Below are 57,671 nucleotides of genomic sequence, written 5' to 3'. Positions count from 1 at the left end.
ATTACATTTTTCGACAGTGCAAATTTTATTGTTTCATCTTATGATGATATGTTTTGTCAATATCTTGCAGGAAGTTTTTTAAGCTTTGAAAATATTTATTTAGGAGGAAATTTTGTATCTCCAAAAAGTATTGAAGTTGATTATTTTGAATCTAAAAACAGTTTAAAGACCATTACAAAATCTCCGGTTACAGTTTATTCGACTTATTTAAACGAAAATGGAAAGAAAAAAACCTTGTATTATCATCCAGATGATCCAAAATTTAAACAAATAATCGAACAAAATATTTATAAAAAATATTATTCTATTTATAAGAAAGCTCCGAAAGGAGTTATCAATATCAAGCATGTTGGAAAAAATCCCAAAAGAATTGTTGTTTATTATAAAGATTTTAAAATTGTGGGTTGGATGACAGCTTTTGATTTATTTGGTGATGAAGAATTAATCAAGATAGCATATGAAGCGGGAATTGGTGCAAAAAATTCACAAGGTTTTGGATTACTTGAAAGGATAATTAAATAAAGATAATGGGGGAGAATATGCAGGTAAAAATTACTTTTGCATTTAAAAATCTTGTACTTCCATTTGCGTATAACAGAATTTTGCAAGCAATGGTTTTAAAGTGGTTGGGAGATGAAAAATACAGTAGGTTTATCCATGAGGAGGGATTTACCTATGGTCAGAGAAAGTATAAATTGTTTACTTTTTCAAAGTTGTTTGGAGAATTTAAAATTGATAGAAAAAAAAAGTTGATTACTTTTTTTGAAATGGCAGATTTTTATATTGCTGCTCATGATGATAAGTTTATCGAATATTTGGCAAATACGCTTTTAAGAGATGATTTTTCTTTTATAAACAATCAAAAAGTTGAAATTATTGGTATAGAATTAAAGAAATTTGTTCCTAAGAAGAAGATAAAGATAGTTACAAAATCTCCTATAACAGTATACTCTACAGAAATTATTAATGGAAAAAGATGGATAAACTATTTTACTCCTTTTGATGAAGAATTTTATAAATTAATTGTTGATAATTTGGTTAGAAAGTATAAGGCATTTTATAACATTTTGCCTGATGAAATGGTAAGTATAAAACATGTGGGGAAAAATCCAAAAGAACAAATAATTGTTTATAAAAACACTGTTATAAAAGCTTGGCATTCTATATTTGAGATGAAAGGAAATAAAAAATTATTGGAATTAGCATTTAACTCTGGAATTGGAAGTAAAAATTCAATAGGTTTTGGTTGTATTGATTTGATTTAAAGGGGTGCGTTTATATGTTAAATGGGATTATTGAACTTGGTAAAGTACTGAATTCAAAAAAGGAAAGTGTAATTGAGCAAAAGGTTAAATTTGATAACCATAGGATAGTAATTGGTGTAAATTTTAATTTTAGTGTTCAAAAGGTTGAGTTTTTCATATATAAACAATCACCAGAAGATGACAAGTTAGATAAAGATGTTTTAAAGGAAGTATTATGGGTTGGAAATTCAAGCGGAAGCTCACGACAAAAACGTTTTACAAGTGATAAAATTTTTTATTTGGCTAAATCTATTTTTAATATACAAGCCGATTTGTCCGAAGAATCTTCTTTGAGAAAGAAATTAAAGGAGATAACAAGTTTATTCTTTGATGATAAAAAGTTTCTTAAATTGGAGTTTTTATCATTTGAGAAAATAGTTATTAAAAAGGAAAATAAACGAGTATTTTTAGATAAGTTGAAAAAATTTTTAGAAAGTGAGAAGATAAAGCCTTTTTACAATGAAATAGAAAATTTTATAAAAGAAAGTTTAGGATTAAGAAAAAAAGATAATTTGTTATATACAGTTATGATAAATAAGGAAATTTTAGTAAAAGATAGTGAATACAGGAAAATATTGAAAAAAGAGTTATTTGGCAATAAGGACAAAAGAATGTTTTTTAACGTTGGAGTTTGTCATTCTTGTGGAGTTGAAAAAAATTTAACAACAGATTTTACGAAATTTAGATTAAAATTTTTTATAACAGATAAAATTTCTTTTGCAAGCGGATTTTCAAGTGATGGGTTTTTAAAAAATTATTCATTGTGTTACGATTGTTATTTAAACTTTTTGTTAGGTGAAGCTTTTATTTTTAACAATCTAAGAACTAGGTTATCTGGTATTGATTGTTTATTAGTTCCAGAATTATTAGAAGGTTACAAAACAGTTGATGAAAATTTAGTTGAAAAAATCTCTGTTATTCGTAGTTCGGTTGATAGTTTGAGCGATTTAAGTGATTATTTAAAAAATAAAGAAGAATTACAGTCTTATTTACTAAGAATGGATGTTTTAATTAATTTTGTTTTTGTTGCTTTTAAAAATAGAGCGGTTAAAGCATTGTTAATTGTTCAAGATGTTGAGCCAAGTTGGATTGGAAGACTTTTAAGTGAATTAAACAAGTTAAATGAATTAGCCAATTTAAAAAAGAAATTTACATTGCAAACAGTAAGAATGTTTCTAAATAATAATTCACTAATATTAGATGTTTACAAACAACTTTTAAGTGCGTCAAAATTGAATTTTTCTTTTCTAATTAGCGAAATTAACCTAAACGCAAGGACTGCTCTTTATAAAAAGGATGAACTTTCCATGGTAAATATTATTTATAATTCAAATCTTTTCCTAAGGTATTTAATTATGCTTAATTTAATAGAAGAATTTGGGGGTGAAATAGTGGAAGAGAAAACTTTAGATACTAAAATAGTAAATTATATACGTGATTTGAAATTTGATGATCAAAAATTGGCGTTGTTTTTAGTTGGGGTGTTGATAGCCACAATAGGGGCCGAACAGTACAAAATTAACAGGAAAAAGGTAATTTTGGAAAAAATTAATTTTGGAGGAATGCCATTTTTAAAAGTAAAAAATTTAACTTCTCAAATTTTTGAAAAACTATTACAGTATAAAATTTTGAATGGAGAAAATGAAATTAACTTTTCAATTGCAAAAGAATTGTTAGATGCAAATGAAAACAATTGGCAACTTAATCCTTCTGAAAATGTTTATTACATATTAAGTGGATATGCATGGAAAACAAAAGAGATTATTACAAATTCAAAATGAAAAAAGGAGAGTGAGTATTATGGAAAATTTCTTTTTTAAAAATTCGGAGATTTTGTTTCTTTACGATGCACATTTAACAAATCCTAATGGTGATCCAGATGATGAAAATAGACCTCGTTTTGATTATGATACAAGTAGAAATTTAGTTAGTGATGTGAGATTAAAAAGGTATATAAGGGATTATTTACAAAATAAAGGGCATGAAATATTTGTGACCAAGGTCGGTGAGAAAACTGTTGATTCAACTAATAGAATTAAAGATAAATTTGATACTAAATCTCCTAGCAAAGAAGAAATATTAAAAACATTTACTGATATAAGATTATTTGGAGCAACTATTACTATTAAGGCAGATAACTCATCTAAGGGTTCTTCTTTTACTTTTACAGGGCCAGTTCAATTTACTTGGGGTTATTCTTTGCATAAAGCACAAATTTTAGAAACATCAAGTATTACATCTGTTTTTGCTGGAAGAACTGAAAATGGAAAAGGGGAACACGGTACTATAGGGAAAGATTGGAGAATAAAATATGCATTAATAGGTTTTTATGGAATAATTAGTGGGTGGAGGGCAAAACATACAAATTTATCAGAAGATGATGTCAAATTACTCGATGAAGCTGTTATAAAATCTTTGAAATTACTTTCTTCAACAAGGAGTAAAATTGGTCAAAAACCAAGATTATACGTTAGATTAGAATATAAAGATTCAGAAACTTTGATTGGAGACCTTAGAGACTTTATAGATATTGAAATTAAAGAAAAACATATTCCTGCTCAACCCGGAGATGTTGAAATATCGCTTAAAAGATTATTAAAACTTATAGAAGATAACGAAAAAAATATAGAAAAAGTAGTAATATGGCAAGATGAAAATGCCACATTTATAAAGGAAAAATTAACGGATTTAATAAAAAATAAGGAGTTGAAAGTTGAGATTTTGTCAATTTAGGGGTTGAGATATATGAAAATTATTGTATTTGATCTTTTGGGGAAAATGGCACATTTTAGAAAGTTTTATACAAATTCTTCTTCTCTTTCTTATTATTTTCCACCAAAGACTGTTATTTCTGGACTTATTGCAGGAGTTTTGGGAATGGAAAAAGATTCCTACTATGAATTTTTTGATGAACCTGCAAAAGTTGCTATAGAGATAAAAACTTCTTTAAGAAAACAAATAAATGTAGTTAACTATTTAATGATAAAAAAGGAAGATTCAAAAAAAATTTCATCTTTTAGAGGGATGGGGAATAGAACACTTGTTCCAATGGAATTTGTCTATCCAAAGGATAGCAAGTTTCTTTGTTACAGAATTTATTTTAATCATGAAGATGAAAAGATTTTAAAGAATTTTGAGAAAAGATTAGAAGAGAAAAAATTTATTTATCCGCCGTATCTAGGAATAACTGAGCTTCCTGCAAAATTGGAATTTATAGGAAGTTTTAAAGGAGAAATTAACAATGAGAGTGAAGTGGTTGTTCCTACTGTCTTAAAGCGCGAGTATTATAAAAGGTTAGAACTTATGGGCTCATTACAACGTGACAGACTTCCTGAATCTTTTTACAAAGATAGGAGGATAAAGAAGGTCTCTGATTATGTGTACATACCTTATCCGGATAAGATTAAATTTTTAAGATCAAGTAGTGCACAACTATGCAATATCAGTGAACGTGGAATTACTATATCCTTTTTATGAGGAGTGGTAAGTTGTTTTATGCAAGACCAGGTCAGAGTTTAATAGAACATCTTAAAAATGTATCTGATAATATGATTAAGATTGTCGATTCCTTACCTGTTGAATTTGAGAAAGATGAAATTGAGATTATAAAAATAACAGGTCTAATGCACGATTTTGGTAAGTTTACTACATATTTTCAAAATAAGCTTAAGAATGCGGATAATAGATATTCTTCGCATTCGCACATTTCATCTATTTTTGCAGGACTCTATATGTATTATAAAAAATTGTCTCTAAAATATATTATAGCTGCCATGATGGCTATACGTGGTCATCATGGCAAACTAACTGATTTTAACGATTTAATACCGATAAAAGCCTTTTTTGAGCAAAGTTTAAATAAAGTATTTGAGAATAAAAGAGAAATATTGTTTCAGTTTGATGATTTAAGGAATAAGTGGAAGAGTATAAAGGATGAGTTTAAGAAAATAGGGCTGTTTTTGCCAGATAAATTAATTGACGAAGGATTTATAATCAATGCTTTAAGGGATATAATAACTGAATTTAAGAATTTTCTTGGATTATCAGAAGATTATAATAAAAAGAAACTATCGCTAAAAACTCAGCTGTTTTATTCAATACTTGTGGATTCTGATCAGAAAGATGCAGCTTGTATTGAAGATATTACTAGAAAGAATATACCAAAAAACATTGTTGATGAGTATGTAAAGAAAATTGGTGATAATAAATTGGAAATTAATAAGATTAGGAAGAAGTTCTATAAGGGTGTTGAGTCAAATTTATTCGAATTAAATATTAATAAAGATAGAATCTTAACTTTAAGCGCTCCAACAGGAATAGGAAAGACATTATCTGTTTTTAATTTTGCTGTAAAATTAAGAGATAAGATATCTAAAGATATTGGATATACGCCGAGAATAATATATGCCCTTCCATTTATATCTATAATTGATCAGGTTTCAAATATATTTGATGAGGTTTTGTCAAATATAGAGGACTATGTAGAGAGAAAAGTCGAATATTTGCTTCCATATCATCATTTGGCAACATATGAAGAAGATAATGATGAAACTATAGATAAAAAGCTTTTATATGATTCTTGGCAAAGTGAGGTAGTTGTAACAACTTTTTGGCAATTAGTACATACAATGCTTGGTTATCGTTCTGGTATTTTAAAAAAATTTTATACTTTGTCTGGTTCAATTATTATATTAGATGAAGTTCAAGGAATTCCCATTGAAAAGTTAGAAATAGTAGAAGAGTTTATGGACCTTTTGTCAAGAGAATTAGGAAGTATTTTTATTTTAATGACGGCAACTCAACCGGTTTTTGAAAAAATAAGACCAAAGGAATTAAACAAGATTAAAAAAGAAAGTTTTCAAATTATGAAAAGGACGAAAATAAAAAAGATGTTTGATACAGAAAATATAGAAGAACTGTTAGGAAGAGTTGATATTTCAAAAAAGTCTGCTCTTTTTGTTTTTAACAGTATTCCTCAATCAATAAATAATTTTCGCATTTTGAGAGATTTTTTCTCAGAGAGGGAAATTTTTTATCTTTCAACAAATATAACTCCAAAAGATAGAATAGAAAGAATTAATAAAATTAGGAATTATTTGAATAATGGTAAAAATCCAATTTTAGTTTCTACTCAAGTAATAGAAGCAGGGGTTGATTTGGATTTTGATGTGGTTTTTAGGGAAATTAGTTCCATACCTAGTATTATTCAAGTTGCAGGTAGAACAAATAGAAATTTTAGAAGTGAAAGAACATGTATTTATTTGACAAATTTTGATGAAAGATTAAGCAAAAAAATTTATGGTTCAGTACATATACAAATAGCTAATGAGATTTTAATGTGCTATGGAAACGAAATATTAGAAGAAGATTATGAAAGTTTAGTGAAAAAATTTTTTGAAAAAGCAATTTCTTCTATTTCTTCGAGAAAATCAAATGAAATTATTTCGGCTTTTAAAGAGTTAAAATTTTATAACGGTGTTTCTAATTTTAAACTTATAGAGGAGAAACCATTAGTAAATATATTTGTTGAAAAGGATAAAAGTGATAAGCTTGTATTTGATTTACTTGTAGATATTTTAAAGCAAAATGATATTTTTAAGAGAAATAAAATGTTTTTTAAGTATAGAAGAGAAATTGAGACAAGATTATTGAAAATACCTGTTGATAGAGCCAAAAATAATTTACCACCATCTGTTGAATTTTCGAAAAATTTAAGATTTATAAACAAAGATAGTTTGGAAATATATTATGATCTTGATACAGGATTTAAATTTGATATTAGTGGGGAGTCATTAATATGGTAAATTTAGAAAGAATTCAAGCCAATTGGTTGTATTCATTTACTATATGTAAAAGAGAAGCATGGTTAATTGCCCATGGGATAGAAGGATATCAAGAAAATATTTATTTGGAATTAGGAAGATTAATTCATGAAAAAAGTTATTCTAAAGAAGTTAAAAGAGAGATTAGTCTATCAGGGTTAAAAATCGATCTTTTTCTAAAAGAAAATAAAGGAATTATCTTAGGCGAAATAAAATCTTCATCTAAAAAGATAGATGAAGCAAAGATTCAAATGATGTATTATATTATGCGTCTTAGAGAATATGGTCTTGATGTTGAGGGTGAAATTTTAGTTCCGAAAGAGAAAAAAAGGATAAAAATTAGAATGAATGAAGAGGAAGAAGTTTATGTAAAAACTTTAATATTGGAATTAGAACAATTAATTGATGAACCTCTCCCTCCAAAACCTGTAAGGAAGTCTATTTGTCCTAAATGTTCATATTTTGAATTTTGTTGGGGGTAAAATATGCAATCTCTTTATATTACATCTTCAGGTAAATTGGAAAGAAAACAAAATACCGTTTCATTTGTAACAAAAAATGGAAAAAGAAAATATTTGCCAATAGAAAATTTAAAAGAAATTTATATTTTTGGAGAAGTTGACGTTAATAAAAGATTTTTGGATTTTATATCTCAAAAAAATATTTGTATACATTTTTTCAATTACTATGGATATTATTCAGGTACATTTTATCCAAGAGAGAAATATAATAGCGGTTTTGTCTTTGTTAAACAGGTTGAAAAGTATTTAAATGATAAAGAAAGATTGAAGATTGCAAAAAAGTTTGTAATAGGTGCTTCACAAAATTCAATCGAAACGTTAAAACGTTATGCAAAATCTGAAAGTGAAATTTTAAATACAATTGAGGAAATTCGCGGGTTTATTAAAACGATAGTAGGTGAAGTTAAGAATATTAGTCAATTAATGTCGTTAGAAGGACAAATAAAAAAGACGTATTATAGTGTGTTTAATTTAATATTAAAATCAGATTTTTTTTATTTTAAAAAAAGGGAAAAAAGACCTCCTAAAACACCATTGAATGCTTTGATTAGTTTTGCGAATTCTTTGGTTTATACGGTAGCGCTTGGACAGATTTACAACACGCATTTGGATCCTCGAATAGGTTATCTTCATACATCTAACAATAGAAGTTTTAGTTTAAATTTAGATGTGGCTGAAATTTTCAAGCCTGCCTTAGCAGATAGAGTTTTATTTAATTTGATAAATAGAAATCAGTTAAAAGAAAAGCATTTTATAAAGCAAACAAATGGTGTGTTTTTAAGTGAAAAAGGAAGAAAGATTTTTTTGCAAGAATTTGATAAGAAGTTGAATTCAACGATCTATAATAAATCTTTGAAAAGAAAGGTCACATTAAAAAATACAATAAAAATAGAAGTGTATAAGTTGGAAAAACATATAATAGATGATCTCGAGTATGAACCTATTATCTTGAAAAATTAGAAGGTGAAATTATGTATATTATTATGGTTTATGATATAGGAGAAAAAAGAGTTTCAAAAATTCTTAAGATAGCAAGAAAATATTTGAACTGGATTCAGAATTCTGTTTTTGAGGGAATTTTAACAAAATCTCAGTTTGAAAAGTTAAAGTACGAAGTGAATAATATTATTAATGAAAAGGAAGATTGTGTAATATATTTTATTCTAAAAGATTTTTCTTTTGTAAAGAAAGAAACACAAGGTATTCCAAAGATAGAAAATAGTAATTTTTTATAGATTATCACTCGTAAATTACATAAAAAATTACTATATTTTTTTTGAAAAAACCATAGATAAGGAGAAAATATAGGGGGTTTTTGAGAATTACATGAATTTAAAATAAACATTAATCTATGAGGTTAAACGCCAAATTTTTGATATAAAAATAATGGAAGAACCAAAAAAAGATTAATTTGAAAAAATACTAAAAATGTTGTAAAATAAATGTGTGTTAAGGGTTTGCATCCTACCTATGAGGGATTGAAACTTGCTTGTCATCATGGTGCCGCAGGTGGAAGATTCGTTTGCATCCTACCTATGAGGGATTGAAACGACAAAGCTGGTGATTGGCTTATAGAAGTAGGTCAAGTTTGCATCCTACCTATGAGGGATTGAAACAAGTTTTAGAAGAGAAAGTCAAAAAATACAAGAAGGGTTTGCATCCTACCTATGAGGGATTGAAACTTGATTTTTTACGACAGAACTTTGATAAGAAAACAGCTGTTTGCATCCTACCTATGAGGGATTGAAACTAGATTACCGATATTGTACATATCAGCTGATTTAAGTTTGCATCCTACCTATGAGGGATTGAAACTCGATACCCCATGATATACCCTATCCCATACCCTATGGTTTGCATCCTACCTATGAGGGATTGAAACTGTTTTCTAAATTCTTTTTCAAAGATTTGTTTAATTGTTTGCATCCTACCTATGAGGGATTGAAACGTATCACAGTAGTAGACTTCATATCCTTTTTTCGTTGTTTGCATCCTACCTATGAGGGATTGAAACACATTTTGGTGAGCAAATTTTAAGTGATTGGGAATTAGTTTGCATCCTACCTATGAGGGATTGAAACTTGTTAAAAATGCTAAGCATGTTATAAATTTGAATGGTTTGCATCCTACCTATGAGGGATTGAAACTTGGGAAACCATAACCACTATGAACCCCACGGCGTTGTTTGCATCCTACCTATGAGGGATTGAAACAACAAAACACTCAAGATGTCAGACAAATTATTAAAAGTTTGCATCCTACCTATGAGGGATTGAAACTTTTTGAACATCCTATATTATTTGAGTTAATTGTATTGTTTGCATCCTACCTATGAGGGATTGAAACTAAAAAAACAGAAAATTCCTTTCGCTGTGTGTCCTGAGTTTGCATCCTACCTATGAGGGATTGAAACTCAACACTAAGTTTAATAGGCTATCGATACCCTATCGTTTGCATCCTACCTATGAGGGATTGAAACTCAATTTTGTCTTTTTTGTTGTTTCTTCTAAATTTTTTGTTTGCATCCTACCTATGAGGGATTGAAACTAGTTTCAAAAGTTGTATTAGATGCAGCTAAACAAGGTTTGCATCCTACCTATGAGGGATTGAAACTAAATACTATGTTTGTAACCACCCTCGTAATTCGACGTTTGCATCCTACCTATGAGGGATTGAAACTTAAGAATGCAGTCATAATTTCACCCCTTTCTTACTAGTTTGCATCCTACCTATGAGGGATTGAAACGAACAAGAGTAACAGACGGCGATAAATTAATTTCAGGTTTGCATCCTACCTATGAGGAATTGAAACATGTATATAGGTTGCATGTTTTGGCCATCATTCCTATTGTTTTATTTGTGTACATTTCCATTTATTTTATTACTTTTAAAATGATAAAAATAGATTGGCAATTTGTTAAGTGAAACCTATTTTTTCCAGAATATACGAAGTCATATAAAGTTCTACAAAGAAAAATAGAATATCCCAATCAATACTTTTCTGACATCTTCATATTCATTGGAAGACTTAATTATTAATATTGAACTGTCTATTGATTTGATTTTTAAATATTTTTTAGAGATTTCTCATCAACTTTTAGGTGTTTTTTAAAATATAATAGAACCCCCATAAAAGCTAAAATTGAAATAGGTCTCATTACTTTAATAAAATCGTTGAATGAATAACCGCTAATTGATTCTATTACAAGATTTAGAGGACTTCCTATTAGTGTAGCAAAACCACCTATGTTATCCATTAGAATAATAAGCATAATTAATGGGATTGGATTAAGTTCTAACATATCAGAAATTAAAAAAATCATAGGGGCCATTACAAGAATCGTGACAACATTATCTAAGAATGCAGATGTTAAAGCAACAATAATCATTAGTAAAGTCATAGTTAAAAAGAATTTTCTTCCACCAAATTTGATTATTTTTATAGAAAAATACTCAAAAAATCCGGATTTATTAAGAAAAACAATAATCAACATTTCTATTAATAATCCTAAAGTATCTATGTCAACAATATGGCTAAAAATTTCCGTGTTAATCCTATTTATTAGTATTAAAGCCGAAATTAACATTGCGAGACTAAACAGTTGATTTGTTTTTATTTCTCTTTTTTTGAGATTTTTGAAAAAGAACTTCTGAAAAATATTATGTATCAAAAAATCGAATTGTGTAAATTTTATTTTTGCTTTATAGATTGTAATTTTTGTTAGTTATAGGTTAAATTTTTATTTCATATTTTATGGTTTTGCAATTATTGTAAATAGCTTCTTTGGCAAGCTTATCTGCTAAATCATTGTATTTATTTCCTGAATGTGCTTGAATTTTTTTGAATTTTATATTTACAAATTTTGAGTAATAATCATACCTTTCTTTGTAAAATTTAGATATTTCCTTTTTTGTTTTCCAATATCCAAGAGCCCATTTTTCAATTCCTTCATAATCATAATTTATTTCAATACATTTTAAATTTTCTTGTTTTGCATATTCAAAAGCAAGTAACGTTGCAAATATTTCACCTGATACATTTCTACTTTCAATGAATTTTGTTATGGAATAATTTTTACAGTATTTTTCAATTTTATTTTTTTTAACAATTACTAGTCCTGAACCAAATTTTTTTAAATTATCATCATAACTACCATCAACAAAAGCTTTTATACAATCATAATTTTGATTATTATTGATTGTGTTGTTATAATTTTTGTTTTTAGCATTGAAAATATTAAGAAAATCTTTGGCAATTTTTTCCGAAGTTGCTTCTGATAAAATTATTCTCGTAATATCACATTTTTTGTTATAAAATACTTGTATTTTAAGATATTTATTATCCTTTTGTAGATAATATACTTCTTGGTAATCAAAATGTTTTATGGAAATTATTTTAAAATTGTAAGAAGTTATGTTTTTTATTAATTTGTTATGTATAACTTTAGAACATTCTTTATTTAATCTTTCATTTTCAACTGGAATTTTTATTTTGTCTTTTATAACGTACTTATCAGAGATTTTAATATTATTGTTTTTTATAGAATTGATTTGTAATGGTGTTATATATACTTTCTTTTTTGCACGTGTAATTGATGTGTATAGCCATTTAAAATATTCTTTGGATTTCAAGGAATTGTAAAATTCGGTATCAATATAAACATTTTCCCATTCTCCTCCCTGTGCTTTGTGGGTAGTAATAGCATAGCCGTATTTTACATATAGTGCGTTAAAGTAGGGATTGTTTCTTAGGTATTTATGCAACTCATTATTTTTAATATTTCCAACCATATTTTTAGTTAATACGATTAATGCTATTTGTAAATCTCTTTCACTGGTACTTTTCGTGTAAAGACTGTTTGCAAGGACTTTGAATTTTATTATATTGTTAGTTAGTATGTTTTTGAGTTTTAAATCATAAAATATTAAATCTATTGGTTTTTTACCACGTAAATAAATACTTTGCTCTTCGTTTGAGATAATATCTAAAACTTCAAAGAATTCTCCGTTTAAGATAGTTTGGTTTTGAAAATGAACATTTCGCGTATTTAATAATATATCTCCTATTTCAAATGTTTGTTTTAGATTCTTCATTTTTCTAATTTTTTTGTTATATTCAAGTGCTTTTTTATTTGTTGAACATATGATTATATTGTTATTTGTATTATTAACATCGTATTGTGAAATTAAATTTGGAGTTTCTACAAAATCATTTGAAAATGATAAGTTTAAATCAATAAATTTATTATTTTGAATATATTTTTTTATTAGAAGTGCATTTTTTAGAATAAAACTATCTGATTTTTGTCTTACTACTTTATCTAATGTAATTTTTTTACCATCGAGATGAAATTTTTCTTTTAGATAAAATTCATCAAGTGCAGGTGAAAATGAAGAATTGACAGGAGGAAGTTGGTAGTTATCTCCTACAAATATTATTTTGTTATGTTTCCCATATTTTATGTGGGTAATAAGATCTGTTAATAATTTTCCACTTCCAAATACTAAAAAATCGTTGTTGTTTACATCGGAAATCATTGAGCTTTCATCAACAATATAAATTGTTTTATCATTTTTATTAATATTTAAAGAAAAATATATTTTCGATTCATCATTTTTTTCTTTAATTTCCATATTGTTAAAACTGTAAATTTCACTATGTATTGTCTTAGCTTCAAAGCCAGATTTTTCTGAGAGTATTTTTGCCGCTCTTCCGGTAGGTGCAAGAAGAACAAAATTGATACTTTTTTTATTTAAGTACTGTGCATATTTAGATATAAGAAAAGTCTTACCAGTTCCTGCACTTCCAGAAATAATGAGAAAATCTAATGAATTATTTATAAAATTTTCTAAGGTTTTTATGGCGTATTTTTTATCTGCAAAGTTATCGGTAAAGAACATTGAATCCCTCCATTTTATTATATGCTTATTTTATATTATATGATAAAAATTTGATTTTGTAGCTTTTAACAATAAAATAGCAATGTTTCTCTATAAAAAGGATAAAATTCTATTTCCAATATTATTTCGTAAAAACGTAATATTTATTGGAAAGATAAATTTCGGATGTCAAGAAAACGATATACCAGATATTAAACATGTCTATTTAATATACATATGAATTTTTAAAGTTAACAGTTAAAGTTTGAATTCTTGAAGTAATATGAAAAATATGTTATTATATTTTTAAGTTCAAACATCGAAGTAGAGTTAGATATAACTTTCTCTAAGTGATAATGTTTTATAGTAATCTAAAACAATAAGAACGAGGTGAAAGTTATGATATTTGGCTGGAAAGAATGTCCAAGGTGTGGTGAGGAAGTTAAAGATAATAGAAAAAGTTGTAAATGTGGTTGGAAATTTTATAAGAAAAAATGCCCAAGATGTGGAGAGTATCTGGATGATTCAGAGAAAATATGTTATCGGTGTGGTTGGTATTTTTACTGGGAAGATCATATTGGTGAAGATGATGAATATGAATGCAATTATGATGAATTCGATTATGAAGAGGATGATTGTTGGGATTTTTGGAGAGAAACTGCTGAAGATATTTTAGGCGAAGATTTAAGTAATATTGACGGAGCAACTTTGGGTGAAATTTTAGATGATTTAGGTTTTTGAGGGATTTTGTATATTAAATGGATCGTAACTTTAATATATAGGATTAAAGTAGTATAGAAATATATGTTTTTAGTGATGGTTAGGATTAATGTTTTCTTTACGTTTATATCATGGGGGATTTAATAATCTTCCTTTTTATTTTTAAAATATACTTTTTTGTTTCTTGATATAGATTAAAATTTTGATATAATTAAAAAAGATGAAGAATAAAAGAATATTTTTATCAATTATATTTGCGGTTATTTCTGGACTTACTGTAGTTTCAATTATGAATTTCTTACACAAAGGGAATATTAATATAGTTTCCCTAGTTTTCTCTGTGCCAATAAAAATTTATTTAGTGGCTTTTTTAATATTTTTTTCTTCGTACTTTTTAGAGGCATTTCGTATGATGTATCTTTTATGGCATAGAGGGTACAAGGTAAGTTATTTTTCGTTGTTGTATAACAATATATTGGGGTATTTCTTTTCTTATCTTACACCTTTTGCCATGGGAGGCCAACCTTTTCAGATTTATCATTTAGTAAAAAAAGGCGTTGATTCAAGTTATGCAACAGGGATTATGGTTGCAAGGGTTTTACAAAACTCTTTAGGTGGAGCGATTATTGCAATAATAATGCTTAACACAAGTATGGGATGGATTATGGATAAGGGAAAGTTGGTCTTATTAGGAATCGCTATAAGTTTAATTTCTTCATTTATACTTATTTTGTCAATGGTTGTCCCCGAAGTTATGATACCGATAGTTAGAGGAATGTCAAAGATATTAAGAAGAACAAATTGGGTTACTAGATTTGAAAATTGGGTTTCAAATTTCAAGAGTAGTCTTGAGTATATGTGGAAAGAAAACACTTATATAATGATTGTAGATATATTAGGTTGGTTCTTTATAGTTATGCTTCAGCTTTTTTCTTTATTTTATATTCTTAAGGGTATATCATCTTTGAAAATAAATTTTTGGTTTTTGTTTGGATCAATTAATGCAGTAAATGCAATAGCGTATTTTATTCCTACTCCGGGTTCATCTGGTGGGATAGAAGCAACTTATCAATATGTGCTTTCAAGTATTGTTGGTAATTCTGAGATATCACTTATTGCAATAACTGGTTGGAGATTTATAGCTTATTATTTACAGCTGGTGTTGGGAACTTTTATGCTTTGGATAAATAACAAACATGTTGAAGAGTAGGTGAAAAATTCATATGATTTACATTATATTTGGTATAGTACTTTCAGTTGTAGCAATTTCTTTTTTAGGGTACTCGTTTTTTACAAATATCTTTCTTTTTTTAGGAGTGGTTGTTTTTTTTCTTTTGAAAATTTTGTTAAATATAAATAAGTCAAAAAATGTTGCAGAAAATAATCAAGAGGAAAAATTATGCGCAATTGTTTCTGCAAAGGATGAGGAAGAAACAATTAGGAGATCTATAAAAAGTCTTCTTTCTCAAAGTTATAAAAACATTGAAATTGTTCTTGTTGATGATGGATCAACTGATAGTACCTATAAAATAATGTGTGAGTATCAAAAAATGTATCCTGATAGAATTCATGTTAAAAGAAATGAAAAAGGTCAAGGAAAATTGAAAAATATTTTAAGAGTAACAGAAGAATTTGACGCAGATATTTATTTTGTTATGGATGCGGATAATATTATTCCAGAGAATTATATAGAATATTATGTAAAAAGAATGAAAGACGTTGATGTAACTGAAAGTACGCTTGGAGCATATAACGAAAAAGATTCTTTTCCGGCTTTAATGCATACTATAGAAATATTTCTTTTAAGTTTTTTGAGATATAGTAATATTTTTTCCTCCTTTACTGGAAGAGGAATGTTTATTAGAAAAAAAGTTTTCGAATATATAAAGAATCATTTGAATTATCAAGGTGTTGATGATGGGGCAATGATAAATAGCGCAGTTGATCAAGGAAGATTTAAATTTAAATATTTTTATGGTCCAGTACTTTTAGAATATGCAACAGTAGGTATGGAGGATTTCGTAAAACAAAGATTTAGATGGTATGGCAAAGGTATGGCAGAAGCTGTGGAAAATGGGGCTAAAAGAGTTCTTGTCTCTTTTGGAATAGAAATAGGAGGGATATTGTCAATTGTAATATTACCATTTTTTTCACATTTTAATATACTTTTTTTAGTAGAGTTTTTGTCTGTTTTATCAATAATAGGGATTGAATTGAAGATTTTTTACAAGTTAAAATCAAATATAGTAAAAACAATTGTGGGAATTATTTTAATGGTTTTTGTTGATGCAGGAATTGTATTGGTTTCTTTTTTACAATTAAAAAAGTTTAAGAAAAAATTAGATTGGTATAAGGTAAAGAAAAATTAAAAAACTATACTTTATTATGTAGACATAAAACTATTTTACTTGTGTAGCATTAGAACTAATTAATATGCAAAAGTGTGCTTGTGTAAAATGATAAAAATTAAAAAGTATGTGTTATTAACGTCAAGAAAATTAAGAAAAACTAAAATAAAACATGGCTCCAGAGTAATATTGGAGCCATGTTTTGTTAAAAAGTTAAGTGAATTTACTTTTTGTTCAACCTACTTTTGATAATGAATCCAAAATTGATAGATATTTTTTATTCTATTGTTTCTTCTATTTCAATTTCCCTTGAGTATTTAAACATAGCAATGATTCCTTCGATGATCATCCATATGGCTATAAACAAAGTTATTGATGAAACAAAAACGAGCAACCAATTATGTTGAGAAATAAATTTTCCAAGATTTTGATATGATGCAGTTAATGTTACAATTAACATTATTATCATAGGAATAGCAGTAACCCATATTGGTTTTCTTTTTTTGGCAAGATATACAGTGGCAACCAAGAGTGCAAGTCCTGCAAGAAGCTGGTTAAGTGCTCCAAAAACTGGCCAAAGTATTAATGCTCCTTTTCCACCGGGACTTACCATACATAGTCCAAATGCTAATAATATAACGATGAATGTGGCAATATATCTATCGTTGAATGGTTTTATTACCTTTCCATTCTTTGTTCTTAAAAGCTCTTGAAGTCCAAATCTTTGTATACGTGTTGCAGAATCAAGTGTTGTACCTGCAAATGAAACGATAAAGACAGCCATTATTGAACGTGCAAGTTCTAGAGGAATTCCAAATGAATTCATTAAATTTGCAGAACCATCTATAACTGCTTTTAGTTTTGCGGCTAATCCACTAGCGGTGGCCCATGAAGCGTAATGTTGTGTGAATGCTGCTGTACCACCACCGTTCATACCAATTCCTGCCGTTACTGCAACAATTATTAAAGTTGCAAGAGCTCCTTCGAGCAACATTCCCCCAAAACCTACAGGCAATGCGTCTGTTTCCTTTTCAAGTTGTTTTACTGTTGTTCCAGAAGCTGCAAGGCTGTGGAACCCGCTAATTGCGCCACAAGCAATTGTTATAAATAAAGCTGGAAAAATAGATGGGGCATCACTTACATGATGAAATGCGGGAGCAACTACCTTTGGATGACCAATAAATACACCTAAAAGAAGTAATACCATTGCTATTAAAAGTTCGTGTGAGTTTATATAATCACGTGGTTGGAGTAACCTATGTACTGGTAAAGTTGATGCAAAAAATACGTAGATGTACAGTATAATGATCCACGTTATTATTGGAGAACCACCAAGCGCTGGAACTTTTATTGGGAAATAAAGCCCAATAAAGATAGTAATGTACATCAAAAATACCGCTATTATCGAATATATGGTATCGTTTTTATTCTTTTTATACACCATATATCCAAGCCAAATAGCAATAGGTATTTCCATCCAAACTGGAAAGACACTTGCAGGATACATGTTAAATAGTATTCCCATGATTAAACCGAAAATTGCTATTACAATCCAAAGCAAAAATTGGATAAGAAGTAGAAATATTATTCCTACTCTATTAGAGATAACTCCTCTTGTTAATTCACCTAGAGTGCTACCTTTGTTTCTAGCACTTATAGCAAGTGCCATAAAATCGTGAACTGCTCCCATGAAAATTGGACCAAGTAGAACCCATAAAAATGCAGGAACCCATCCCCAGATAACTCCTATAGCCGGTCCAACAATTGGACCTGTTCCAGCAATTGTTGTGAAATGATGACCAAGAAGTATGTGCTTTTTGGTTGGTACATAATCTACACCATCATAAAATTCCTTTGATGGGACAGGGTTTTTGTCGTTTAAGCCCATGAGTTTTTTTGCAATCCATTTACCATAGGTTTGGTATGCAACTATATATCCAAAGAAAGCTATTAAAACGAGAAATACGGAGTTCATGGTTTAAGCACCTCCAGTATAAAGTTTTGGTATATCCATTGTAACGTGGATTAATAATATGAAGGAACAACTAGAGCAAAATTTGGAATGAAAAGTTAAATATGAATTATAAAAGGTGCAAATATCGCTTGACAAGTTTAGAATATTTTTTACTAACTGGTATAGTAATTTCACAAGAGTCACCAAGTTTTAAAAGTAAGTTTTTTCTTTCTTTGGTTATTTTTTTTAATTTATTCATGTTTACGATAAAAGATTTGTGAACGCGTAAAAAACTATCTGGGAGCTTTTTTTCCAAGGTTCCAATGTTTAGTTTGTGAATTTTATATTCTTTTTCTAAAGTTATTGCAGTTGCTGTTTTGCCGAAAGATTCAATATATAGAATTTTTTCTATATCTAAAAGTAAGATGCCGTCTTGATCTATAACGGGAAGTTTTTCGAAATGTGGTCTAAATAACTCTAGAATCTTATCAACACACTGTTTAAAACGAGTTTCGGTAACAGGCTTTACAAGATAATCAATTGCGTTAATTTCAAATGCTTCTGCACCATATTCTGGATATGCAGTAACAAAAACAACTTTTATATCTTTTAAAAAACGTGCAAATTCTAATCCATTTTTTCCATTTAAGTTTATATCTAAGAATAAAATATCCAAGTTGTTTAAATTTTTAATTTCGTCAATTGATTGGTATTCTCCTATAAGTTCGAATTCATTAATTGACATTATAAGTCTCTTAAGATGTTCACGTGATGCAAATTCATCTTCGACTATTGATACTTTTATCATATTTTCACCTCACAGGTAGATCAAATATTACTTTTAATCCATTGGAATTTTCAAATAAAAGAGAAGCTTTTTTGTTATAGATTAGCTTTAAACGTTCGCTAACAAGTTTGAGACCTGTTCCCATTGTAATTTTATCTGTACCTGGTCCGTGATCGCGAATTTCAATTCTTAATCGGTCTTCTTTGATATAGCATGATATTTCAATTTTTATTTTATTGTTTTTTCTTCCATATTTAATTGCATTTTCAATTACAGGCTGAAAAATAAAAGGAGGAATTTTTACATCTATTTTGGGGCAGTTTATTTTGTATTCTAAAATTTCAGGGTATCTCATTTTCATTATTCCAAGATAATTTTCTATTGCATTTATTTCGGATTCTAAAGTTGTTAATTTATCTTTTCTCTCATAAATATAACGTAGTAATTCAGAAAGTTTGTCTATACATTCTACGGACTTTTTTGTATCTACATTTGAAAAATATCTTACTGTACTTAGTGTGTTAAAGAGGAAATGTGGACTAAGTTTAGAAGTAAATTCACGAAGTTGGGCTTCTTTTGCAAGTTTTGCCTCAATTACGGCTTTTTGAATAGAAAAGACAAGTGATAGTATGTGAACTATTTTTTTTCCAAAGAATATATGAACTTCCTTCGTTTTGTTCTTGGAGGAAAAAATTAATGTTCCAGCTGTATCATCTCCAATTGTAATAGGGAAAACTATATACCATGTCCCATTTTTAAAGAATTTCAAAATCTTTTTGCTTTTTATGGATTTTTTGTAATCTATTTCAAGATTTAGATCTTCTGGATATTTTGAGATAATGGAATTTTGCGATGTTACAAATACACCGTCTACAGGTGAATTTTGTACTATTAGTTGGCAGATTTTTGAAATATTTTGTTCACTATTTTTTGTGTTAATAGTTCCAATTAGTTCTTCAAAAATGGATATAAACCAATTTGTAGTGATTTTTGACACAAGTTGCATTTGCCATTCGAAGTTTTTAAACATAGTGGCAAGTAGTGTTACACCAAATGTATTTACAACAACCATGGGAATAAAGATTTTATGAGTTATATCTATTGCCAAGCTTTCTGGAAATATCATATAACGAGCAATTGCAAGATGGACTGTTTCTGCAAAAGATGCTGTAAAAAAAATTGTAATTATAGAAGGGTTACCGTGCGTCAAATAGTGGATAGATGCGGCAATAATTCCAGAAAGAAATGTTCCAATGGCACAGGGAATTGCTGAGATTCCACCTAGGAAAAGCCGGTGTGCAGAAGCTATGCCTCCAGCAATAAAAGCTGATGGAAACCCACCAATTAAGGAGGTAAATATTATACCAACATCTCTATAATTTATTATTGCCCCTTTATACCATATTCCTAAATAAGTTCCAATTATTCCAAAAATAGCACCAAGGATTCCTAAAAGCATTGCATTATGCGATTTTATGAGTTTTATAAATAAGCTTCTGGTATTGTATAATGTGAGTATCATGTACATTATGACAATAAGAAGTGATAATCGAGAAAGTAAGTTAATTAGAGCATTTGTAATACTCAACAAGGATCACGCTCCATCCCTCTGAAACCAAATTCATCCAAAGGTGCAATATAAGAGTTTTTTGTGGTTTTGAAGATTTTCTTTGCATCGTTTACAAATTTTGGTGTTACTACTATTTCAATGTAATCCACTTTTTTCAAAAATTCACTAGGATATCCTAGCGGTTTTTTGGAAACAAAAACAATAAATTTTTTTGCAAAGCCTAATTCTTTGTATTTAATGATACTTTTTACATCAGAGGATGTAAAATGGGTACCGTACAATATAGCACAGTCATACATCATCTATCACCAACTTTTATAAGTTATATCGTTAAAATTATATCATAATTAAATTTCCAAAGTTGTTGAAAAAATCTAGAAAAAACTTTTGTAAATAGAGTTATAATATTTGAGAAGAAAGGAGGAAAAAATGGCTAGCTAATGTGTTTGGACCTGTTCCATCAAGGAGATTGGGAAACTCATTGGGGGTTAATTTAGTTCCTTTAAAGACGTGCAATTACTCATGTGTTTATTGTCAATTGGGAAAAACAAACTATTTTACAAACGAAAGAAAGGAATATTATCCTACAGAAAAAATAATAAATGAATTGGAATATGCTATTGAAAATACCACTTTAAGTATAGATTATATAACTTTTGTAGGTGATGGTGAACCAACTTTACATTCGAAAATTGGAAGGATAATCAGATGGGTAAGAGAGAAAACAAGTTTTAAGGTTGCAGTTATTACAAACGGATCGTTGTTGTATTTAAATGAAGTACGTAATGATTTACTATATGCCGATTTGGTTCTTCCTAGCATAGATGCTCCTGATGAAAGAAAGTTTAGGTTAATCAATAGACCAGTTATGAAAATTAGATATGAAGAAATAATAGATGGTTTAAAACTTTTTGCAAGAAATTTTAAGGGAAAGCTTTGGATTGAAGTTATGTTAATGAAAGATATTAATGATTCTAAAGAAGATATTGATAAAATTTCGAAAATAATAAATTCTATTTTTCCTATACCTGAAAGAGTTTATATAAATGTTCCCATTAGACCGCCGGCAGAAAAGTGGGTAACTATACCAGATAAAAGAAGTTTGATGTATGCTCAGGAAAAACTCCCAAATGCTATACCCATTAATTTTAGAGAAAAAGGTAAGTTTGATGTCAATAAGTATACTAATGCATGTGAAGCAATTTCAGATATAACAGAAAAACATCCATTAAGATATGATCAAGCAAAAGAAATAGCAGAATATTTTGGAGAAACAATAGATAAAGTGTTAAAAAAATTACAAAAAGAAGTAAAGTTTGTGGAATATGATAATGAAAGGTATCTAAAAAAATTAAAAAATAAAAATGAGAATACGTTCTAATGATTAGATAATAAATCATATTATTCATTTACGATTTAACAAACAACAAGAAGTGATATAATTATAAAAGGAAATTAATAAAATGAAATTATTTGAAGAGGAGGTGGGGTATATGAACCTTAAAACAAAGATATTATTATTAGTCTTTTTACCTCTTCTAGTATTATTTGTGATTGGAATGTTTACTGCAAGTATGGTTAGTAGTAGTAACAAAGATGTTTTGCAAAAAGTTCAAGAATATGAAAAAGCTACTTACTTACTTGAAAAGCTCTCTGATTTTCAAGCAAGTGTTAAAGCGTACCAATACGGTGCAAAAAATTTCGAGGAATTAAACAAACTTTTTGTTGAATTACAAAAAGTTTCTAATGATATACCAATGTTGAAGAAAAATATTGATGCACTTTCAAAGAATTTGAAAGGTATAAAAGATGGCAATAAAAACCTTGTTTCTGATGTGGTAAAATTTACCGAAAATGTAAAAAAAGATATACTTTTTAATCTTGAAAAAAAGAAAGATAACTTAAATGATGCAATAAATTATACAGATTCTATGATAAAGGTTTTACTTGTCTTTTTACCAATAATTATTACGGTAATTTCTGTGTTCTTTGTTTTAATAGTTTCTTCTAAAATTTTCAAAAATATTACATTGTTAGTTACAGTGACTAACTTACTTACGCAGAATGACTTAACAGTTAATATTAATGAAGCTAAAACGAAAGATGAAATGGGAGTTCTTTTAAAATCATTTAAAAAGTTTGTTGATTATCTTAGGGATAATTTAAAGAAAATACGAAGAGAAACAATTGATATAGTGGAAAACATTGATAAAATTTCTGATTCTACTGTATCACTGGCAAGTCAATCTGATAATATTGTAAAACGTATGGATAACATTTCTGCAAGAATTCAAACGATTTCCGCATCAATACAGGAAACAACAGCTGGTGCAGAGGAAATTAGTGCTGCTACCAAGCATATAGCAGATAGTGCTCAAGATTCTGCAATGTTTGCAGAACAAAGTACAGATCTTGCAAAAGATGCAGCAGATATATTAAAGTCCGTTATTCAAACAACTAAAAAGATAGCAGATTCTACAAAAGATGTAGAAAGAGTGGTTGAAAGTTTTAATAAAGGAGCAGAGGATATAACACAATTTATTGAAACAATTAATGCCATTGCAGAACAGACAAATTTACTAGCACTCAATGCGGCGATAGAAGCTGCACGTGCTGGTGAAGCAGGAAAAGGATTTGCCGTAGTAGCTGATGAAATTAGAAAACTTGCCGAAGAAAGTAAAGTTGCATCAGAAAAGATAAAAGTCGTTGTTGATGAGATTTCAGGTATTGCAAAAGAAGCACAAAGTGTTTCACAAGAAATAACTATCCAGGTAGATGAAGGAACAAAATTAACTGATGTGGCCGATAAGAAACTTGATGAGATAATAGGAGCAATACAGAAGATAAACGAAATGCTACAGAATATAGCTGCATCTGTTGAAGAACAAACTGCGGCCGTAGATGAGATTTCAACGGCAATGGTTGATAATTCAAAGAGTGTTGAAGAGATAAATTACAATATTGGTGATATTAATGCATCACTTCAAGAAGTAAATGCCAATATTCAGGAAATAGTATCTGAAGTAAAAGATATTAGAGATGGCACTAACACATTGAAGAATATAGTTTTAAAATATAAAATATAAAATAAGGGGATATATCCCCTTATTTTTACGCATATTTACGCATACTAAAGCAAAAAAAAGATTTAATGTGATAAATTTTTATAATTATACAAGAAATTAGTTGATAAATAAAAAGTTTTTAGATATACTTTTAAATGGTGAAACGGAATTTAAGGAGGTGTTTTCATGGGAAAGAAAAAAGTTATAATAATGGGAGCGGCAGGTCGTGATTTTCATAATTTTAACACTTATTTTAGAAATAACCCAGATTATGAAGTAGTGGCGTTTACTGCAACGCAAATTCCAGATATTGAAGGAAGAGTATATCCTGCAGAACTTGCCGGTGAACTTTATCCAAACGGTATTCCAATTGAGCCGGAAGAAAAGTTAGTGGAATTAATTAAAAAATATGACGTGGATGAGGTTATCTTGGCTTACAGTGACCTTCCACATCAATACGTTATGGAAAAAGCAGAAACCGTTCTTTCGGCAGGAGCTGATTTTAAATTAATGGGGCCAAGAAATACAATGGTTGAGTCAACAAAGCCTGTTATTTCAGTTTGTGCAATTAGAACAGGATGTGGAAAGAGTCAAACAACAAGGCGTGTCCTTGATATCTTAAGAGGATTTGGTAAAAAAGTTATTTCTATTAGGCATCCAATGCCATATGGTGACCTTGTTGCTCAAAAGGTACAAAGATTTGCTGATTACTCTGATTTGGACAAGCACAAATGTACAATTGAAGAAAGAGAAGAATATGAACCACATATTGATAGAAAGAGTGTAATTTACGCAGGGGTGGATTATGAAGCTATTTTAAGAGCAGCTGAAGCAGAAGATCCAGATATTATACTTTGGGATGGAGGAAATAATGACTTTTCATTCTACAAAACGGATTTGTTGATTACGGTTGTTGATCCTCACAGACCAGGTCACGAGGTTTTATACTACCCAGGTATGTCTAACTTGTTGATGGCGGATGTTGTAGTGATTAATAAAGAGGAAACAGCAGATATTGAAGGTATTGAAAAAGTAAGAGAAAATATTGAAAAATGGAATCCAAATGCGATTGTTGTTGATGCAGCATCTCCAATCTTTGTTGAGAATCCAGAAGCAATTAAAGGTAAAAGGGTGCTTGTAGTAGAAGATGGGCCAACCCTAACACACGGTGAAATGAGGTATGGTGCAGGATACGTAGCAGCGAAAAAATTTGGTGCAGCAGAAATAATTGATCCAAGACCATATGCAGTTGGTTCTATAGTTGATACATACAAGAAATATTCTCACCTTGATATGATACTTCCTGCAATGGGATATGGCGAAAAACAAATGAAGGAATTAGAAGAGACGATAAATAGAGCAGATGCTGATCTCGTAATTATAGGTACACCTATTGATCTTAGAAGAGTAACGAAATTGAATAAACCTGCTGTAAGAGTTACTTATGAATTACAAGAAATTGGAAAACCAACACTTGAAGATATTTTGAAAGAGTTTCTCGAGAAGAAAGGTTTGTTATAATAAAAAGCGGGGAGATTCCCCGCTATCTTTTAGTGGGAGGGATGTACAAATGGGAGTTAATTTAAAAGGCAAATCCCTGTTAACATTGCTTGATTTTTCCACGGATGAAATCAAATATTTGATTGAAATAGCAAAAACATGTAAAGCAGATAGTAGAGCGCAAATTATCCATCAAAGGTTTCGAGGAAAAACACTTGCAATGATTTTTGAAAAAAGATCTACAAGAACAAGAGTTGCTTTTGAAACTGCTTTTGGTGAGGAAGGAGGACATCCATTATTTTTATCTACTCAGGATATTCAATTAGGTGCTAAAGAATCTATTGAAGATACTGCAAGAGTTCTTGGAAGAATGGTTGATGCAATAATGTTTAGAGGATTTAAACAAGAAACAGTTGAAATATTGGCAAAGTATTCTGGTGTCCCTGTATATAATGCATTAACTGATTTGTATCATCCAACTCAAGTTCTTGCGGATTTGATGACAATAGAGGAGAATTTTGGAAAGTTGAGAGGCATAAAGTTGGTATTTATGGGTGATGGAAGAAATAATATGGCTAATTCTTTGATGATAGGTTCGGCAAAAATGGGTTTACATTATGTGATTTGTTCTCCAAAAGAATTAAGACCAAATGAAGAATTAACTAAAAGATGTTTGGAAATTGCAAAGGAAACAGGTGCAAAAATAGAATTTACAGATAATGTAGATGAAGCAGTGATAGGCGCTGATGTAATATACACAGACGTTTGGGCATCAATGGGTGAAGAGTCAAAAGCAGAAGAAAGAAGAAAATTACTTATGCCATATCAGGTTAATAAAGAAATTATGAAAAAAACTGGAAAACCTGAAACAATATTTATGCATTGTTTGCCAGCTGTAAAAGGAGAAGAAGTAACTTTTGAGGTTATTGAAGGACTTCAAAGTAAAGTTTGGGATGAAGCTGAAAATAGAAAACATACGATAAAGGCTGTTATGCTTGCTACGATATGAGTAAAAGGTCCTCTTGTTGTTTTTAGAATTTAGTGGTGAAACTTTTAAAAAATAAACAGTTAAATAAAGCGTATTTTTCTCCTCAAGCGTATGAGCTTGGGGAGTTTTTAATTTGGATAATTATGCTATAATATTTTTGAAATAAGGAGGTGTGGATTATCTTTAAAGGAATTTTGAAAAAGCTAACGGATATTTTATTAGTCTATGAATCAGATGAGTTTGAAATAGTTTCAACTATTTTTTCTGAGGAAAGAGTAAGGGAAATATTTAGTTTGTTTCTTAAACAAAATAGGTTCAATTTGTTAGATGGAATGGATAAATTCTTTTTTGAATTTGAAGATGAAATTTTTGAAGTAGATGTGGAAAAAGATGGCTATAAATATATAATTAGTTTTAAAAAGATTAATGATTTAGTTAGTAATGATTTAAAAGCAAAGATGTTTAATATTTTAGGAGAGATACTTGATAAATTTATTTGTGAATGGTTGGAAAAAGGATTTAATAGAAAAGAAAACTATAGTAATTTAACTGAACTTTTTGTTGAAAATTTTCCAGAGATAGATGGTGCTTTATTTTCCACGAGAGATGGTGATATTTTACGCATAAGAGGTGCATCAGGTTTTGATTATGAGATAATGAAAGATGTTTTTTTTACTTTAGATGAAGTATACTCTGAAAGATTAAAAAGACCAATGATCGTTAAATTAGATGATGTTGCTGAGGAATATTATCTGAATGTAGATAATGAAAGGATGAAAAAAGTAGAATTTTTAATGAAATATGCGCATTTAACTAGAATATTATCGATGTTGTCCATTCCTTTTTATAAAAATAATGAATTATTCGGGTTTATATCTTTATACAACTTTGAAAATGAATTTGCATTTGAAAATGAAAACTACATGTACCTTGCAAATGTACTTTCAAAATTATTTACAGGTGTATTTAACAAAATTTAACCCCTCTAGAGGGGTTAAATTTCTTTTACAATTTCTATGTTATTGAATCTAAATTTTAATATGTTTTTAAGTGCTTCAATATTTGAATCTCCTGTTTCAAATAATACAAGGTAGCTGTTTTGAGATAATCTAACATAAAAATCACTTTTTCTTATTTTTTCCTTTATATCTTCTTTTGTTTTTAGCAAGATAGGATAAAACATTGGATTTCGCCTTTTTTTATCTAGAGCAATTAGTTTTATTGCAAGTTCCATGGATATTTCATTTCTTGTTGGTAAATTGGTTATTTCAAAATTATTGGGTAATTTTAGTTGTTGAGTCATTAATAAAATTTGCATTTCACATAGTTTTCTAAAAGGCATTATCCAATCGAAATCTAATCCACTTAGAAGTTCACCGGAGTAAAGCTGAGTGATTTTTTGTAGGACATCATTAGAAGGTTTTTTTTCCATAAGTTTTTGGAATTCAAGATAATCACATTTGAGTTTTTTAGGATTAAGGAATATCATATTTTTTTCTATCTTGAGATCGTCTTTGGTTATGTTTAATCCTTTTCTAATCATATATAAAAGTGTATTTAGGTTTTTTCTCGAGTATATTTTGTCATAACCTTCAAAAAATAAATCTAGGATTTCATTTACAAATATTTTCCTTTTGACGTTTAAAATTAAATAGTATAGTATGTATTCGGCTTTTTTGCTGTTTAAAAGTATTTTTTCATCTTTTAGATAAATACCATATTTTCCGAACATTTTAATGTACATTTAATCCCCCCTATATTCCTTTTGATTATATTTTATCATATTGTGGAGATAATTTTATTATGATTTTTTTAAATTTTTAAAAGTTTTTAATTGAAAAAAGAGGTGAAATAGTGGTTTTAGAGATAAAAAAAATAAAAAATGAAGCTGAAAAAATGGTAAATGAAAGATGGAATGAATTTTTAGAACTTAGAAAAAGTGGGAGTGAGATAGACCTTTTTTCTGAGTTATCTTTTTGTGTTTTAACTGCAAATTGGTCTGCAAAAGGTGGAATGATTGCGCAAGAGAAAATTGGTGAGGGATTTTATACATTTTCTCTAGAAGAATTAGAAATATCTTTAAGGAAGGTCGGGCATAGGTTTCCAAGGGCAAGGGCAAGGTATATATATGAAAATAGATGGATTGTTGGAAATTTAAGAAACTTGTTGAATTTACCCGTTGAAGAAGCAAGGGAGTTTTTGGTAAAAAATGTTAAAGGAATTTCATGGAAAGAATCTTCGCATTTTTTGAGGAATGTAGCTTTTTGTGAAGTTGCAATTTTAGACAAACATGTTTTAAGGTTGTTAAATAAGTACGGTTATATTGATATCATACCCAAAAGTTGGAGTAAAAGGAAATATCTTGAAATTGAAAAAATTTTTAAATCTCTTGCAGATGAATTTGGAGAATGTCCAGGAAGATTTGATATGTATTTGTGGTATTATTTAAAGGGAAAAGTTGAAAAGTAGGAGGGATTTTATGAAAATTTCAGAAATGTTGTTTAATGAAGCGTTTGAGTTTGTGGATAATTCTATTTTTTTGGAAGATTATATAATTGGATATGGTTTAACTGCTGCTTTGCTAAGTGACGGCAGATGTGGTGTTAGTTACACATTAAGAGAAGATACACTTGGAAAATGTGAAGAGTTTTTTAAATGTACTTCAAGTACGGGTAATCCAGTAAGTAAAATAGATGTTGGAATGAGTGTAAGAAAAATTTTGAAAATAGGGGCATTTTCCCCTGAACCTTTGACAAGATCAGTGGCATATGCGGTTTTAAATTCCGTTTTTTATTATGATGAAAGTAAATATCTGAAAGGAGACATAACTAAGTTTTTAGATGTATCTTTTGATGACACGGTTGGAATTGTTGGAAAAATAGAACCACTAATTGAGTATCTTAAACCAATTGCTTGGGATGTTTTAGTTTTTGATAGGAATAGAAATAGTGAGGATGTGCTTCCAGATTGGGCTATAGTTGATCTTTTACCTAAGTGTACGGTAGTAATCATAACCGGTGCAACAGTTGTCAATGGAACAATAGATTGGATTTTAAAATATGTGGATACAAAAAGGGTTGTTATTGTAGGACCATCTACACCACTTGTAAAGAAAATGCCGGTAAAATTACTTGCTGGAGTAAGAGTTTTGGATCCAAAAAAATTATTTAAATTAATTGCACATGGGGCTGGAACAAGGAAAATAATTGCTGAAAGATTAGTTGAAAAAGTTGTAATAAAAGGAGGGATATTTTGACAAAAAAGTTGAAAAAAATTTTATATGGTTTTCAAAGAAATGAAATTACAGAATTTTATGTCTATAGATTTTTATCAAAGATTTCTAAAAATAAAAATAGTAAAGTTCTTAGAAAAATTGCAGAAGATGAATTTAGGCACTATAACATTTTAAAGAAATATTCGAAAAAAGATCTTCATCCAAATTATTTGAAAATAATTTGGCATATCTTTATTTATTTTATTTTAGGATTAACTTTTTCTTTAAATGCTATGGAAAAGGGTGAAGAAAAAGCCCAAAAAAATTATTTGATGTTGAAAGATGAAATACCGGAAATTGAAAAAATAATATTAGATGAAGATTTACATGAAAAAGAGTTACTAAAGCTTATCGACGAAGAAAGGATAAAATATATTAGTTCAATGGTTTTGGGATTAAATGATGCTCTTGTTGAATTAACAGGAACACTCGCAGGATTAACTTTTGCATTTCAAAATTCAAAATTGGTTGCCCTTTCAGGTGTGATAACTGGTATTGCAGCATCATTTTCAATGTCTGCTTCTGAATATTTATCACAAAGGTCTGATCCAAATTCACAAAATCCATTAAAATCTGCTATTTATACAGGTATTGCTTATATTTTTACAGTATTTCTATTGGTTATGCCATATATATTGGTACCTAACCCGTTTTTTGCTTTAGTTTTCTTGTTGGTTATTGCATTGGTGATCATTTTATTTTTTTCATATTTTGTTTCAATAGTTCAAAATAAGAGTTTTAAAGGTTATTTTTCTGAAATGTTTTTAATTAGTTTTGGAGTTATGGGTTTGTCTTTTATAATAGGGATCATTGCTAAAATGTTATTTAATATAGATATTCTTTAGTTTTTTATTCCTTAGATATTCAATTGTTGAGAATAAAAGAATGACTATAAATGAATAAATTGTGTTTAAGGCTCTTGCTTCTGGAATTTTTCTGGAACTTAAGAGTCTATATATGGATATAGATAGGGTTGAAACTGGTGGGTTACTTAATGTTATAGTTGCAGACATTTCACCTATTGATAAGGTGAAAGCGTATACAAAAGCTGTTAGTAGATGGTATTTAATTTGTGGAAACCTTATTTTTAAGTTTAAATTAAATGTATTTGCACCGTCTATTTTAGCTGCTTCGATAGAGTATGGATCAATTGTTTTCCAACCACTTGAGATTATTCCATATACTATTGGAAGCGAAATTAACGAGTATATTACAAGAATTGAAATATATTGACTAATATTTAGGGACACATATGAGAAAGCAAGAGTAACTGGAGAAATTGATGCGGGTAAAAACATTAAATATTGAAGCTTTTGGATTTTATAAAAAGAGCTTACTATTGAGATAATTATTGAAATAATTGAAGAGATTATACTAAAAGAGATTGTATATACAAACATAGATGAAAAAGTGGTACCAATGTATCTTTTTAAATTTAATGATAAAAGTCTTTTGAAGTTTTCTGTTCCAAATCCTCCACCGTAGTTTATAAATCCTGAAAGGACAGAATATGTTAGTGGAATGAATATGATTGCAATGGTTAGAATTATATAGAAATATCCCCAAATGGGGAATTTTTCTTTTAAAGAGTCTCCATTGTGGAATTCAAACTTTTCAAATGAAAGCATGTATGAAACTACAGAGATGAATAAGATTTGAAAAAATGAAAGTGAAAGAGCACTTTTAAAATCAAAGAGTATTTTTGTGTACATATATATGGAAACTTCAATAGTTGAATATTTTATTCCACCAAGTATTAAAACAACTGAAAAACTTGTAAAAGTATAGACATAAGTTAAAAGAAATGCTTTTAAAATCGATGGAGTTAAAATTGGAAGTTCCACTTTCCAAAAAATTCTGTGTTGTTTTGCACCATCTATTTTTGCTGCTTCGATTAAACTTGCATCTATTTTTTCCCATGTTTCTCCAACTATCCTTATGAAAAGTGGAAAGTTATAGAAGACATGTCCTAGAATTACAGCGGTGAATGTATACAAAATTTTCCCATCAAATCCTAGTATTCCCAACAACTTAGTTAAGAGTCCATTTCTTCCAAAAGCCATTAAAAATCCAATGCTCATGGTAACACCAGGTAAAATAAAAGGAATTGATGACAATATTCTAAAAATAGATTTTAAAAATGCATGTGTCTTTGTTCTAGCAACAATGTATGCGCCTGGTAATCCAAGAATCAATGTGAAAATCGAAGAAACAATTGCTTGGGTTATAGTAAATTTGATAACATTTAAGTGATCTTTTATAGTGGAAAAGTTTATTCCACCGAATTTATAAAATAGAAAAAATAAGGGGACAAAAAGTCCCCCAATAACGTACAATAAAGGGATTACCCACCAATAATTTCTTTTGTCCATTCTTTTAATATCTCCTCTTGTTTTTCATATAAATTTGGATTTATTTTTAAAATTTTTTCCATTTTTGGTACATATTTAAATGCATCTGGAATACTGACATTGGTTACGGGAAGCATCCATTGATTTAATGGAATTTTTTCTTGAAAACTGTCCATTAATACAAACTCTAAAAATCTTTTTGCAAGTTCTATATTTTTTGCACCTTTTACTATTGCAGCATATTCAACTTGTACAAATGCCCCTTCTTTCATAATTACTGGTACATATGTGATTTTACCATAGTTGTAATAACTATATGCACCATCTGTAGCGTAACTTACCATGATATCTGCTTCGCCGGTTTCGAGCATTTCAAATGCTTCATCCCAGCCTGGTGTTATTGTTAGTATGTTTTCTTTGAATTTTTTCCAAAAATCTAGATAGTTGTCTCCATAGATGGCGATTGTCCACAACAAAAAACTAATTCCTGTGCTTGAAGTGCGTGGATCTTCCACAACTATTCTGTTTTTGAACTCTTTTTTTAATAAATCCGAAAAACTTTTTGGTGGATTTTTTACAGTGTTTTTGTTGTAAACTATTGCAATGGCACCAAAATCAAATGGTACACCGTATTCATCTTTTAATTCTGGATATTTTAATAAAGAATAATTTATCGGTGAATATTTTTCAAGTAATCCTTCTTTTTTTGCCCTATGCAATAAAGCTTGGTCAAGTCCTATTATTACGTCTGCTTTTTGATTATCCTTTTCTAATATTAACCTTGATAATACGGCTCCGGCATCTCCAAAAGATCTAAGTTCGACTTTGCAATCATACATTTTTTCAAAAATTGGAATTACTTCATAACCAATCCCTGAGACGAAACTATCGTATGTGTAAATTACCAATGTTTGGGTAGAAAAATAAAGTACTCCAATTAGAATAAACAAGCTCACAATATATTTTTTCATCTTTTCACCTCCTAAAAAAAATCCCTCCTTTTGGAGGGTTTTCCCCATCCCTCCGCCAGTATTACCTGGGTCAGGTTCAAAGGGTCGAAGGTTTCCACCTTCCTCTCAGCCCCGGAATATGGAGCTCCCCTTGGGTTAATTCTATTATACATCAGGTTGATTAATTCAAAAACATAAAGTTTTACGTAAATGTTAAATTTATTCGGTGTGTTAAGTTAAGTAATCGAATTGACGTAATTTATTTGTTACATATAATTTTATGTTTGTTTTCAAAGTTGTACAAAAATTTAATTGAAAAAAGGAAAAAGTATAATATACTAAATTAGGAAGAAAAAGGAAGGTGATTTATTTGTTCGAGGGACTACAAGAAAAACTTTCAAAGGCGTTTAAAAGTTTATCTGGAAAAGGAAAGATTACGGAAAAAAATATTAAAGAAGCTATTAGAATAGTAAAGCTTTCTTTGCTGGAAGCTGATGTTAATTATAAAGTGGTAAAAGAATTTATAGATGAAGTAAAGAAGAAAGCGTTAGGAGAAGAAGTCTTGAGATCTTTGACTCCTGATCAAATGTTTATTAAGATTTTGAAAGACGAATTAATTAGATTAATGGGGGAAAAATCGCAATTGCAAATGATTCATTCCCCTTCATATATTATGATGGTTGGATTGCAAGGAAGTGGTAAGACAACGAGTGCAGCTAAAATTGCAAATTTACTTAAAAAAAGAGGTAGAAAACCATATTTAGTCGCAGCAGATACCTATAGACCTGCGGCTATTGATCAATTGATAACTTTGGGTAAAAGGATAGACGTACCTGTCTACTATGGTGATAAAAAAAATCCAATTAAAATAGTAAAATGGGCTTTAAAAGAAGTAAAAGATAGTGGATATGATGTAGTAATATTTGATACAGCTGGGAGATTGCACATAGATGAAGAAATGATGTCCGAATTGGTGGAAATTAAAGATATTTTAAAACCGGATGAAATTTTGATGGTAGTTGATGCAATGACTGGGCAAGATGCGGTAAACTCTGCTAAAACTTTTGATGAAAGGCTGGATGTCACGGGATTTGTGGTAACAAAGATGGATGGTGATGCAAGGGGTGGAGTGATTTTATCAATTAGATATGTTACACAAAAACCTGTGAAATTTATTGGAACCGGTGAAAAAATAGAGGACCTTGAAGAGTTTTATCCAGAAAGAATTGCAAGTAGAATATTGGGGCTTGGTGATGTTTTGACGTTAATTGAAAAGGCAGAGCAGGAACTTGATAAAGAAAAAATGAAAAATTTAGGAAAGAAAATGATAAATGCGGAATTTACCTTAGAAGATTTTCAAGAACAGTTGAAGGAAATAAAAAAACTCGGTTCTCTTTCAAAGATTGTTGAGCTTTTACCTGGTGCACCTAAAGTTGATTTAGATCAAGGTGAAAAAGAATTAAAAATAACAGAGGCGATAATAAATTCAATGACTCCTGAGGAAAGAAGAAATCCAAAGATACTTAATGCGAGCAGAAAGAAAAGGATTGCAAAGGGTAGTGGAACTAGTGTACAAGAGGTTAATAAATTAATAAAAAACTATGAGGAAATGAAAAAAATGATGAAAATGTTTAAAAAGGGAAAGTTACCATTTAATTTAAGAGGTTTTAAATTATAAAAATTTGCATGGAGGTGTTTAGTGTGGTAAGGATTAGATTAACACGTATGGGTAAAAAGAAACAACCATTTTACAGAATTGTGGTAGTTGATCAAAGAAAAAGAAGAGATGGTGCATATATTGAAAGTTTGGGATATTATGATCCTATTAAAGACCCTTATGTTCTAAATGTTGATGTAGATAAGGCGGTTGATTGGATTTTAAAAGGTGCACAACCAAGCCAAACGGCAAGAAACCTTTTGAGAAAGGCAGGGGTCTTTAAAAAAGTTGATGAAATAAAAAATGCAAAAAAGAAGGAGGCTAATCAATGAAAGAGCTCCTTGAGTACATACTCAAGGGGATTGTAAAAAATCCCGAAGAGGTAGTTGTTTTGGAATTTAACGAGGATGGAAAAAGAATTTTTGAAATATCGGTAAATTCTGAAGATGTTGGCCAAGTTATTGGAAAGGATGGAAGAACAATAAAGTCAATTAAGATACTTTTATCTTCAATAACCGATGAAAATGATTTTATTTTGAAGGTGGTAAGATGATTAAGACTCTCCATGAGCTTCTAAAAGATAAGGTTCCAGTTGCAATACTTGGGAAAACGCACGGGCTTGGTGGAGAGTTAAGGTTGTTACCATTAACTAATATACCTGAAGTTATTGAATCTTTAGATGAAGTTTTTATATATAACGAAAAGGTAAAAAAGTTTCTATTTGGTAGAATCTCATACATGGTATTGTCGAATGGTTATTACATTGTGAAAATTAAAGGAATTGATTCTGTGAATGACGCTAAAAAATTTGTGGGTTCTAAACTTTATATTGAAAAAAGTATGTTGCCATCTTTAAAAGATGATGAGTATTATTTTTACGAAATTTTAGGTTTAAACGTCTTTGATGAGAATGGTAAGAACATAGGAAAAGTTGATGAGGTTATGCAAACGGGTAGTAACGATGTTTTTGTAATAAATAAGGATACCGAAAATGAAATTATGATACCTGTTATTAAGGATTATGTTGTTTTAATTGACAAGAAAGATAGAAAGATAGTTGTTAGGCTTCCGGAGTGGTTAGGGTGAAAATAAGTATTTTAACCATCTTTCCTGAGATGGTAAGTGTAATAAAAAAATACGGAGTAATCTCCAAAGCGGTGGAAAATAAAATTTTAGATATCCAAATATTTAATCTTAGAGATTTTACAAATGATAAACATAAGGTTGTTGATGATTATCCCTTTGGTGGGGGTCCAGGGATGGTTATGAAGCCAGCACCTTTTTTTAGGTTTTTTGAGTATTTTAATAAAGAATTTGGAAAGCCTTATACAATTTTAACCTCACCACAGGGAGAAACGTTAAATAACGATATTGTAAAGGAATTGAGTTGTGAAAAAAATATTCTTATAATTTGTGGAAGGTATGAGGGAATTGACGAAAGAGTAATGAGTTTTGTTGATAGAGAAATTTCAATAGGTGACTATGTTTTGACTGGCGGAGAACTACCAGCCATGGTCATTGCAGATGCAATTTCAAGATTTGTTCCAGAAGTCATAGATAAAGATTCGGTTGAGCAAGAATCTTTTAACACGGGAATACTTGATCATCCACATTACACAAGACCGAGAGAAATAAATGGTTTAAAGGTTCCAGAAGTTCTATTAAGTGGAGATCACAATAAAATAGAAATTTGGAGACGTAAAATGGCGTTAAAAAAGACTATGGAGAAAAGACCGGATTTGTTTTTTAATAAAGAATTTGATGAGCTTGATAAAGTTGCGTTGCTGGAGTTGTTTAGGGAGTTGATTAATGGTGTTAGATAAAATTTATCTCGCTTTAATTCATTATCCAATTTTAGGAAGAGATGGTAAGATTATATCTACAGCTGTTACAAATTTAGATATACATGACATTGCAAGGACTTGTAGGACTTACAATATTAAAAGGTACTATCTTGTGAATAACTTACCTGCCCAGCAAGATATAGTAAAGAAAGTTTTGGCATATTGGCGAGAGGGGTTTGGAAAAGAGTACAACCCCAACCGTTCAGAGGCCTTATCATTAGTTAAGTTAATGGGTTATTATGAGGATGTTATTGAAGATATAGAAAATATTGAAAAAGAGAAACCTATTATCATGTTTACATCTGCCAAATGGCGCGAAAATACTATAACATTTGATGAAGGAAAAGAAATGATTTTGAGAAGTGATAAACCTATTTTAATTTTATTTGGTACTGGTTGGGGTATGCCAGATGAGATTTTAGAGCAATGTGATTATGCGCTGGAGCCTGTAAGAGGAAAATCCGATTTTAATCATCTTTCTGTACGGGCTGCTGTTGCAATAATACTTGATAGGTTAATAGGAGAGAATGTATAAAGGAGGGATTTATATGAGTATGGATAACCTTATTAGAATTATTGAAAAGAATCAAATTAAAGAGGTGCCAGAATTTAGACCTGGAGATACTGTAAAAGTATATGTTAAATTTAAAGAAGGAAACAAAGAAAGAACACAAGCTTTTGAGGGAATTGTAATTTCTTTAAGAGGTTCTGGTATTGGAAAAACATTTACAGTTAGGAGAATTGGTGCTAATGGTGTAGGTGTTGAAAGAATCTTTCCACTGTATGCACCAATAATTCAAAAAATTGAGGTTGTCAGGCGTGGTAAAGTTAGAAGGGCAAAACTATATTACTTGAGAAACATCCGCGGAAAGGTGAAAATTAAGGAGAGAAGGTAATTTAAATGAAAAAAAGCCCTTCAAAAATCTTTAAGGATACAGTTATTACGCTTGTTTATGCTATAGTTGCAGCTACAATTATTAGGCTGTTTGTTTTTGAAACTATGATGGTCCCCACAGGTTCTATGATACCAACTATTAACATTGGGGACCGCCTTTTTATTGAAAAAATAACTTTTCAAGCGAGAGAACCTGAAATAGGTGAAATAACAGTATTTTGGACGCCTTTCCGCGATGAGAGAGCTCAACAGATGCTTAGAGCATTTGATAAATTTATGGATTTGTTTTCTCCCAAGGAATTTAAAGGACATGTAAAATATGTAAAAAGACTTGTGGCAAAAGAAGGCGATGTTATTACGTTAAAGTTAGTTGATGGTAAATGGAAACTATTTGTTAATGGAGAGATTCCAGAAAATTTAAGGGATGTCAATTACTTACCTGAAGGTGTTTTTGAATATCCGGAACTTTGGAATTATTTAGATAAGGCTAGTAGATTGAGAAATAATCAAACAGAATATAGAAAATTTCTCTATGAACTTGCTTTGAAAAAGGGCTCAAAATTTGCCAATATAGTTTTTAGTATAGTTGGCGGAATGGAACCAGTGAAATACGGTATCCCGTATTATGAATATGTGGATAAATATTTAAAATCAAAGAATATAAATTTTGAAGATTATATATGGAAAAAAAATGGGCAAGTTTTTGTAAAAATACCAAGCGGTTTCTACTTTTTTATGGGAGATAATTCTAGGGAAAGCTTAGATAGTAGATATTTTGGATTCGTTCCCAAAGAGGCTGTTATTGGAAGACCTATATTGAGAATTTGGCCGTTGAAAAATTTTGGACCAGTTCAACCAATTGGGATAAAATAAAGGCTCCTTAAAAGGAGCCTTTATTTTTATTATTTTACATTCCAAATATCCTTTGCGTATTCCATTATCGTTCTATCACTTGAGAAAATACCGACTCTTGCAACGTTTAGTAATGCTTTTTTATTCCAAAGATATTTATCTCTATATGTTATGTCTATTTCTTTATGTCTAGTTTTATAACTGTCAAAATCTGCAAGTAGCATATATTCATCTGCTTGTGAACCATTTAAACCAAATAATAACGATTGGAATATATCTTTAAATAAGTCAGGATTTTCTTTGTTGAAGAATCCATTGTTTATAGCATCTAGTATTTTTCTAATATTTTCATTTCTCAAGTATATGTCATATGGATTGTAAAGCCTACTTTCTTTTAGCTTTTGAACTTGTTCCGCTGTTAATCCAAATATAAAGATATTTTCATCACCAACGCATTCTTTTATCTCGATATTTGCACCATCAAGTGTTCCAATAGTCAATGCCCCGTTTAATGCAAATTTCATATTCCCAGTACCTGATGCTTCTTTTCCAGCAGTTGATATTTGCTCACTTACATTTGCGGCAGGTATTATTATTTCGGCAAGGGATACGTTATAATTTGGTATAAATACAACTTTTATTTTATCGCTTATTTCTTTGTCGTTATTTACTATGTCTGCTACACTGTTTATCAGTTTTATTATCAACTTTGCCATTCTATATCCTGGTGCAGCTTTTGCGCCAAAGATAAATGTTCTAGGATAGATATCAATATTTGGATTTTCTTTTAAAGTCTGGTAAAGATATATAATATGCATCACATTGAGAAGCTGTCTCTTATATTCGTGGAGTCTTTTTACTTGTACATCAAAGATAGATTCAGGATCTACATTTATACCTAATTCCTTTTTTATATAGTTTGAAAGTTGTTTTTTGTTATGTTGTTTTACTTCAAAGAACTTATCTAAAAAGTTTTTGTCATTTGCATAGGCTTCAAGATTTTTTAGATAATCTAGGTTTATAATCCAATTATCTCCAAGTGTTTCATTAATTAGATTTGAAAGATTTGGATTGCATTGCAATAACCATCTTCTTTGAGTAATTCCATTGGTTTTATTATTGAATTTTTTTGGCCATATTTCGTAAAAATCTTTAAAAACACTGTTTTTAAGTATTTCTGTGTGTAATTTAGATACACCATTAATTGAAAAAGAGCCAACTATTGATAAATTAGCCATTCTGACTTGCTTTACATATCCTTCTTCAAAAATAGAAACATTCCTTATTTTATCAATGTTTCCACTAAATATTTTATTTGCGTTATCTAAAAACCTTGCATTTATTTCATATAAAATTTCAAGATGTCTTGGAAGAAGCCTTTCCAAAAGATGTACTTCCCATTTTTCCAAAGCTTCTGGCATAACTGTATGATTTGTATATGCAAAAGTTTTAGTAGTAATTTTCCATGCTTTTTCCCAAGATAATTTTTCTTCATCAACTAAAATTCTCATTAATTCTGGAATAGCAAGTGCTGGATGTGTATCATTTAGCTGGATTACGTTTTTATCTGGGAATATATCAAAATTGTTTCCAAATTGTTTTTTAAATCTTCTTATAATATCTTGTATGGAGGCTGAAACAAAGAAGTACTCTTGTTTTAGTCTTAGTTCTCTCCCTGCGTAAAAAGCATCGTTTGGATATAACACTTTGGAGATTGCACTTGCAATTGCTTGAGATTCAACGGATTTTATATAATTTCCTTTTTGAAAATTGTTAAAATCAAATTCATTGATTGGTCTTGCAGACCAAAGCCTTAATGTATTTGCAACTTCATTCCCATATCCAATTATCGGTGTGTCATAGGGAACTGCTAAAATATCGTATGTATCTACCCATCTAAATCTTAAATTCCCATCTTTGTCTTTATAACTCTCTGTTTTTCCAAAGAATTTAATTTTTACGCTTCTATCTTTTCTTTCGATTTCCCATGGATTCCCATTTTTGAGCCAATCATCTGGTAGTTCAATCTGAAAACCATCTTTGATTATTTGTTTAAATATACCATATTCGTACCTTATACCGTAACCATATCCAGGTATACCAAGCGTGGCAATGGAATCTAGAAAACACGCTGCAAGTCTTCCAAGTCCGCCATTTCCCAATCCTGCATCGGGCTCAATTTCGGCTATTTCTTCTAATTTTAGATTTAAGTCTTGCATTGCTTTTTTTACGTCATCGTAGATTTGTAAGTTTAATAGATTATTGTAAAGTAGTCTACCAATTAAGAACTCAATTGAGAAATAATAAACTCTTTTGGTATCAGGATTTTCAAAGTATTTTTTTTGAGTTTGCAACCATTTTTCTACTACTTGGTCTTTAACCAAGAGTGCAAGTGCATTATACTTGTCCCAGGATGTTGCATTTTCAAGTGTTTTTCCAAGGGTTAGATTGATGTGATCTAAATAGTTTTCTTTGATGAGTCCTTTAGAAGTTCTAAACCTTTTATCTTTTTTTATCTTTTTAGTAACTCCCATTTTGAAAACCTCCATTCGGAATCGTTTCCAGTAGATTTGACATTTAAATTCTATCATTTTTTGTTATGAAATGTCAAGGAATAAAAAGAATTACGAAGATTTTTGATAATAAAAAAAAATCCTGGCTTTTTAGCCAGGATTTCAGTAACCAAATGAAAAGACACCAGTAGCACCTCTATAAAAGTAGAATAAAGCCACATAGTCACCTTTTTTAACCTTTGAAATTGTTTCATTCCAATCGCTTAAATTCTTAATATTATAAACTTTTCCGTTTATTGCAATTTTGTATATTATTGTTCCTTCTTTTATAAAATTGTTTTTGCTGTTTATAACCAATACTCCTTTAATTTTTTCTGGTATTTGGTATTCTTCTCTATCGGAATTTGCAATTTCTTTAACTGTTATTCCTATGAATTCTTTCGTTTCAATGGTCTCTTTTTTATTTTCAGATTTTCCAAGGACTACTTCAAGTTCAATTTCTTTTCCTTTTCTGTTTATTTTTATTTTTATCTTTGAACCTGGTGTATAATTATGGATAATTGAAGCAAGTTCACTAGCGGTAGTTACAGACAGATTTTCAACTTCAGTGATAACATCTCCTTCTTTTAATCCTGCTTTTTCTGCTGGAGAATTTTCGATAACTTGTGAAATATATACCCCTTTATTTACTTTAAGTCCAAGAGCCTTTGCAAGTTCATTTGTAACAGTTTGCATGTATACACCTAAATATGCTTTTTCTGCCTTTCCAGTTTTTATTATACTTTCAATGAATCTCTTTGCAGTGTTAATCGGTATTGCAAATCCAATATTCATTGCTTCAGAAGGGGCTATTATAGCGGTATTAATTCCTATAACTTGACCGTGAATATTTAGTAATGGACCTCCGCTATTTCCAGGGTTAATCGCAGCATCAGTTTGGATAAGATTTGTGTAGTATCCGCTATTATCTGGTTTGGGGATTTTCCTACCTGTTGCTGAAATAACACCTACTGTTACAGTGTGTTGGAATCCAAGAGGATTACCAATTGCTATTGCCCATTCACCAATTTTTAATTTATCGGAATTACCAAATTCCAAAGTTGGAATTTCTTTGTTTTTTGGAGTTATTTTAAGTATGGCAATATCTAATTCTCTATCTCCACCAATATATTCTGCTTTAAACTCTGTACCATCCAATAGAGTTACCTTTATATCTTCAGCACCGTCTACAACATGAAAGTTTGTTAAAATGTATCCTTCTTTATCAAAAATAAATCCTGAACCTAAACTTGTACCTTTTTGTTGATATTGTTTTGGTATATCTCCAAACCATCTTTTAAAGAAATCTTCTATAAATGGATCAATATACGAAGTTGAGTAAACCGTTGCTTCGATTTTAACAACGGCTGGAGCTGCCGCTTCTACGACATTTGTAATAGGACTTTCGTAATTTTGGTTTACAAATCCCAATGTTAAAATTGACAAAGTGACAAAGAATACTACAACTAAACTTTTTTTCATGTTTTTCACCTCCTGAGATTATTAGGAATTATCTTCAATTACCATCTTATTTGACTAATTTGTAACTTTTTTAGTTCTAAAATATAGTTTTCGAATTTTACATGTTGTGTTATAATGTAAATAGAAAGTAACAAGATTTTTGGAGGTGATAATTATGAAGGTAGAAATGATGGTAAAAGATAAAACATTAATTTTAACAGATGAGACTCCTTTCTTTATAATGTTGAGAGATTTGTTTTATGGTGGAGACTGGTATAACATGAAGAAGGATTTTACCGAATTTGTAAATGAAATTGAAGATTTGGAATTTATTGAAAAAAATATTACTATTTTAGGTGAAGCATTTTATGGTCCAATTATTTGGTCAGAGATTATTGCATTTTTAAATAAAAAAAATATACATCCTGATAAGTTTGAGCATGGTACGGTTGATGGATTATATGAACTTGCAATAGAGTATGCTGATAAAGATTTACTTGGTGATGCGAAAAATATTTTAGAATTTGCACTTAAGGTTGATAAGAATTTTGCTCCTGCATACGAATTTTTGGGAACTATATTAATTGAACAGGGGAATTTTGATGAGGGAATAAAATTTTTAAATAGAGCTATTGAAGTTGATCCTTGGCTTGTTCAGGCATATTCTACTCTTGGTGAAGTGTATTACAATAAAGGGGAATATGATAAGGCGATTGGTTATTGGTTGAAAGAAATAGAATATTCACCAAATGATATTTTTACTTATTTTATGATTGCAGATGCATATACTAGATCAAAAAATTATGAGAAGGCAATTGAAATTTTAAATAGATTAATTGAAATTGATAATGATAATGTAATCGCAATGTATGAACTTTCACAAATATACAGAGAGATTGGAAAAGAAAAGGAAGCAGAAATTGTAGAGCAGGAAATTTTAAATTCCAAGCCAAGCGATCCAAATGGAATGGAAATTTGGGCTAAAATAAAAATGAAATATGGAAAGTACGAAGAAATTGTAAAAGCTATTGAACCAATGATAGATGAATCTATTGAATCATTACATCTCAAAGCTTTATTGATAGTTCCATATATAAAATTAGGTAAAACTGAAAAAGCCAAGAAATTTTATGAGGAGCTAAAACAAAATGATTTTTGGTACTTGTTTGGTAAAAAGGAAATTTTTGATAAATATTTAACCAATAAGGAGAAACAATTGTGTGGTATTTCGTAAATTTTGTTTTTGGAGTGATATTCGGAAGCTTTTTAAATGTAATATTGTATAGAAGCGTGGAGGGATTAAAGGTTAACAATCCTCCACGTTCTTTTTGCCCTTATTGCAAAGTGGAAATTAAGTGGTATGATAACATACCACTTTTAAGTTATATTTTATTGGGTGGAAGGTGTAGGAATTGTGGAGTTAAAATACCTTTTAGGTACTTCTTTGTTGAGCTTTTTACAGGTATTATGTTTTTAGTACATAGTGTATTTTTCACAAGATTTGAAAGTTTAATTTTAGATATAATGATTTTTTCAGTTGTTGTAGTGGTTTATGTTGATATGAAAATTATGATGATACCAGATTTTACTTGGGTTTTGTTATGGATTTCAGCAATTTTGGATTTAATTAGAAATCAGTATTTTTGGTATTTAAGAATAGTTTCCCTAACTTTAATGTTGAGTATATTTTTACTTTTGAAGAAATTTTATAAAGATGAATTAGGAGAAGGCGATATTTACTTAATTGCCCCTTTTTCATTTTTGTTAAGTCTACCATTTTCAATTTATCATTTACTCCTTTCGTCTGTTTTGGGTTTGTTATTTTCATTGATTAGAAAGAAAAAAATAATACCATTTGGACCATTTATTTCAATTTCTGGATATTTATTGTATTTTTTTATGTTAAAATATTTTTGAGGTGTTTAATTTGAGAATATTTATGTTTTTTGTTTCGGTAATTTGTTTATTTTTTTTGTTTTGGTTATTTCAAAATTTTCCGTATAAATATACTGAATATTTTCCAGAAACAATTTTTGATAAGCTCTTGATATTAAGCATTATAAAAGTTGAGAGTAGTTTTATAAAAGATGCTGTTTCCCCACTTGGTGCCTATGGTTTAATGCAGGTAATGCCACAAACTTCTGAGTGGATTAATAAAAAGTTTGATAAAAATTACAATCTTTATGTTCCAAAGGATAATATACAATTGGGAATAAAATATCTTGAGTATCTGTATGAACTTAACGGTAATTTAGCGGATGCTTTAATTGGTTATAATACAGGCCCACATGCATCAAAAGAGGTTAAAGAAAGTGCTGGTAAAAGATACTTAAAGAAAGTCTATACTGCATATTATATTTATAAATTTTTATATCGAGGTGATTGATTTGAGAATAGTGTCATCTGAAGAAATGAAGGAATTAGAAAAAAAGGCTATAAACGATTTTGGAATAGATAGTTTGATTTTAATGGAAAGAGCTGGAGTGTCAACAGTAGAAGTTTTATGGAATGAATTGGAAAAATTATCAAAATACAGTTATTTAGTGTTTTGTGGACCTGGAAATAATGGAGGAGATGGTCTTGTAATTGCAAGAGAACTGTTAAATTATACAGAAGCAGTAAAAGTAGTTTTTATAGATGATTTTGTTACAGAAGAGGCAAAAAAGAATTTTGAAGTTTATAAATCGTTTGGTGGAGAGGTAATAAAAATTTCAAAGGAGAATATTTTGGAAGTGCCTAAATTATTGGGAAACAGTGATGTGGTAATAGATGCTATTTTTGGTACTGGATTATCAAGAATAGTGGAAGGAATTTACGCAGAAATTATTGATTATATAAATTTATATTCAAAATTTACGGTTTCAGTTGATATACCAACAGGTGTTTCAGCTGATACTGCAAGAGTTTTGGGGACGGCAATTAAGGCAGATTTAACAGTTACTTTTGAATACCCAAAAGTTGGCCATTTTTTATTTCCTGGAAGAGCACTTACTGGGAAGTTAAAAGTAGTTAAGATTGGTATACCGAAGATTTTGGGGACTATTTATCCATGTGATAAGTTACTTTTAACGAAAAGTTATTTTGAGGTTCCAAAAAGATTAAAGGAGAGTAATAAATCGACTTATGGAAAAGTTATTGTTATTGGTGGTTCTGAAAATTATATAGGTGCGCCTTTATTATCTGCGTTAGGGGCTTTAAGGGCTGGTGTTGGAAGGGTGTATATTGCAGGTAATAATAAAGTTGTAGTTAATGCAGTAAATTATGAGCCTGGAATTATTCCTATTACAATAGATTTTACTGAAAATAGTTTGTATGAGATAGAAAAGGTGCTCGATTCAAATACAGTTGTTGTAATTGGACCTGGATTGGGAAGAAAAGAAGAAATAGGTGAATTTGTAAAAAAAGTTTTTGAAAATGTAAATGTACCGATGATAGTTGATGCAGATGGTATATACTATCTTTCAAGATTTAAAGATGAAATTTTATTTAAAGAAAAAGTTGTAATAACACCTCATCCAGGTGAATTTGCAAAATTTATGGAAATGAAAATATCTGAAGTAAAGTATAATTATAAACTAGTTAAAGAAGCTGCAGAAAGATATAATTTAGTAATTGCTTTAAAAGATGTTACGACTATAATTTCGGATGGAGAAAGTATTTATTTCAATTTAACGGGAAATTCCTCTTTATCAAAAGGTGGAAGTGGAGATATATTAAGTGGAGTTATAGCAGGATTTGTTGCACAGAACCATGAGGTATTAAATGGAGTACTTACAGGAATTTATACAATGGGACTTGCTGCTGAAATGTATGAATACGAGGGGCGTAATTTTGTTAGTGAAATTCTTGATTATTTACCAAAAGCTATTACGGAGGTGATAAAGTGAATGACAATCTTGTAAGATTTATTAGAAAAGTTATGAAAGATGGGAAATACCAGTTAGCGGAAAGTATAATACAAATAGTTGAAAGAGAATATCCATTTTTAAAATTTGAATATGCTGTTCTTTCAGGTGATTTAGAAAATGCAAGAAAGATATTTGAAAGTTTGAGTTATGAAGAGAAGTTTTTTTATGGCATTGCACTTGAAACGGGAAAGATACAAATTGGTGATTTAGAAAATGCAGTAGAAAAAATTTATAATGAACTTGATAAAAATATAGATTATAATTCAATAAAAAGTGAGTATCCAGAAGTCGTTCAAGTGATAAGACTTGAATTAGAAAAAGCAATTAGAAATAATGATAAAGAGCTTATAAGATATTTGAAAGGTATTTTATTAAATTTTGAACCAAATTTAGATTTAGAACTCCAAGAAAAAAAACCGCAAAATATTAACATATTTATTATGGGAACTTTGATTATTATATTGATTTTTACAGTTATCTCATTATTTAATCCGACTATATTTTCATTAAAAAATTCTTTAGATAAAATAAATTCAGAAATTGAAGTTAATTTTGAAAAATTGAATACAAAAATTTTAGAATCAAGTAATGAAGTAAAAAATGAGATTATTTCCTCAAATGAAACAGTCTCTAAAATCTTGGAGGAAATAAAAACATTACAACAGGAAAGTTCTAAAAATCTGCTTTTAAGACTTTCTGAAGTCGAAGAAAACTTAAAAGTACTTGAAAATTCCAAAGATAAAGAAACAAAAAGTGTTGAACTATTTGAAAGGTTAAATCCAAAAAATATTGAAACCTTACGTTTTTTATGGTTAATGGGGTATGAATATTATAGACAGAAAAATTATTTAATGTCGATTAATATTTTGGAATTCGTAATAGATAAAGCTGTTTCTTTGAATGTGAAGAATATTTATTTCTTAGATGATACATATTATTATAGAGCTTTAAATTATTATCAGATAGGTGATTTTGAAAAATCTTACTTGTTATTTAAAGATTTTATAGAAAGATTTCCAAATAGTACTTATAGCAAGCATGCAAAGTATTTTATTGAAAGAGTAGGAGGTCTCAGATGATATATCCAGATTTTGAGTTGAAACCTCAATTTTTAAATAAGTTTCCTTTAAATTGGGATGAAATTTTTGGAAATTCTGGTCCAATTCATGTGGAACTTGGTTTTGGGAATGGGGAATATGCGGCTTACTATACTAGTAAGAATAAGAATGTTAATTATGTTGGATTTGAGCTTTCAATTACATCTATGGTGAAAGCACAAAGAAAATTAAAACGAAATGGTATAAAAAATGCAAAATTAATTCTCTGTGATGCAAGGTTTGGTGTGAGAGAATTTTTCAGTGACGATTCTATTGAGAAGTTGATAATGAATTTTCCTGTTCCTTGGTATAAAAATTCACAGGCACATAGAAGAATAATAATTAAGGATTTTTTCAATGTATTGTCAGTAGTTTTAAAATACAATGGAGAATTTGAACTTGTTACTGATCAAGAGTGGTACGCAATTGAAGCATACGAAAATGCAAAGGAGAGCGGATACTTTAAAGTAAATGATATCGAAAAAAACCCTAAACGTGAATTTTTAACCAGATATGAGAAAAAATGGATAAGATTTAATAGAGATATTTTTAGATTAAAGGTTTGGAAAATAAAAAAGGGGAAGATAACACGTTTGTTGAGGAGTGAGGATGATATGCCACATGCTGTGGGAAAAATAACTGAACAAAAGGTATTGGAGTTAAAGGGGCAAGTTTTTAAGGAAGATGATAAGATTTTTGTGATTAAAAATGTTTATAAGGAAGTAAATGGAGATGCTTATATATTTAAAATTATATCTTCTGATGATGAATTTACGCAACATTACTTTTTAGTTTTATACCCTAAGGATGAGATGAATTGGGTATTAAAATTAGATAGTGAATCAAACCCATATAGAACACCTGCTGTAAAGTGGTCCGTAAAAAAGATTATGGAGGTGCTCGAGTGAAATTTGGAGTAATTGGTGCAGGAAGTTGGGGATGTGCTTTTGCAAATTTGTTGGTTGATAATGGACAAGATGTATTGGTTTGGGCTAGAAGAAAGGAAGTAGTATTTGAAATAAATGTTTTAAAAAAGATAAGTTATTTAAATGGGATTAGGCCAAAATTTAATGCTTCAGATAACATACAAGAAGTTGTGGATTTTTCGGATTATCTTGTTATAGCTATACCTGTGCAATTTATAAGGGAAAATTTAAGTAAGATTAAGCATTGGGATAATGTTAAAGGAATCGTTAACTTATCAAAGGGTTTAGAGATAAAGACTTTAAAACGAGTTTCGGAAATTATAAGAGATTTTGTTAGTATACCCTATACCGTTCTTTCAGGACCATCACATGCTGAAGAAGTAGCCGAAAATATACCTACAGCTGTAACAATCGCCGGTGAAAATATTGAAGAATTACAAATATTGTTCAGTAATGATTATTTTAGAGTGTATACCTCTGATGATGTGGTTGGAATAGAAATTTCTGGTGCTTTGAAGAATGTTATGGCAATTGCCGCAGGAGTTTTAGATGGATTAGGCGGGTGGGATAATTCAAAAGCGGCACTAATGACACGTGCTTTATATGAAATGATAAAATTTGGAAAAATCTTTGGGGCACAGGAAAAAACTTTTTTTGGACTTTCAGGCGTAGGAGATTTGATGGTTACATGTAATAGTAGACATAGTAGAAATAGACTTTTGGGAGAGTTAATAGCAAAAGGTCAAACACTTGAAGAAATAATGAAAAATACCAAAATGGTTGCAGAGGGTATGTATACTGTGAAAGCTGTTGTTGAGCTTTCTTTACAAAGAGGTATAGATATGCCTATTTCTAGTGAAGTGTTTAAAATACTATACGCAAATAAAAATCCAAGGCTATCTATGTTGGATTTAATGAGGAGGCCATTAAAAGAAGAATGGTACATTTAATTAATATTATTTTAGGTACTTTGTTCTTGAGTGTATTTTCAGGGAAAGAATATTTTTTTCTAAATCTTTTTGTTTCAATAATAGTATATGAAATTTTCAAGCAAAATGTTTTTAATTTTTCTAAATTGATGTTTTTACTTTTAAAGTATATTCCCAAAACTTTGTATGAATCAATTTTGGTTTTCTTTATTAAAAATGAAAAAATCGAATTTGAGGAATATAAAGATGATTTTGAGATGTTGGTAAAGATATTGTATATAACATTAACACCAAAGACAATAGCTTTTGATCACGATGACAGATTCCTTTATATTCATAAATTAGGTGATTGAGATGGTAGCAATATTGTTAATATTGATTTCATTATTTATTTCGATAATTGGGATTGGATATTTTAAGAATGTTTATGAAAAATTGATTCCTCTTCTTTCTATTTCTACTAAGATATCAATTTTGTTGTTGGTTTATTCATATTATAGTGATTTGCCAATAATAGTAGATGTTGCAATTTTTTATGTTTTGATTTCAATAGGTGGAGCATTTGCTATTACTTCATTTCTTTCAAGGAGTGATTGATGATAATAATTTTTGGTGCTTTTTTGATGTTAATTGGGAATATTTTTGCATTGTTTAATAAAAACATGTTTAAAAAACTACACTATTTGAGCGCGGGAGATACTGGTGGAGGGATTTTAATATTAATAGGTTTATTAATACGCGGTTTTCAAATTGAAAAGATTTTAGTTGCACTTTTAATTATGTTAATAGGAATGCCTGCAGTAACCTATTTTATTTCAATTTCTCTTGTTAGAAAGGATAAAAGATAATGATGCAGTATGTTTTATCTTTTTTTGCGGTTTTGGTAACTATTTTTGTGTTTTTTTCTAAAAAAGTATTTAATTCTTTTTTATATAGAACGGTACTGAGTGTTTTGATGGTTGCAATTTACGTTGTATATTTAGCACCAGATGTGGCAATTACCGAAGCAATGCTTGGAGCTTTGTTGACTACGTTTGTTTACTTACTCTCTTTTAAAATTCATTCAAAATTGAAGGTGGCTGTTGTAAGGATCCCAGTTGTTTGTCAAAAATATCAAGATACTTTTGCAGGAATTATTCCAAAAATTTTAGAAGATTTTTCAAAAGAGTATAATCATAAGATTGAATACGTTGAAGTTTCAACGATTGGGGAATGTATGAAGTTAATTGAGAAAGGCGAAGTGGATTTAGGTATAACATTCAAAGGTGATTTTAAGATTTTAGATGTGCCTTATTATATGGTTAATAACAAAGAATTGAGTTATTTTGAATTAATTAATTTAAATAGTTTAAATAAGACAAAAAAAATTTCAAATAAGGTTTTTTACCTAACTTTTTCCGATAAAAATTCTATTGAATTTATGGAATTTAGTTCTTTTTATACGCAAGATTATTTGAAGAAAATTTTGGAAAATTATAAATTGGGAGGGATATAAATGTCGTATGTTCAAGAAGCAATCGGTAAAATTATTGATTTGTGTGAGATTCCAAGTCCTACTGGTTTTACAAATAGGATAATGAATTATTTGATTAATGAAGTTAGAAAATTAGGTTTTAGATATGAATATACTAATAAAAAAAGCTTAATTGTAGATTTAGGCCATGGGGATAGCAATGCAATATTACTTATGGCACACGTTGATACACTTGGTGCTATGGTTAGATCAATAAAACCAAATGGTAGATTAAAGTTAACAAGAATTGGTGGATATCCTTTTTCGCATATTGAAAATGAAAATTGTATAGTTTTCACAAGAGATAACAAAGCATATACCGGTACAATTTATAACATACATCCTTCAGTCCACGTTTATAATGATACTGGAACTATTGAAAGAAATGAAAATAACGTGGAAGTTGTTTTAGATCAGAAAGTTTATAGCAAGGAAGATGTGGAAAACCTTGGAATAAGGCCAGGTGATTATATAGCATTTGAGCCAAGAACTGTTTTGACAAGAACTGGATTTTTAAAAAGTAGATTTTTAGATGATAAAGCAGGAGCAGGTATTTTGCTAACTTTGGCAAAGGTAATAAGAGATTTTACTATAGAACCAAAAAGAAAGATCTATATTATGTTTACAAGTTATGAGGAAGTTGGTCATGGAGCATCTTCTGGAATTCCAGATGACGTAACAGAAGTTATTGCTGTAGATATGGGAGCAGTGGGAGATGATTTAGATTCAGATGTCTATTCAGTTTCAGTTTGTGCCAAAGATTCAAGTGGACCATACGATTATGATGTAGTTAGTAAATTGATAAGAGCTGCTGAACTATCAAAGGTAAATTTTACTGTTGATATATATCCGTATTATAGTTCTGATGCAAGTGCTGCAGTGCGTGCGGGATATAACGTAAAACATGGATTAATTGGTCCTGGAATTTATGCGTCACATGGCTATGAAAGAACTCATGTCGATGCAATTGAAGCAACACTTAAACTTCTTCAAAAGTATCTTGAATTGGAATGATGTGTTAAAATACAATTAGAATAAACTTATGTGGAGGGATTTTTTTGTCAAGTCACCGTGATTTAACTAAAGCAGAAAGAAAATATCTTTTAATTGTATATCTTACTTTAAACTCAATGGGCTGGACAAGATTAAAAAAAGTATCGGATTATGCAGGAGTTAAAATGCCTTCTGCAAAGCAGACTTTAAATTCATTGGCAAAAAAAGGTTTGATTTATTATGAAAAAAGAGGAGCTATAACTTTAACTGAGGAAGGTAAAAACATAGCTTTGAAGGAAAATAAAAACATTCAAGCATTTAGAAAATTTTTGATAGAATTCTTGAAAATAGAACCTTTAAAAGCACAAGAAGCATGTTTTAAGATATATTTTGATTTTGGGGATGAAGTCGCTGAAAAGTTTGTTTTATTTGCAAAGTTTATGAATGAGTGCCCGCAGGAAAAGCCATTGTTTTTAAAGCATTTTGATGAGTTTTTAAAGAATAATAAGATAATAAGTAAATGTCCATTTATGACTAAAAAGGAGGATAAATATGGAGATTGATATTTTATTGAAGATTGATAAGAATGATGTACATTATTTGAGTTACATTTTAGAAGCGCAAGATAATATGGTTAATATAAGAAAATATGAAGGTGAAATTTTAAGAATTATTACAACCGATTATTTTAAAGAGGACATTTTAAAAATGTTAGATAGTTTGAAAATGGATATAGATTTTGATATTGTTGAAATTAGAAAAAATTCTGGAAGTGCAGATTAATGTTAAAAAAGATGGTATTTTTATTTATTTTTGTTCCAATGTTTTTATTCTCTAATGTTTTTTATTATTTGTATGAAGAAAATGCTATGTGTAAGTTGTGTGATGGAGAGTTTTTTCCTAACACAACAAATTTGGTAGCTGTATACGGTGATTCACGTTTTGGAAATAAAGTTCATATAAAAATTGTAGAGTTGATTTCTTCTTATAATCCAACTGTCGTAGTTCATTTGGGGGATATGGTAAATAGAGGGGATAGGAAAGAGGAGTGGAATACTTTTTTTAAAATAACAAAAAACTTGAGAAAAAATTCTTATTTCCAATTAGTAAAAGGTAATCACGAGAATCCCGATGTTTATTATAAAAAGTATTTTGGATTGTACAATTATTATGCAGATTTTAAGAAATATAGACTTATTTTTTTGGATCCGTATACGAAAGGTTATTTAGAATTTTTAGAAAATTATGGAAATGAGAGAAGCATAGTTTTTTTGCATTATCCAATTTATACAGTTGGACCACATTGGAAAGATAGATTGGATTTATCGAAATTAGATAAAATTATTGCTGATAAAAAGATTAAAATTGTTATTTCTGGTCATGAACATAATTATCAACATTTTTATGTTAATAATACTCATTATATTATTACCGGAGGTGCTGGTGCATCACTTTATGGAAAAGTGATTGATAATGAATATCTTGTATCGTTTTATAAAGAATATCATTTCGTTTTGTTGGAACTTAATGATGATTTAAATATAAAGGTTATAGATCTCAATAACAAAATATTGGAGGAGTTTAACGTTGAATTTTGATTTTGTTTTTAAGGAAATTTTTTTTAACGAAATTAATGAGTTATATGAATTTAGAAAAAGTATTTTAAGCGAAACAAAATTTTTAGTAACTTCTCTAGAAGAATTGATGGATTTTAAATCTTTTAAGAAATATGTAGAATTCTACATTGAAAATGAGTTAAGGAAGATTTTTATCGCTAAGTTGGAAAACAAAATTATAGGTGAAATTGATATAATGATTCATGAGAGAAAACGTATGAGACATGTTGCTGAATATGGAATATCTGTTTTACGGGAATTTAGAGGAATGGGTATTGGTAAAAAGCTCATTCAGATTGCAGAAGAGTGGGTTTTTAAGAATGGAGTAAAAAGAATTCAATTGGAAGTAATGGAGAGTAATTTAATTGCAATTAATCTTTATATTAAACTTGGATATAAAATCGAAGGTAGAAAGAAAAAAGCTGTGAATTTAGATGGAAATTATGTTGATCTTTTAATAATGGCAAAAGTAAAGGAATGATAGGATGAGGAAGTTACCCGTTATTTTTTTTGTTATTTTTTTTATGGTTTTGCCTTATTTAATGTTTAAAATGGATTTGTCTTACTCAAAATTTCAACTAAATGAGTATGAAAAAATTGCTGATTTTGATTATGAAAATTATGAAAATTTGATTGCAAATATAATTTCAAACAAACAACCAGAAGGTTATGTAGTAGAAAGAAATAAAATATACTATATGGGGAAGGTTTTTAAAGTGGAAAATCTTTCAGAGGGGATTTCAATTGTAAAGTTTGGTGAAACTTCAAATCTTATTTATGTAAAAGATAATGCTTTTTACACAATTCCTAAAATAACATCTTATTTTGTATTTTTTACTAATGATAAAAAGATAGTTAATAGTAACAATTTTTCTGTAAGTTTTAATGAAATATTTCCTGATGTTAAAGGTAATATTACTTATTATAACGGAAGAAAAGTTTTATTTAAAATAGTTGAAAAAAAAGACTTGAATTTTTTGGTTTATTCTGCTTATCCAGCACATCATATAATGTTGTATTTTGTATTTGTCCCAGTTTCTCTGTTTATTATTTACTATTTCTTTTTTTACTTAAAACGTTTTGAAAGGGAGCCTGAAAGAAAGTTAAAAAAGACGGTTAAAGCATTAAAAATCTTGAAAAATATAATTGAAAATTGCGAAAATAAAGAGGATTTTAAGGATGATATTAAAGAACTAAAAAAAATTTTTAAGGGGGATTAGGTGTGATTTTATACATTGATTCTTTCTTTTCGATAAAGGAAGTTTTTGATTATCTAGTACCAATTATAGTTGAAAAACGATATATTGTTTGTAACAGCTATTTTGACTGGAATTTAAGTGAGTGTATTTATATTGGCAGTGAAGAGTTTAATAATATAAATTTTAATATATATGAATGTAACGAAAAAGATTTAAGTATTGATATTTCCATTGAATTTAATGATGAAAATTTCGAATTATTTAAGATTAGAAATTTCGTTTCAAAAGAATTATTTAAAAAGAAAGTAAACTGTGAAAGAGAGGTATTAAAAATAGAAAATTCTTTTGAAAAAGATGAAATTATTATAAATTTAAATATGGATTTTTTAATAGAGCATCCTAACGTATTTTCTGTAAAGAATGCGGAAAAATACCTTGATTTAATAATTTTTTCTAGATTGTTGAGAATTGTAGAAAAGTTAGGCTACATAATTAACTCAGATAATACTTTAATTTATAAGATAAAATTTAAGAGTGATTATGCTCTTTTTCAGAGCTTTTGGAATGAAGTGGAGAAATTAAATATGAATATTAGTATTGATATACAAAAAAAGTGTTTTTTTAATAGTTTAAAGAATGTAAATAATGTTTTGGAATTAATACCTTTATCTATTTTAAAATCATTTTTAATGCAGGATGTAGATATAGATATTATTATCAAAGAATTAGAATTTTTTAAAAGAGTAATTTTAGGAGGGGATAAATAATGATAAGTACAAAAATGGGTGATGATGGAAAGACATTTTTGGCAAATGGTGAGAGAGTAGACAAAGATAATATCAGAGTAGAAGCATATGGAACGATAGATGAGCTGGTATCATTTCTTGGATTGGCAAAAATTGGTTTGGATGTGAATGAAAAAATTATAATTGAAGAAATTCAAAAGGATTTGTTTAGAATAGCTACTGAATTAGCAAAAGGTGAAAAATTTATTGAGCTTATTGACAAAAGAGATGTTGATAGAGTAACAAAATATGTAGAAAATTACGAAAAGAAATTAAATATAAGCTCTTTTGTAATACCGGGTGCTAAAAAAGAAAGTGCATTACTTGATGTTTGTAGAACAATTGCAAGGAGAGGCGAAAGATACATTGTTAGACTGTCAAAAGTCGAAAATGTAAGATTACAGTTATTGGCGTATATTAATAGGATTTCAGATTTACTTTATGTTATTGCAAGATATTTAGAAAATGATGAAATAAATAAGATATCTGTATCTGATTTATAAAAAAGATAAGAATCGGTATTTGATTAAAATTTTTATTGTGATATATTTGTCATAGATAATATTAGAGGGGGGATTTTTTTGATATATATTAACGGAAATAGTTTAACCATTGAGGATGTTCATAAAGTATCGAGAAAATATGAACAAGTTTTACTTGATGATAAGGCCAAAAAAAATGTTGAACTTTCTAGAAAAAAAGTTGAAGAAATTTTAGGAAAAAACAAACCAGTTTATGGTGTGAATACAGGTTTTGGTGCATTGGTTAATGTAAGGATTTCAAAAGAAGAATTAGAGGATTTACAAAAAAATATTGTGTTATCTCATTCAGCAGGTATCGGTGAACCACTAGACTATGATATCGTTCGTGCGATGATGTTGTTGAGAGCTAATTCATTAGCAAAAGGTTTTTCAGGGGTAAGAGTGTCGGTAATAGAAAAATTAATAGAGTTTTTGAATAAAGATGTTGTACCATATGTGCCAGAGAAAGGGAGTGTTGGTGCAAGTGGTGATTTGGCACCATTATCACATATTTCAATGGCACTAATTGGTGAAGGATATGTTTTAAAGAATGGCAAGAAAGTTAAAACAAGAGAAATATTGAAAGAAAAAAATATAACACCATTGACTTTAAAAGAAAAAGAAGGTTTAAGTTTATTAAATGGTACACAATTTATGACATCGATACTTTCACTTGTCGTCAGAGATATGTTTAGATTAATAGAAATTGCAACTTTAATTGCAGCAGCATCAACAGATGTTTTACTTGGGACACCAGTTGCGTTTGATGATAGATTGCAAAGGGTAAGAAATCATAAAGGCCAAATTTATATTGCTGAATTACTGAGAAAATATCTTAATGAGAGTAAATTAAGAGAATCACATATCAAATGTTCTAATGTCCAAGATGCATACACACTTAGAGCTATTCCTCAGGTTTATGGTGCAGTGTATGATACTCTTGAATTTGCCAAAAAAGTTGCTGAAAATGAAATTAATGCGGCCACGGATAATCCGTTAATATTTGATGAAGAAATAATTAGTGGTGGAAATTTCCATGGTGAACCAGTTGCATTAGTTTGTGATTATTTATCTATAGCGTTAACTGATTTAGGTAATATGATCGAAAGAAGAATTGATAGATTGGTAAACCCACTAGTTAATAGGGGGTTACCCGCATTTCTTGCATCTGGAAAAGAGGGACTTAACTCTGGTTATATGATTTGGCAATATGCGGCTGCTGCAATATGTAATGAAAATAAAGTTTTATCTCATCCTGCATCGTGTGATACGATTCCAACATCTGCATACCAAGAAGATCATGTAAGTATGGGAGCAACTTCTGCAAGGAAGTTAAGAAAAATTTATACGAATGTAGTAGATTTAATATCAATTGAGACAATGTTAGTTAGGGTTGCTTTGGAATTTAGGCGTCCATTAAAGTCCTCTAAAATGATTGAAGATTTTCTTTCAAATATTAATGTCGAAATGAATGGTGATAGATATTTTGGAGAAGATTTTGAAAATGTAAGAGAATACATACTTTCGGAGGTGGTTAAATGAAACTACAATTTAAGCTCATACTATCCTTGGTATTGGTAGCAATAATTGCTACAGTGACAAGTGTTTCAATTTCATCATATCTTGCCTTCAAAAACGTTTCAAAAAGTGCAAGTACTATAAACGAACTCATACTTACCTCGATCTCCAAAGACGTACATGCAGAACTAGAAAACATCATCAATCCAATTTACAAGTATGCAACGGGGGGGTCACTTACCCCATATTTGATGAATGCGACAAGTGATTTAGGGAAAAAACAACTTGCATGGGGAATTAGAAATGCAAGAAATGCGTTAAAAAAAGAGGGATTTATCCAAACATTTATTGTATTAGAAACAGGTGAAGTA

At 29.3% G+C, this 57,671-nt stretch carries 59 protein-coding genes, 1 pseudogene, 1 CRISPR repeat array and 1 riboswitch (1 of these 62 running past the window's edge); of the genes and pseudogenes, 49 read left to right on the top strand and 11 right to left on the bottom strand.

The annotated features are described in order from the left end of the window. The 9 genes in view from cas6 (AS157_RS07175) to cas2 are tightly spaced (at most 19 nt apart) and all read left to right on the top strand, a layout consistent with a single transcriptional unit that may run on beyond the window. Positions 1-522, top strand: the 3' portion of a protein-coding gene (gene cas6 / locus AS157_RS07175; RefSeq protein WP_077288584.1) for a CRISPR-associated endoribonuclease Cas6. Its footprint begins 213 nt before the window's first position; only the last 522 of its 735 coding nucleotides appear in the window; its start codon lies beyond the left edge, outside the window; its stop codon occupies positions 520-522. A gap of 17 nt (positions 523-539) precedes the next feature. Next, positions 540-1,265, top strand: a complete 726-nt coding sequence (gene cas6 / locus AS157_RS07170; RefSeq protein WP_197023132.1) for a CRISPR-associated endoribonuclease Cas6 — start codon at positions 540-542, stop codon at positions 1,263-1,265. A 14-nt stretch (positions 1,266-1,279) separates the two neighbouring features. Further along, complete coding sequence (gene cas8b, locus AS157_RS07165) at positions 1,280-3,085, top strand: type I-B CRISPR-associated protein Cas8b/Csh1 (protein ID WP_077288582.1); 1,806 nt, start codon at positions 1,280-1,282, stop codon at positions 3,083-3,085. Positions 3,086-3,104: 19 nt separating this feature from the next. Further along, positions 3,105-4,037, top strand: a complete 933-nt coding sequence (gene cas7b, locus AS157_RS07160; RefSeq protein WP_077288715.1) for a type I-B CRISPR-associated protein Cas7/Csh2 — start codon at positions 3,105-3,107, stop codon at positions 4,035-4,037. Positions 4,038-4,049: 12 nt separating this feature from the next. After that, the gene (gene cas5b, locus AS157_RS07155) at positions 4,050-4,781 is read left to right on the top strand and encodes a type I-B CRISPR-associated protein Cas5b (protein WP_077288581.1); all 732 of its coding nucleotides are present in this window, start codon (positions 4,050-4,052) and stop codon (positions 4,779-4,781) included. An 11-nt stretch (positions 4,782-4,792) separates the two neighbouring features. Beyond that, positions 4,793-7,108 carry a CRISPR-associated helicase Cas3' gene (gene cas3 / locus AS157_RS07150; protein WP_197023130.1) on the top strand — a complete coding sequence of 772 codons (2,316 nt, stop codon included), beginning with the start codon at positions 4,793-4,795 and terminating at the stop codon, positions 7,106-7,108. Beyond that, complete coding sequence (gene cas4 / locus AS157_RS07145) at positions 7,102-7,608, top strand: CRISPR-associated protein Cas4 (RefSeq protein WP_077288579.1); 507 nt, start codon at positions 7,102-7,104, stop codon at positions 7,606-7,608. The genes cas3 and cas4 overlap by 7 nt, the downstream gene beginning before the upstream one ends. Before the next feature lie 3 nt (positions 7,609-7,611). Beyond that, positions 7,612-8,607, top strand: a complete 996-nt coding sequence (gene cas1b / locus AS157_RS07140) for a type I-B CRISPR-associated endonuclease Cas1b (protein ID WP_077288578.1) — start codon at positions 7,612-7,614, stop codon at positions 8,605-8,607. 11 nt (positions 8,608-8,618) lie between these two features. Next, the gene (gene cas2 / locus AS157_RS07135; RefSeq protein ID WP_077288577.1) at positions 8,619-8,882 is read left to right on the top strand and encodes a CRISPR-associated endonuclease Cas2; all 264 of its coding nucleotides are present in this window, start codon (positions 8,619-8,621) and stop codon (positions 8,880-8,882) included. A gap of 220 nt (positions 8,883-9,102) precedes the next feature. Further along, positions 9,103-10,459: a CRISPR direct-repeat array (repeat unit 30 nt; unit sequence GTTTGCATCCTACCTATGAGGGATTGAAAC). Positions 10,460-10,712: 253 nt separating this feature from the next. On the opposite strand, the gene AS157_RS07130 is transcribed toward cas2, so the two are convergent. Both AS157_RS07130 and AS157_RS07125 read right to left on the bottom strand, forming a co-directional pair. Continuing rightward, entirely contained in the window at positions 10,713-11,234 is a 522-nt protein-coding gene (locus AS157_RS07130) for an ArsB/NhaD family transporter (protein ID WP_197023128.1), read from the bottom strand. Positions 11,235-11,379: 145 nt separating this feature from the next. After that, positions 11,380-13,548 (bottom strand): AAA family ATPase, encoded by a 2,169-nt coding sequence (locus tag AS157_RS07125; protein WP_077288576.1) that lies wholly within the window; start codon positions 13,546-13,548, stop codon positions 11,380-11,382. 378 nt (positions 13,549-13,926) lie between these two features. Here AS157_RS07125 and AS157_RS07120 point away from each other — a divergent pair, with 378 nt between their 5' ends. The 3 genes from AS157_RS07120 (at position 13,927) to AS157_RS07110 (ending at position 16,616) form a co-directional block, all read left to right on the top strand. Continuing rightward, positions 13,927-14,268 (top strand): zinc ribbon domain-containing protein, encoded by a 342-nt coding sequence (locus AS157_RS07120; protein ID WP_077288575.1) that lies wholly within the window; start codon positions 13,927-13,929, stop codon positions 14,266-14,268. Between the two features lie 199 nt (positions 14,269-14,467). Further along, positions 14,468-15,457 (top strand): lysylphosphatidylglycerol synthase transmembrane domain-containing protein, encoded by a 990-nt coding sequence (locus AS157_RS07115; protein ID WP_077288574.1) that lies wholly within the window; start codon positions 14,468-14,470, stop codon positions 15,455-15,457. A 13-nt stretch (positions 15,458-15,470) separates the two neighbouring features. Then, the gene (locus AS157_RS07110; protein ID WP_077288573.1) at positions 15,471-16,616 is read left to right on the top strand and encodes a glycosyltransferase family 2 protein; all 1,146 of its coding nucleotides are present in this window, start codon (positions 15,471-15,473) and stop codon (positions 16,614-16,616) included. Positions 16,617-16,872: 256 nt separating this feature from the next. Here the strand turns inward: AS157_RS07110 and AS157_RS07105 are convergent, their stop codons facing one another. From AS157_RS07105 to AS157_RS07090, 4 genes are all read right to left on the bottom strand, one after another. Beyond that, entirely contained in the window at positions 16,873-18,570 is a 1,698-nt protein-coding gene (locus AS157_RS07105; protein WP_077288572.1) for a carbon starvation CstA family protein, read from the bottom strand. 106 nt (positions 18,571-18,676) lie between these two features. Beyond that, positions 18,677-19,357 carry a LytR/AlgR family response regulator transcription factor gene (locus AS157_RS07100; RefSeq protein ID WP_077288571.1) on the bottom strand — a complete coding sequence of 227 codons (681 nt, stop codon included), beginning with the start codon at positions 19,355-19,357 and terminating at the stop codon, positions 18,677-18,679. Positions 19,358-19,361: 4 nt separating this feature from the next. Then, on the bottom strand, positions 19,362-20,927 hold the full coding sequence (locus AS157_RS07095; RefSeq protein ID WP_077288570.1) for a LytS/YhcK type 5TM receptor domain-containing protein: 1,566 nt from the start codon (positions 20,925-20,927) through the stop codon (positions 19,362-19,364). Further along, positions 20,921-21,208, bottom strand: a complete 288-nt coding sequence (locus tag AS157_RS07090; protein WP_143611731.1) for a hypothetical protein — start codon at positions 21,206-21,208, stop codon at positions 20,921-20,923. The genes AS157_RS07095 and AS157_RS07090 overlap by 7 nt, the downstream gene beginning before the upstream one ends. A 179-nt stretch (positions 21,209-21,387) precedes the next feature. Between AS157_RS07090 and AS157_RS07085 the strand changes: the two genes are divergently transcribed. From AS157_RS07085 to AS157_RS07065, 5 genes are all read left to right on the top strand, one after another. Further along, complete coding sequence (locus AS157_RS07085; RefSeq protein ID WP_197023124.1) at positions 21,388-22,287, top strand: radical SAM protein; 900 nt, start codon at positions 21,388-21,390, stop codon at positions 22,285-22,287. 112 nt (positions 22,288-22,399) lie between these two features. Then, positions 22,400-23,992 carry a methyl-accepting chemotaxis protein gene (locus tag AS157_RS07080; RefSeq protein WP_214495026.1) on the top strand — a complete coding sequence of 531 codons (1,593 nt, stop codon included), beginning with the start codon at positions 22,400-22,402 and terminating at the stop codon, positions 23,990-23,992. 165 nt (positions 23,993-24,157) lie between these two features. Next, a complete protein-coding gene (locus AS157_RS07075) occupies positions 24,158-25,492 on the top strand; it encodes a cyclic 2,3-diphosphoglycerate synthase (RefSeq protein WP_077288566.1) in 1,335 nt (444 codons plus the stop codon). Positions 25,493-25,541: 49 nt separating this feature from the next. Beyond that, positions 25,542-26,480, top strand: a complete 939-nt coding sequence (argF, locus tag AS157_RS07070) for an ornithine carbamoyltransferase (protein ID WP_077288565.1) — start codon at positions 25,542-25,544, stop codon at positions 26,478-26,480. 173 nt (positions 26,481-26,653) lie between these two features. Further along, a complete protein-coding gene (locus tag AS157_RS07065) occupies positions 26,654-27,439 on the top strand; it encodes a hypothetical protein (RefSeq protein ID WP_077288564.1) in 786 nt (261 codons plus the stop codon). A gap of 14 nt (positions 27,440-27,453) precedes the next feature. Here AS157_RS07065 and AS157_RS07060 read toward each other — a convergent pair whose 3' ends face one another. Then, positions 27,454-28,203: a hypothetical protein gene (locus tag AS157_RS07060; protein WP_077288563.1), complete on the bottom strand. Its 750-nt coding sequence runs from the start codon at positions 28,201-28,203 to the stop codon at positions 27,454-27,456. 89 nt (positions 28,204-28,292) lie between these two features. Between AS157_RS07060 and AS157_RS07055 the strand changes: the two genes are divergently transcribed. The 3 genes from AS157_RS07055 to AS157_RS07045 are packed head-to-tail and all read left to right on the top strand — an operon-like array spanning position 28,293 to position 30,578. Continuing rightward, positions 28,293-28,928, top strand: a complete 636-nt coding sequence (locus AS157_RS07055) for an N-glycosylase/DNA lyase (RefSeq protein ID WP_255373646.1) — start codon at positions 28,293-28,295, stop codon at positions 28,926-28,928. 10 nt (positions 28,929-28,938) lie between these two features. Then, a complete protein-coding gene (locus AS157_RS07050; RefSeq protein WP_214495025.1) occupies positions 28,939-29,715 on the top strand; it encodes a Rossmann-like domain-containing protein in 777 nt (258 codons plus the stop codon). Next, positions 29,712-30,578, top strand: a complete 867-nt coding sequence (locus AS157_RS07045) for a VIT1/CCC1 transporter family protein (RefSeq protein ID WP_143611730.1) — start codon at positions 29,712-29,714, stop codon at positions 30,576-30,578. Before AS157_RS07050 ends, AS157_RS07045 begins: the two co-directional genes overlap by 4 nt. Here AS157_RS07045 and AS157_RS07040 read toward each other — a convergent pair. Together AS157_RS07040 and AS157_RS07035 are read right to left on the bottom strand one after the other, a co-directional pair. Continuing rightward, positions 30,555-32,069: an ABC transporter permease gene (locus AS157_RS07040; RefSeq protein WP_250880093.1), complete on the bottom strand. Its 1,515-nt coding sequence runs from the start codon at positions 32,067-32,069 to the stop codon at positions 30,555-30,557. The two genes, AS157_RS07045 and AS157_RS07040, sit on opposite strands and share 24 nt — an antisense overlap. Positions 32,070-32,077: 8 nt before the next feature. Then, positions 32,078-33,055 (bottom strand): thiamine ABC transporter substrate-binding protein, encoded by a 978-nt coding sequence (locus tag AS157_RS07035; protein ID WP_077288713.1) that lies wholly within the window; start codon positions 33,053-33,055, stop codon positions 32,078-32,080. A gap of 30 nt (positions 33,056-33,085) precedes the next feature. Beyond that, a riboswitch (TPP riboswitch) is annotated at positions 33,086-33,196 on the bottom strand. Between the two features lie 208 nt (positions 33,197-33,404). Here AS157_RS07035 and ffh point away from each other — a divergent pair. Genes ffh through lepB form a run of 8 tightly spaced genes read left to right on the top strand, consistent with a single transcriptional unit; the run spans position 33,405 to position 38,303 of the window. Next, on the top strand, positions 33,405-34,712 hold the full coding sequence (gene ffh, locus AS157_RS07030) for a signal recognition particle protein (protein ID WP_077288559.1): 1,308 nt from the start codon (positions 33,405-33,407) through the stop codon (positions 34,710-34,712). Between the two features lie 23 nt (positions 34,713-34,735). Continuing rightward, positions 34,736-35,023, top strand: a complete 288-nt coding sequence (gene rpsP, locus AS157_RS07025) for a 30S ribosomal protein S16 (RefSeq protein ID WP_077197709.1) — start codon at positions 34,736-34,738, stop codon at positions 35,021-35,023. Continuing rightward, positions 35,020-35,244, top strand: a complete 225-nt coding sequence (locus tag AS157_RS07020; protein ID WP_075665122.1) for a KH domain-containing protein — start codon at positions 35,020-35,022, stop codon at positions 35,242-35,244. The genes rpsP and AS157_RS07020 overlap by 4 nt, the downstream gene beginning before the upstream one ends. Next, the gene (gene rimM / locus AS157_RS07015) at positions 35,241-35,777 is read left to right on the top strand and encodes a ribosome maturation factor RimM (RefSeq protein WP_077288558.1); all 537 of its coding nucleotides are present in this window, start codon (positions 35,241-35,243) and stop codon (positions 35,775-35,777) included. The genes AS157_RS07020 and rimM overlap by 4 nt, the downstream gene beginning before the upstream one ends. After that, on the top strand, positions 35,774-36,514 hold the full coding sequence (trmD, locus tag AS157_RS07010) for a tRNA (guanosine(37)-N1)-methyltransferase TrmD (protein ID WP_214495023.1): 741 nt from the start codon (positions 35,774-35,776) through the stop codon (positions 36,512-36,514). Before rimM ends, trmD begins: the two co-directional genes overlap by 4 nt. After that, on the top strand, positions 36,504-37,070 hold the full coding sequence (locus AS157_RS07005; protein WP_077288712.1) for an RNA methyltransferase: 567 nt from the start codon (positions 36,504-36,506) through the stop codon (positions 37,068-37,070). Before trmD ends, AS157_RS07005 begins: the two co-directional genes overlap by 11 nt. A gap of 13 nt (positions 37,071-37,083) precedes the next feature. Then, positions 37,084-37,431: a 50S ribosomal protein L19 gene (gene rplS / locus AS157_RS07000; RefSeq protein WP_075665119.1), complete on the top strand. Its 348-nt coding sequence runs from the start codon at positions 37,084-37,086 to the stop codon at positions 37,429-37,431. Between the two features lie 5 nt (positions 37,432-37,436). Further along, positions 37,437-38,303 (top strand): signal peptidase I, encoded by an 867-nt coding sequence (gene lepB, locus AS157_RS06995; protein ID WP_077288556.1) that lies wholly within the window; start codon positions 37,437-37,439, stop codon positions 38,301-38,303. Positions 38,304-38,332: 29 nt separating this feature from the next. On the opposite strand, the gene AS157_RS06990 is transcribed toward lepB, so the two are convergent. Together AS157_RS06990 and AS157_RS06985 are read right to left on the bottom strand one after the other, a co-directional pair. Then, on the bottom strand, positions 38,333-40,816 hold the full coding sequence (locus AS157_RS06990; RefSeq protein ID WP_077288555.1) for a glycogen/starch/alpha-glucan phosphorylase: 2,484 nt from the start codon (positions 40,814-40,816) through the stop codon (positions 38,333-38,335). 141 nt (positions 40,817-40,957) lie between these two features. Continuing rightward, positions 40,958-42,316, bottom strand: coding sequence for a Do family serine endopeptidase (locus AS157_RS06985; RefSeq protein ID WP_077288554.1), 1,359 nt, complete (start codon positions 42,314-42,316; stop codon positions 40,958-40,960). 154 nt (positions 42,317-42,470) lie between these two features. Here AS157_RS06985 and AS157_RS06980 point away from each other — a divergent pair, with 154 nt between their 5' ends. The 21 genes and pseudogenes from AS157_RS06980 to AS157_RS06880 all read left to right on the top strand — a co-directional run. Continuing rightward, the gene (locus AS157_RS06980; protein WP_077288553.1) at positions 42,471-43,529 is read left to right on the top strand and encodes a tetratricopeptide repeat protein; all 1,059 of its coding nucleotides are present in this window, start codon (positions 42,471-42,473) and stop codon (positions 43,527-43,529) included. Continuing rightward, on the top strand, positions 43,514-44,212 hold the full coding sequence (locus AS157_RS09740; RefSeq protein WP_077288552.1) for a prepilin peptidase: 699 nt from the start codon (positions 43,514-43,516) through the stop codon (positions 44,210-44,212). Before AS157_RS06980 ends, AS157_RS09740 begins: the two co-directional genes overlap by 16 nt. Before the next feature lies 1 nt (position 44,213). Next, positions 44,214-44,681 (top strand): lytic transglycosylase domain-containing protein, encoded by a 468-nt coding sequence (locus tag AS157_RS06970; protein WP_231450245.1) that lies wholly within the window; start codon positions 44,214-44,216, stop codon positions 44,679-44,681. 10 nt (positions 44,682-44,691) lie between these two features. Then, positions 44,692-46,182, top strand: a complete 1,491-nt coding sequence (locus AS157_RS06965; protein ID WP_231450255.1) for an NAD(P)H-hydrate dehydratase — start codon at positions 44,692-44,694, stop codon at positions 46,180-46,182. Then, positions 46,179-47,282, top strand: a complete 1,104-nt coding sequence (locus AS157_RS09735; RefSeq protein WP_077288549.1) for a tetratricopeptide repeat protein — start codon at positions 46,179-46,181, stop codon at positions 47,280-47,282. The genes AS157_RS06965 and AS157_RS09735 overlap by 4 nt, the downstream gene beginning before the upstream one ends. Next, positions 47,279-48,208 (top strand): tRNA (guanosine(46)-N7)-methyltransferase TrmB, encoded by a 930-nt coding sequence (trmB, locus tag AS157_RS06955; RefSeq protein ID WP_077288548.1) that lies wholly within the window; start codon positions 47,279-47,281, stop codon positions 48,206-48,208. The genes AS157_RS09735 and trmB overlap by 4 nt, the downstream gene beginning before the upstream one ends. Continuing rightward, complete coding sequence (locus AS157_RS06950; protein ID WP_077288547.1) at positions 48,205-49,176, top strand: NAD(P)H-dependent glycerol-3-phosphate dehydrogenase; 972 nt, start codon at positions 48,205-48,207, stop codon at positions 49,174-49,176. Before trmB ends, AS157_RS06950 begins: the two co-directional genes overlap by 4 nt. Then, complete coding sequence (locus tag AS157_RS06945; RefSeq protein WP_077288546.1) at positions 49,164-49,508, top strand: hypothetical protein; 345 nt, start codon at positions 49,164-49,166, stop codon at positions 49,506-49,508. The genes AS157_RS06950 and AS157_RS06945 overlap by 13 nt, the downstream gene beginning before the upstream one ends. Position 49,509: 1 nt before the next feature. Then, entirely contained in the window at positions 49,510-49,752 is a 243-nt protein-coding gene (locus AS157_RS06940) for a hypothetical protein (RefSeq protein WP_075665108.1), read from the top strand. Then, a complete protein-coding gene (locus AS157_RS06935) occupies positions 49,752-50,003 on the top strand; it encodes a monovalent cation/H(+) antiporter subunit G (RefSeq protein ID WP_197023122.1) in 252 nt (83 codons plus the stop codon). Before AS157_RS06940 ends, AS157_RS06935 begins: the two co-directional genes overlap by 1 nt. Next, the gene (locus AS157_RS06930; protein ID WP_077288544.1) at positions 50,003-50,650 is read left to right on the top strand and encodes a Na(+)/H(+) antiporter subunit B; all 648 of its coding nucleotides are present in this window, start codon (positions 50,003-50,005) and stop codon (positions 50,648-50,650) included. The genes AS157_RS06935 and AS157_RS06930 overlap by 1 nt, the downstream gene beginning before the upstream one ends. Further along, complete coding sequence (locus AS157_RS06925; protein WP_077288543.1) at positions 50,651-51,682, top strand: M42 family metallopeptidase; 1,032 nt, start codon at positions 50,651-50,653, stop codon at positions 51,680-51,682. Between the two features lie 44 nt (positions 51,683-51,726). After that, positions 51,727-52,224 carry a metal-dependent transcriptional regulator gene (locus AS157_RS06920; RefSeq protein WP_077288542.1) on the top strand — a complete coding sequence of 166 codons (498 nt, stop codon included), beginning with the start codon at positions 51,727-51,729 and terminating at the stop codon, positions 52,222-52,224. Beyond that, entirely contained in the window at positions 52,214-52,444 is a 231-nt protein-coding gene (locus AS157_RS06915; RefSeq protein ID WP_077288541.1) for a DUF4911 domain-containing protein, read from the top strand. Before AS157_RS06920 ends, AS157_RS06915 begins: the two co-directional genes overlap by 11 nt. Beyond that, the gene (locus AS157_RS06910) at positions 52,444-53,259 is read left to right on the top strand and encodes a metallophosphoesterase family protein (RefSeq protein WP_143611728.1); all 816 of its coding nucleotides are present in this window, start codon (positions 52,444-52,446) and stop codon (positions 53,257-53,259) included. The genes AS157_RS06915 and AS157_RS06910 overlap by 1 nt, the downstream gene beginning before the upstream one ends. After that, positions 53,249-53,758: a GNAT family N-acetyltransferase gene (locus AS157_RS06905; RefSeq protein ID WP_077288540.1), complete on the top strand. Its 510-nt coding sequence runs from the start codon at positions 53,249-53,251 to the stop codon at positions 53,756-53,758. The genes AS157_RS06910 and AS157_RS06905 overlap by 11 nt, the downstream gene beginning before the upstream one ends. A 4-nt stretch (positions 53,759-53,762) precedes the next feature. Then, on the top strand, positions 53,763-54,497 hold the full coding sequence (locus tag AS157_RS06900) for a hypothetical protein (RefSeq protein ID WP_077288539.1): 735 nt from the start codon (positions 53,763-53,765) through the stop codon (positions 54,495-54,497). A gap of 2 nt (positions 54,498-54,499) precedes the next feature. Next, a complete protein-coding gene (locus AS157_RS06895; RefSeq protein WP_077288538.1) occupies positions 54,500-55,243 on the top strand; it encodes a hypothetical protein in 744 nt (247 codons plus the stop codon). Next, positions 55,243-55,764: a cob(I)yrinic acid a,c-diamide adenosyltransferase gene (locus AS157_RS06890; protein WP_077288537.1), complete on the top strand. Its 522-nt coding sequence runs from the start codon at positions 55,243-55,245 to the stop codon at positions 55,762-55,764. The genes AS157_RS06895 and AS157_RS06890 overlap by 1 nt, the downstream gene beginning before the upstream one ends. 78 nt (positions 55,765-55,842) lie before the next feature. After that, positions 55,843-57,324: a histidine ammonia-lyase gene (gene hutH, locus AS157_RS06885; RefSeq protein WP_077288536.1), complete on the top strand. Its 1,482-nt coding sequence runs from the start codon at positions 55,843-55,845 to the stop codon at positions 57,322-57,324. Then, a pseudogene (locus AS157_RS06880) lies at positions 57,321-57,671 on the top strand (methyl-accepting chemotaxis protein); the annotation flags it as partial. The gene hutH and the pseudogene AS157_RS06880, both read left to right, overlap by 4 nt.

Source organism: Thermosipho sp. 1244 (assembly GCF_018588215.1).
Lineage (GTDB): Bacteria > Thermotogota > Thermotogae > Thermotogales > Fervidobacteriaceae > Thermosipho > Thermosipho affectus.
Note: the sequence above shows the minus strand (reverse complement) of the source record. Positions and strands in the feature narration are given on the sequence as shown.

Excerpts from the sequence above, each read along its gene's own strand:
- cas6 (WP_197023132.1), top strand. The coding sequence starts at position 540 with ATGCAGGTAAAAATTACTTTTGCATTTAAAAATCTTGTACTTCCATTT.
- cas8b (WP_077288582.1), top strand. The coding sequence starts at position 1,280 with ATGTTAAATGGGATTATTGAACTTGGTAAAGTACTGAATTCAAAAAAG.
- cas7b (WP_077288715.1), top strand. The coding sequence starts at position 3,105 with ATGGAAAATTTCTTTTTTAAAAATTCGGAGATTTTGTTTCTTTACGAT.
- cas5b (WP_077288581.1), top strand. The coding sequence starts at position 4,050 with ATGAAAATTATTGTATTTGATCTTTTGGGGAAAATGGCACATTTTAGA.
- cas4 (WP_077288579.1), top strand. The coding sequence starts at position 7,102 with ATGGTAAATTTAGAAAGAATTCAAGCCAATTGGTTGTATTCATTTACT.
- cas1b (WP_077288578.1), top strand. The coding sequence starts at position 7,612 with ATGCAATCTCTTTATATTACATCTTCAGGTAAATTGGAAAGAAAACAA.
- cas2 (WP_077288577.1), top strand. The coding sequence starts at position 8,619 with ATGTATATTATTATGGTTTATGATATAGGAGAAAAAAGAGTTTCAAAA.
- AS157_RS07130 (WP_197023128.1), bottom strand. The coding sequence starts at position 11,234 with ATGTTAATTTCGGCTTTAATACTAATAAATAGGATTAACACGGAAATT.
- AS157_RS07125 (WP_077288576.1), bottom strand. The coding sequence starts at position 13,548 with ATGTTCTTTACCGATAACTTTGCAGATAAAAAATACGCCATAAAAACC.
- AS157_RS07120 (WP_077288575.1), top strand. The coding sequence starts at position 13,927 with ATGATATTTGGCTGGAAAGAATGTCCAAGGTGTGGTGAGGAAGTTAAA.
- AS157_RS07115 (WP_077288574.1), top strand. The coding sequence starts at position 14,468 with ATGAAGAATAAAAGAATATTTTTATCAATTATATTTGCGGTTATTTCT.
- AS157_RS07110 (WP_077288573.1), top strand. The coding sequence starts at position 15,471 with ATGATTTACATTATATTTGGTATAGTACTTTCAGTTGTAGCAATTTCT.
- AS157_RS07105 (WP_077288572.1), bottom strand. The coding sequence starts at position 18,570 with ATGAACTCCGTATTTCTCGTTTTAATAGCTTTCTTTGGATATATAGTT.
- AS157_RS07100 (WP_077288571.1), bottom strand. The coding sequence starts at position 19,357 with ATGATAAAAGTATCAATAGTCGAAGATGAATTTGCATCACGTGAACAT.
- AS157_RS07090 (WP_143611731.1), bottom strand. The coding sequence starts at position 21,208 with ATGATGTATGACTGTGCTATATTGTACGGTACCCATTTTACATCCTCT.
- AS157_RS07080 (WP_214495026.1), top strand. The coding sequence starts at position 22,400 with ATGAACCTTAAAACAAAGATATTATTATTAGTCTTTTTACCTCTTCTA.
- AS157_RS07075 (WP_077288566.1), top strand. The coding sequence starts at position 24,158 with ATGGGAAAGAAAAAAGTTATAATAATGGGAGCGGCAGGTCGTGATTTT.
- argF (WP_077288565.1), top strand. The coding sequence starts at position 25,542 with ATGGGAGTTAATTTAAAAGGCAAATCCCTGTTAACATTGCTTGATTTT.
- AS157_RS07060 (WP_077288563.1), bottom strand. The coding sequence starts at position 28,203 with ATGTACATTAAAATGTTCGGAAAATATGGTATTTATCTAAAAGATGAA.
- AS157_RS07050 (WP_214495025.1), top strand. The coding sequence starts at position 28,939 with ATGAAAATTTCAGAAATGTTGTTTAATGAAGCGTTTGAGTTTGTGGAT.
- AS157_RS07035 (WP_077288713.1), bottom strand. The coding sequence starts at position 33,055 with ATGAAAAAATATATTGTGAGCTTGTTTATTCTAATTGGAGTACTTTAT.
- AS157_RS07020 (WP_075665122.1), top strand. The coding sequence starts at position 35,020 with ATGAAAGAGCTCCTTGAGTACATACTCAAGGGGATTGTAAAAAATCCC.
- rimM (WP_077288558.1), top strand. The coding sequence starts at position 35,241 with ATGATTAAGACTCTCCATGAGCTTCTAAAAGATAAGGTTCCAGTTGCA.
- rplS (WP_075665119.1), top strand. The coding sequence starts at position 37,084 with ATGAGTATGGATAACCTTATTAGAATTATTGAAAAGAATCAAATTAAA.
- lepB (WP_077288556.1), top strand. The coding sequence starts at position 37,437 with ATGAAAAAAAGCCCTTCAAAAATCTTTAAGGATACAGTTATTACGCTT.
- AS157_RS06990 (WP_077288555.1), bottom strand. The coding sequence starts at position 40,816 with ATGGGAGTTACTAAAAAGATAAAAAAAGATAAAAGGTTTAGAACTTCT.
- AS157_RS06985 (WP_077288554.1), bottom strand. The coding sequence starts at position 42,316 with ATGAAAAAAAGTTTAGTTGTAGTATTCTTTGTCACTTTGTCAATTTTA.
- AS157_RS06980 (WP_077288553.1), top strand. The coding sequence starts at position 42,471 with ATGAAGGTAGAAATGATGGTAAAAGATAAAACATTAATTTTAACAGAT.
- trmB (WP_077288548.1), top strand. The coding sequence starts at position 47,279 with ATGATATATCCAGATTTTGAGTTGAAACCTCAATTTTTAAATAAGTTT.
- AS157_RS06945 (WP_077288546.1), top strand. The coding sequence starts at position 49,164 with ATGGTACATTTAATTAATATTATTTTAGGTACTTTGTTCTTGAGTGTA.
- AS157_RS06940 (WP_075665108.1), top strand. The coding sequence starts at position 49,510 with ATGGTAGCAATATTGTTAATATTGATTTCATTATTTATTTCGATAATT.
- AS157_RS06935 (WP_197023122.1), top strand. The coding sequence starts at position 49,752 with ATGATAATAATTTTTGGTGCTTTTTTGATGTTAATTGGGAATATTTTT.
- AS157_RS06930 (WP_077288544.1), top strand. The coding sequence starts at position 50,003 with ATGATGCAGTATGTTTTATCTTTTTTTGCGGTTTTGGTAACTATTTTT.
- AS157_RS06925 (WP_077288543.1), top strand. The coding sequence starts at position 50,651 with ATGTCGTATGTTCAAGAAGCAATCGGTAAAATTATTGATTTGTGTGAG.
- AS157_RS06915 (WP_077288541.1), top strand. The coding sequence starts at position 52,214 with ATGGAGATTGATATTTTATTGAAGATTGATAAGAATGATGTACATTAT.
- AS157_RS06910 (WP_143611728.1), top strand. The coding sequence starts at position 52,444 with ATGTTAAAAAAGATGGTATTTTTATTTATTTTTGTTCCAATGTTTTTA.
- AS157_RS06900 (WP_077288539.1), top strand. The coding sequence starts at position 53,763 with ATGAGGAAGTTACCCGTTATTTTTTTTGTTATTTTTTTTATGGTTTTG.
- AS157_RS06890 (WP_077288537.1), top strand. The coding sequence starts at position 55,243 with ATGATAAGTACAAAAATGGGTGATGATGGAAAGACATTTTTGGCAAAT.